At 69.6% G+C, this 57,671-nt stretch carries 50 protein-coding genes (1 of these 50 running past the window's edge); 28 read left to right on the forward strand and 22 right to left on the reverse strand.

Annotation, left to right across the window (positions count from 1 at the left end; translation table 11 throughout):
- Positions 1–109 precede the first annotated feature (109 nt).
- The 5 genes from IEY73_RS21830 to IEY73_RS21850 all read right to left on the reverse strand — a co-directional run bounded on the left by IEY73_RS21830 (position 110) and on the right by IEY73_RS21850 (position 5,626).
- On the reverse strand, positions 110–1,198 hold the full coding sequence (locus IEY73_RS21830) for a glycosyltransferase (RefSeq protein ID WP_189081148.1): 1,089 nt from the start codon (positions 1,196–1,198) through the stop codon (positions 110–112).
- 87 nt (positions 1,199–1,285) lie between these two features.
- Positions 1,286–2,419 (reverse strand): non-hydrolyzing UDP-N-acetylglucosamine 2-epimerase, encoded by a 1,134-nt coding sequence (gene wecB, locus IEY73_RS21835; protein ID WP_189081149.1) that lies wholly within the window; start codon positions 2,417–2,419, stop codon positions 1,286–1,288.
- The gene (locus IEY73_RS21840) at positions 2,416–3,291 is read right to left on the reverse strand and encodes a dTDP-4-dehydrorhamnose reductase family protein (protein ID WP_189081150.1); all 876 of its coding nucleotides are present in this window, start codon (positions 3,289–3,291) and stop codon (positions 2,416–2,418) included. The genes wecB and IEY73_RS21840 overlap by 4 nt, the downstream gene beginning before the upstream one ends.
- Positions 3,288–4,535: a glycosyltransferase family 4 protein gene (locus tag IEY73_RS21845; RefSeq protein ID WP_189081151.1), complete on the reverse strand. Its 1,248-nt coding sequence runs from the start codon at positions 4,533–4,535 to the stop codon at positions 3,288–3,290. The genes IEY73_RS21840 and IEY73_RS21845 overlap by 4 nt, the downstream gene beginning before the upstream one ends.
- Before the next feature lie 47 nt (positions 4,536–4,582).
- Positions 4,583–5,626, reverse strand: coding sequence for a polysaccharide biosynthesis protein (locus IEY73_RS21850; RefSeq protein WP_306661519.1), 1,044 nt, complete (start codon positions 5,624–5,626; stop codon positions 4,583–4,585).
- A 322-nt stretch (positions 5,627–5,948) separates the two neighbouring features.
- Here IEY73_RS21850 and IEY73_RS21855 point away from each other — a divergent pair, with 322 nt between their 5' ends.
- The 4 genes from IEY73_RS21855 to IEY73_RS21870 all read left to right on the forward strand — a co-directional run bounded on the left by IEY73_RS21855 (position 5,949) and on the right by IEY73_RS21870 (position 12,036).
- Positions 5,949–7,877, forward strand: coding sequence for a DUF4012 domain-containing protein (locus tag IEY73_RS21855; protein ID WP_189081152.1), 1,929 nt, complete (start codon positions 5,949–5,951; stop codon positions 7,875–7,877).
- Positions 7,878–7,941: 64 nt separating this feature from the next.
- Positions 7,942–8,553 (forward strand): hypothetical protein, encoded by a 612-nt coding sequence (locus IEY73_RS21860; RefSeq protein ID WP_189081153.1) that lies wholly within the window; start codon positions 7,942–7,944, stop codon positions 8,551–8,553.
- A gap of 292 nt (positions 8,554–8,845) precedes the next feature.
- Positions 8,846–9,850, forward strand: a complete 1,005-nt coding sequence (locus tag IEY73_RS21865; protein ID WP_189081154.1) for a helix-turn-helix domain-containing protein — start codon at positions 8,846–8,848, stop codon at positions 9,848–9,850.
- A gap of 1,442 nt (positions 9,851–11,292) precedes the next feature.
- The gene (locus tag IEY73_RS21870; protein ID WP_189081155.1) at positions 11,293–12,036 is read left to right on the forward strand and encodes a DUF6082 family protein; all 744 of its coding nucleotides are present in this window, start codon (positions 11,293–11,295) and stop codon (positions 12,034–12,036) included.
- A 55-nt stretch (positions 12,037–12,091) separates the two neighbouring features.
- On the opposite strand, the gene IEY73_RS21875 is transcribed toward IEY73_RS21870, so the two are convergent.
- Complete coding sequence (locus tag IEY73_RS21875) at positions 12,092–12,292, reverse strand: DUF397 domain-containing protein (protein WP_189081156.1); 201 nt, start codon at positions 12,290–12,292, stop codon at positions 12,092–12,094.
- Positions 12,293–12,786: 494 nt separating this feature from the next.
- On the opposite strand from IEY73_RS21875, the gene IEY73_RS21880 reads away from it, so the two are divergent.
- Together IEY73_RS21880 and IEY73_RS21885 are read left to right on the forward strand one after the other, a co-directional pair.
- Entirely contained in the window at positions 12,787–13,428 is a 642-nt protein-coding gene (locus IEY73_RS21880; RefSeq protein ID WP_189081157.1) for a DUF4232 domain-containing protein, read from the forward strand.
- Positions 13,429–13,749: 321 nt separating this feature from the next.
- Positions 13,750–17,622, forward strand: a complete 3,873-nt coding sequence (locus tag IEY73_RS21885) for a P-loop NTPase fold protein (RefSeq protein ID WP_189081158.1) — start codon at positions 13,750–13,752, stop codon at positions 17,620–17,622.
- A 16-nt stretch (positions 17,623–17,638) separates the two neighbouring features.
- Here IEY73_RS21885 and IEY73_RS21890 read toward each other — a convergent pair whose 3' ends face one another.
- The 3 genes from IEY73_RS21890 to IEY73_RS21900 all read right to left on the reverse strand — a co-directional run bounded on the left by IEY73_RS21890 (position 17,639) and on the right by IEY73_RS21900 (position 19,146).
- Positions 17,639–17,908 carry a hypothetical protein gene (locus tag IEY73_RS21890; RefSeq protein WP_189081159.1) on the reverse strand — a complete coding sequence of 90 codons (270 nt, stop codon included), beginning with the start codon at positions 17,906–17,908 and terminating at the stop codon, positions 17,639–17,641.
- Between the two features lie 106 nt (positions 17,909–18,014).
- The gene (locus IEY73_RS21895) at positions 18,015–18,881 is read right to left on the reverse strand and encodes a hypothetical protein (protein ID WP_189081160.1); all 867 of its coding nucleotides are present in this window, start codon (positions 18,879–18,881) and stop codon (positions 18,015–18,017) included.
- A 58-nt stretch (positions 18,882–18,939) separates the two neighbouring features.
- Complete coding sequence (locus IEY73_RS21900) at positions 18,940–19,146, reverse strand: hypothetical protein (RefSeq protein WP_189081161.1); 207 nt, start codon at positions 19,144–19,146, stop codon at positions 18,940–18,942.
- A 250-nt stretch (positions 19,147–19,396) separates the two neighbouring features.
- Here IEY73_RS21900 and IEY73_RS21905 point away from each other — a divergent pair, with 250 nt between their 5' ends.
- Entirely contained in the window at positions 19,397–23,287 is a 3,891-nt protein-coding gene (locus IEY73_RS21905) for an NACHT and WD40 repeat domain-containing protein (protein ID WP_189081162.1), read from the forward strand.
- 51 nt (positions 23,288–23,338) lie between these two features.
- Here the strand turns inward: IEY73_RS21905 and IEY73_RS21910 are convergent, their stop codons facing one another.
- The gene (locus IEY73_RS21910; protein WP_189081163.1) at positions 23,339–24,763 is read right to left on the reverse strand and encodes an amino acid permease; all 1,425 of its coding nucleotides are present in this window, start codon (positions 24,761–24,763) and stop codon (positions 23,339–23,341) included.
- Between the two features lie 161 nt (positions 24,764–24,924).
- On the opposite strand from IEY73_RS21910, the gene IEY73_RS21915 reads away from it, so the two are divergent.
- The 3 genes from IEY73_RS21915 to IEY73_RS21925 all read left to right on the forward strand — a co-directional run bounded on the left by IEY73_RS21915 (position 24,925) and on the right by IEY73_RS21925 (position 29,197).
- Positions 24,925–26,379, forward strand: a complete 1,455-nt coding sequence (locus IEY73_RS21915; protein ID WP_189081164.1) for an HNH endonuclease signature motif containing protein — start codon at positions 24,925–24,927, stop codon at positions 26,377–26,379.
- Positions 26,380–26,565: 186 nt separating this feature from the next.
- Positions 26,566–28,941 (forward strand): EAL domain-containing protein, encoded by a 2,376-nt coding sequence (locus tag IEY73_RS21920; protein ID WP_229716034.1) that lies wholly within the window; start codon positions 26,566–26,568, stop codon positions 28,939–28,941.
- Positions 28,934–29,197, forward strand: coding sequence for a hypothetical protein (locus IEY73_RS21925; RefSeq protein WP_189081165.1), 264 nt, complete (start codon positions 28,934–28,936; stop codon positions 29,195–29,197). Before IEY73_RS21920 ends, IEY73_RS21925 begins: the two co-directional genes overlap by 8 nt.
- A 32-nt stretch (positions 29,198–29,229) precedes the next feature.
- Here the strand turns inward: IEY73_RS21925 and IEY73_RS21930 are convergent, their stop codons facing one another.
- Complete coding sequence (locus tag IEY73_RS21930) at positions 29,230–30,774, reverse strand: cellulase family glycosylhydrolase (protein ID WP_189081166.1); 1,545 nt, start codon at positions 30,772–30,774, stop codon at positions 29,230–29,232.
- Between the two features lie 111 nt (positions 30,775–30,885).
- Complete coding sequence (locus tag IEY73_RS21935) at positions 30,886–31,227, reverse strand: STAS domain-containing protein (protein WP_189081167.1); 342 nt, start codon at positions 31,225–31,227, stop codon at positions 30,886–30,888.
- A gap of 187 nt (positions 31,228–31,414) precedes the next feature.
- Here IEY73_RS21935 and IEY73_RS21940 point away from each other — a divergent pair, with 187 nt between their 5' ends.
- Complete coding sequence (locus IEY73_RS21940; protein ID WP_189081168.1) at positions 31,415–32,623, forward strand: PIN domain-containing protein; 1,209 nt, start codon at positions 31,415–31,417, stop codon at positions 32,621–32,623.
- A gap of 81 nt (positions 32,624–32,704) precedes the next feature.
- On the opposite strand, the gene IEY73_RS21945 is transcribed toward IEY73_RS21940, so the two are convergent.
- Positions 32,705–34,201, reverse strand: coding sequence for a PQQ-dependent sugar dehydrogenase (locus IEY73_RS21945; RefSeq protein WP_229716035.1), 1,497 nt, complete (start codon positions 34,199–34,201; stop codon positions 32,705–32,707).
- A 101-nt stretch (positions 34,202–34,302) separates the two neighbouring features.
- Between IEY73_RS21945 and IEY73_RS21950 the strand changes: the two genes are divergently transcribed.
- Positions 34,303–34,593, forward strand: coding sequence for a DUF1905 domain-containing protein (locus IEY73_RS21950; protein WP_189081169.1), 291 nt, complete (start codon positions 34,303–34,305; stop codon positions 34,591–34,593).
- Between the two features lie 113 nt (positions 34,594–34,706).
- The gene (locus IEY73_RS21955; protein WP_189081170.1) at positions 34,707–37,004 is read left to right on the forward strand and encodes a tetratricopeptide repeat protein; all 2,298 of its coding nucleotides are present in this window, start codon (positions 34,707–34,709) and stop codon (positions 37,002–37,004) included.
- A 19-nt stretch (positions 37,005–37,023) separates the two neighbouring features.
- Here IEY73_RS21955 and IEY73_RS21960 read toward each other — a convergent pair whose 3' ends face one another.
- Positions 37,024–38,130: a DNA glycosylase AlkZ-like family protein gene (locus IEY73_RS21960; RefSeq protein WP_229716036.1), complete on the reverse strand. Its 1,107-nt coding sequence runs from the start codon at positions 38,128–38,130 to the stop codon at positions 37,024–37,026.
- A 38-nt stretch (positions 38,131–38,168) separates the two neighbouring features.
- Between IEY73_RS21960 and IEY73_RS21965 the strand changes: the two genes are divergently transcribed.
- Positions 38,169–39,644 carry a DHA2 family efflux MFS transporter permease subunit gene (locus IEY73_RS21965; protein WP_373292846.1) on the forward strand — a complete coding sequence of 492 codons (1,476 nt, stop codon included), beginning with the start codon at positions 38,169–38,171 and terminating at the stop codon, positions 39,642–39,644.
- A gap of 168 nt (positions 39,645–39,812) precedes the next feature.
- Positions 39,813–40,040, forward strand: coding sequence for a hypothetical protein (locus tag IEY73_RS21970; protein WP_229716037.1), 228 nt, complete (start codon positions 39,813–39,815; stop codon positions 40,038–40,040).
- 7 nt (positions 40,041–40,047) lie between these two features.
- On the opposite strand, the gene IEY73_RS21975 is transcribed toward IEY73_RS21970, so the two are convergent.
- Positions 40,048–40,815 carry an SAM-dependent methyltransferase gene (locus IEY73_RS21975; RefSeq protein ID WP_189081172.1) on the reverse strand — a complete coding sequence of 256 codons (768 nt, stop codon included), beginning with the start codon at positions 40,813–40,815 and terminating at the stop codon, positions 40,048–40,050.
- A gap of 104 nt (positions 40,816–40,919) precedes the next feature.
- On the opposite strand from IEY73_RS21975, the gene IEY73_RS21980 reads away from it, so the two are divergent.
- A complete protein-coding gene (locus tag IEY73_RS21980) occupies positions 40,920–41,264 on the forward strand; it encodes an ArsR/SmtB family transcription factor (RefSeq protein ID WP_189081173.1) in 345 nt (114 codons plus the stop codon).
- Between the two features lie 4 nt (positions 41,265–41,268).
- Positions 41,269–41,760 carry an SRPBCC family protein gene (locus tag IEY73_RS21985; RefSeq protein ID WP_189081174.1) on the forward strand — a complete coding sequence of 164 codons (492 nt, stop codon included), beginning with the start codon at positions 41,269–41,271 and terminating at the stop codon, positions 41,758–41,760.
- A 123-nt stretch (positions 41,761–41,883) separates the two neighbouring features.
- On the opposite strand, the gene IEY73_RS21990 is transcribed toward IEY73_RS21985, so the two are convergent.
- The gene (locus tag IEY73_RS21990) at positions 41,884–42,186 is read right to left on the reverse strand and encodes a hypothetical protein (protein WP_189081175.1); all 303 of its coding nucleotides are present in this window, start codon (positions 42,184–42,186) and stop codon (positions 41,884–41,886) included.
- Between the two features lie 779 nt (positions 42,187–42,965).
- On the opposite strand from IEY73_RS21990, the gene IEY73_RS21995 reads away from it, so the two are divergent.
- From IEY73_RS21995 to IEY73_RS22005, 3 genes are all read left to right on the forward strand, one after another.
- Complete coding sequence (locus IEY73_RS21995; protein ID WP_189081176.1) at positions 42,966–43,466, forward strand: hypothetical protein; 501 nt, start codon at positions 42,966–42,968, stop codon at positions 43,464–43,466.
- An 83-nt stretch (positions 43,467–43,549) separates the two neighbouring features.
- On the forward strand, positions 43,550–44,050 hold the full coding sequence (locus IEY73_RS22000) for a hypothetical protein (protein ID WP_189081177.1): 501 nt from the start codon (positions 43,550–43,552) through the stop codon (positions 44,048–44,050).
- Positions 44,051–44,130: 80 nt separating this feature from the next.
- A complete protein-coding gene (locus IEY73_RS22005) occupies positions 44,131–44,604 on the forward strand; it encodes a hypothetical protein (RefSeq protein ID WP_189081178.1) in 474 nt (157 codons plus the stop codon).
- A 628-nt stretch (positions 44,605–45,232) separates the two neighbouring features.
- Here the strand turns inward: IEY73_RS22005 and IEY73_RS22010 are convergent.
- The 3 genes from IEY73_RS22010 to IEY73_RS22020 form a co-directional block, all read right to left on the reverse strand.
- Positions 45,233–45,595: a hypothetical protein gene (locus IEY73_RS22010; RefSeq protein WP_189081179.1), complete on the reverse strand. Its 363-nt coding sequence runs from the start codon at positions 45,593–45,595 to the stop codon at positions 45,233–45,235.
- A 792-nt stretch (positions 45,596–46,387) separates the two neighbouring features.
- Positions 46,388–46,726 (reverse strand): hypothetical protein, encoded by a 339-nt coding sequence (locus IEY73_RS22015; protein ID WP_189081180.1) that lies wholly within the window; start codon positions 46,724–46,726, stop codon positions 46,388–46,390.
- Positions 46,723–47,031 (reverse strand): hypothetical protein, encoded by a 309-nt coding sequence (locus tag IEY73_RS22020; protein WP_189081181.1) that lies wholly within the window; start codon positions 47,029–47,031, stop codon positions 46,723–46,725. Before IEY73_RS22020 ends, IEY73_RS22015 begins: the two co-directional genes overlap by 4 nt.
- Before the next feature lie 166 nt (positions 47,032–47,197).
- Here IEY73_RS22020 and IEY73_RS22025 point away from each other — a divergent pair, with 166 nt between their 5' ends.
- The gene (locus IEY73_RS22025; RefSeq protein WP_189081182.1) at positions 47,198–47,953 is read left to right on the forward strand and encodes an SIMPL domain-containing protein; all 756 of its coding nucleotides are present in this window, start codon (positions 47,198–47,200) and stop codon (positions 47,951–47,953) included.
- Positions 47,954–47,969: 16 nt separating this feature from the next.
- Here IEY73_RS22025 and IEY73_RS22030 read toward each other — a convergent pair whose 3' ends face one another.
- Positions 47,970–48,824: an aldo/keto reductase gene (locus IEY73_RS22030; RefSeq protein WP_189081183.1), complete on the reverse strand. Its 855-nt coding sequence runs from the start codon at positions 48,822–48,824 to the stop codon at positions 47,970–47,972.
- Between the two features lie 88 nt (positions 48,825–48,912).
- Here IEY73_RS22030 and IEY73_RS22035 point away from each other — a divergent pair, with 88 nt between their 5' ends.
- The 4 genes from IEY73_RS22035 (at position 48,913) to IEY73_RS22050 (ending at position 52,770) form a co-directional block, all read left to right on the forward strand.
- Entirely contained in the window at positions 48,913–50,310 is a 1,398-nt protein-coding gene (locus tag IEY73_RS22035; RefSeq protein ID WP_189081184.1) for a DUF4407 domain-containing protein, read from the forward strand.
- 353 nt (positions 50,311–50,663) lie between these two features.
- Positions 50,664–51,185: an SRPBCC family protein gene (locus IEY73_RS22040; protein ID WP_189081185.1), complete on the forward strand. Its 522-nt coding sequence runs from the start codon at positions 50,664–50,666 to the stop codon at positions 51,183–51,185.
- A complete protein-coding gene (locus tag IEY73_RS22045; RefSeq protein ID WP_189081186.1) occupies positions 51,182–51,523 on the forward strand; it encodes a YciI family protein in 342 nt (113 codons plus the stop codon). Before IEY73_RS22040 ends, IEY73_RS22045 begins: the two co-directional genes overlap by 4 nt.
- 20 nt (positions 51,524–51,543) lie before the next feature.
- A complete protein-coding gene (locus IEY73_RS22050) occupies positions 51,544–52,770 on the forward strand; it encodes an RNA polymerase sigma factor (protein WP_189081187.1) in 1,227 nt (408 codons plus the stop codon).
- A 349-nt stretch (positions 52,771–53,119) separates the two neighbouring features.
- On the opposite strand, the gene IEY73_RS34410 is transcribed toward IEY73_RS22050, so the two are convergent.
- Positions 53,120–53,497, reverse strand: coding sequence for a pentapeptide repeat-containing protein (locus IEY73_RS34410; protein WP_373292841.1), 378 nt, complete (start codon positions 53,495–53,497; stop codon positions 53,120–53,122).
- Positions 53,498–53,870: 373 nt separating this feature from the next.
- Between IEY73_RS34410 and IEY73_RS34415 the strand changes: the two genes are divergently transcribed.
- Both IEY73_RS34415 and IEY73_RS22060 read left to right on the forward strand, forming a co-directional pair.
- Positions 53,871–54,503, forward strand: a complete 633-nt coding sequence (locus IEY73_RS34415; protein WP_373292847.1) for an O-antigen ligase family protein — start codon at positions 53,871–53,873, stop codon at positions 54,501–54,503.
- Positions 54,500–54,946 (forward strand): hypothetical protein, encoded by a 447-nt coding sequence (locus IEY73_RS22060; protein ID WP_189081189.1) that lies wholly within the window; start codon positions 54,500–54,502, stop codon positions 54,944–54,946. Before IEY73_RS34415 ends, IEY73_RS22060 begins: the two co-directional genes overlap by 4 nt.
- Before the next feature lie 68 nt (positions 54,947–55,014).
- Here the strand turns inward: IEY73_RS22060 and IEY73_RS22065 are convergent, their stop codons facing one another.
- Positions 55,015–56,559, reverse strand: a complete 1,545-nt coding sequence (locus IEY73_RS22065) for a M1 family metallopeptidase (protein ID WP_229716038.1) — start codon at positions 56,557–56,559, stop codon at positions 55,015–55,017.
- A gap of 181 nt (positions 56,560–56,740) precedes the next feature.
- Between IEY73_RS22065 and IEY73_RS22070 the strand changes: the two genes are divergently transcribed.
- On the forward strand, positions 56,741–57,671 hold the start of the coding sequence (locus IEY73_RS22070) for a sensor histidine kinase (RefSeq protein ID WP_189081191.1). The gene runs 1,055 nt beyond the window's last position; 931 of the gene's 1,986 nt are visible here — the first part of the coding sequence; the start codon lies at positions 56,741–56,743; its stop codon lies off the right edge, out of view.

Genomic DNA, 57,671 nt, shown 5'->3' on the forward strand with positions numbered 1-57,671 from the left:
ACCACCTCATAACCCAGCTCCGCGAAACAGATCGCATAAGTCGCACCCAGATAACCCGTACCCAGAAACGACAACCGGGGCTTCGAGCTGATCCGGGGATCCGGGTTAATCATCGAGCTTCCCTCCGCACCATGCTTCGCTGCCGAACTGCATCGAAGATACTTAATTGATCCGACTTCTGACGCCATTCTCTAAAGATTTCCCCGCACCGTTTGCGCGCGGCCAGTCGCTGTTCGCTATCGGACCCCGCGATAGACGAAAGGATTTCCGATAGGCTCTCGACGATTGGATTTCCGATGACTATTCCCCCTCCCGCAGCCAGACGGTCGGTCCATGGGGTCTGATCGGTGCACACAACGGGGCAGGACGCCGAAAGGCTCTCCGCGATCACATGCCCAAAATTCTCGCCTCTCGTGGGAAAGACAAACGCGTCGTAGGTGGCGAAGGTCGCCCGGACCTCAGAGGGCTCAAGTTCACCGCAGTATCTAACCCTTACATTGGGGGGAAGACGATCGATGACTCGCTGGCAAGTTCGCCAGTACTCTTTATCCTCAATTGGACCATAGATGTCATACTCGACTTCGCGTTCCACGCGCTGGAGTGCTTCCAACGCGGCGGCGAGATTTTTCTTCGGACTCACACGGCTGATAAAGACCAGCTTGGCGACCGTTGATGTGGCGACAGGTCTCAGCGGCTCCCGGGGTAAGCCACTCTGATTCTGATTAACCACCACAGAAGCACCAATGAACTGTCGCCTAATATCGGCCGCTTCTAGTTCGGCACTCGCGTGCCAGAACACCTTGGAGCCTCGAAGCAGGTATCTCCACATCGCAATGAAGGCGCGCTTCTTTACTGACTTGAGCTGGAGCGCGCCCGGCGACAACTCTCCACGAGGAGCGATCAAGATCGCGCTCGGCCGAATCATGCGTAACCATGAGGCCAGAATAGGAACAAGCGAAAATCGCGGATTGAACAGACTATTTACATACAACAGATCCGGAGAGTCAGCACGGAGCCGTTTCCAGACAGCGAACCACTGACGTCGACTGGAAGCGTTCAGATAATAGATCTTCGAATTGCCGCGGTCGACCCACCTACCAGACAATCCGGGGTAAGAGTGCTTGTCTCCAAGATCACGGTCACTGGTAATGAGTCTCAAATCAACGTCATTTGGCAGGGTGTCGATAATGTGCGCCACCGACCGAATAGGGCCGCCGGCTCGGAACCCGGGCTCGAACACTGGGCAAGTCATGGTGACCTTGTAAGGCTGCACAGGTGTCGGCATTCAGGACCCCCGTCCGATCCGGATCCCCGCCCAATCGTGATGTCTACGCGAAGTGGAGATTAGGTAGTTCGTAACGCGACGTGCGGTGTCGATGATCTGATAGTCTTCGGCACAGCTAGCAGAACCGCACGAGCGCATCAGCGCGGCCTTCAGGGCCTCGACAACTTCGCCGACGTCGATGGCAGCCATCATAATCGACCCCGCATCCAAGGATTCCGGACGCTCGATTGAATTCCGCAGGGTCAGCGCCGGAAAGCCAAGGATTCCGGACTCTTCGCTAATAGTTCCGCTATCCGAAAGCACGCATTTCGCCTTCGTCTGGAGGTGCACGTAGTCTAGGAAGCCGAAAGGCTCATGGAATGTAATGCCCTCCAGGCTGCTCAGATCGTCCGCGCGCTGCTCCAAGCGTTTCCGTGTGCGCGGGTGCGTGGAGACCAATACCGGCAGCTTCCACTCATCCCGCACTGCGCGTAGACAGTCGATCAGCTTGCCCAGCCGCTCCGGATCGTCGACGTTTTCCTCTCGGTGGGCACTCACAAGGAAGTAGCTGCCAGGTTCCAGGCCGAGCCGGTCGAGCACGGTACTGGCGTCGATCTTCGGACGGTAGTAGTCGAGCACCTCGCGCATGGGTGAGCCGGTGTGCATGATGCGCCGGGGGTGTAGGCCCTCGGCGAGCAGGTTGCGCCGGGCGTGCTCGGTATAGACGAGGTTGAAGTCGCTGATGTGGTCGACCATGCACCGGTTGGTCTCCTCCGGCACGTTGAGGTCGAAGGACCGGTTGCCGGCCTCCATGTGGTAGACCGGCACCTTCAGACGACGGCCCATGAGGGCGGCAATGGAGCTGTTGGTGTCGCCCAACACGAGCAGCGCGTCGGGGCATTCCTCTCGGATCGCCTGCTCGACGCCGACGAGAACACCGCCCAGGACGCTCCCGAGCGACGAGGTGTCGACGCCAAGGAAGCGGTCCGGTTTGCGGATCTCCAACTCCTCGAAGAAGACGTCACTGAGCATCGGATCCCAGTTCTGCCCGGTGTGGACCAGAACGTGATCGAGAGTCTCGTCGAGCCGGCTGATCACCCGGGAGAGCCGGATAATCTCGGGCCGGGTGCCGACAACTGTCATAATTTTCGTCATCGTCCCGCTCCCAGCGTGGAGCGGCCGAGGGCGGACTCGGCCATCCGCATTTCTTTGATCATGGTCTTCCATGCTGGCGGTCTATAGCCGGTGAGGGCGAACAAGCCGTCTGCCCTCATCGACCTGTCGCACCGGACTTTCGAGTCAGGTGCGATCGTGCCGTGCCAGCCATACTCGTCGGCGATGACGTGGAGAAGGTCGTGCTTGGAGATCGGGTCGGAGGCGACGTGCAGGAGGCCGCTCAGCGCGGGATGGTTCCTGATCACCGACTTCACCAAGCGCGCCATCTCCGTGGTGGTGACACCGCTGTAGATCGCCTCGGTAAACCCCCGGACGGTGCCCTGACTGGACAGAAACCATTCAAGGAGGGAGCGCTTGGATGAGATCTCGCGCCCGATGATCGACGTTCTGAGCACGAGGCCGGTCTGCCCGGCCTCGCCCATGAGCTTCGATCGTCCGTAGAAGTCCACCGGGTCGGGGGTGTCCTCCTCGGTGTACCGGCCACGCCGCCCAGAGAAGACGCAGTCGGTGCTGAAGTGGATGAAGCGACGCCCCCTCTCGTCGCACTCACGCTCAAGAACGTGAGGGAGCATCGCATTGACAGCGATGGTGTTGACCTTGTCCTCGACCCTCGGGTCCTGCTTGATGACGCCGATGCAGTTGATGACGACATTGGGGTCGACCTGATCGATGACGGCTTTGATAGACCCGAAGTCGGAAGCGTCGATGCCATCCAGCACGAGGGCTCCGAAGTTGAAGTTGCCTGGCCTCTTACGAACGGCACCGGTGACGTGGAGGTCACTGTCGCTCGCCAGCTCTCGGAGTACGGTGTGGCCGAGCATTCCTGATGCGCCAAGAACGAGAATCTTCATGCCTTTACCTCCGAGCGAGCCCTGGCGGCGTTCCGCAGGATCTCCGTCAACGACTCGGCGCCTACGTCCTCGCCCATGAATTTCTGGTAGTAGTTCCGGCCGGAGAGGCCCATCGACACCAGGTCTTCCCTCGGCACATCTCGTGCCTGCCGGATTACCGATCCGAGCTGTGTGGCATCTTCCGGCGGGCAGACGAAGCCAGCCGCCGCATCCGTGACAGCGCGGGCCGCGTCACCGGCGCCGCAGATGATCATTGGCCGAGCGCACGCCATGATGCTTTGCACTTTGCTGGGAATGGTCAGTTCGAACAGTTCGCGCCTGGCAAGCGAGACGATCTGCACGTCGGCTGCGGCCAGCAACGGCGGTATGCGCCGCGGATCCACCTCGCCGAGGAAGTGGATGTTGAAAAGACCTCGCTCTTTAGCGAGGCCGATGAGGCGTTGCTTCTGCACGCCACTGCCAAGCATGACTAGGTGGACGTCCGGCAGGTCCCGGACCCTGTCCATGGCGTCGATCAGCGTCTCAAGTGCCTGTGCAACCCCGTGGTTGCCGGCGTACATCAGGACGAAGTCGTCGTCGGCAATGCCGAGCTGTGGCCGCAGCCCGGAATCGGCCGGGCATGGCTTCATGATCTCTTCGTCCACCCAGTTGTAGACCAGGGAGATCTTCTCAGCGGAGACTCCACGGGCGACGAGCTTCTCCTTCATCCCGGGTGTCGTCACCGCGACATGTTCCGCACCCCGGTAAGCCGCTTGAGTGAATCGGGACAGAGACGACTCGGCCACCCTCCGAGCGACGCCTTCATGCAAGAACCCCGAGGCGAAGACCGAATCCGGCCATAGATCCAGGATCAGAAGGACGTAGGGAACACCCGACCTCCTCCGCGCATACATGGCCGCTGACGCGGCGGTCGCGGGCGAGGAGTAGACCAGCGCAACATCGGACTGTCTGATCGATCCTTGCCCGAAGACCGTGGACGAAAGCGCGTACGAGGCCAGATTCGTCATACGGCCAACAGCGGAGTGGCCGTGGCTGGGGAAGAGCGGGTTGCGGACGACTCGGAAGCCGTCGACTTCCTCGCGAGACCGCTGCCAGGCCCTATATCCCGTGTGGACCTTCCCGGTCGGATAGTTCGGGATGCCAGTGACGATCTCGACGGCGAGCCCACGGCGGCGGAGGGCTCGCGCGATCCATAGCGGGGTCTTGGTGGTCTCCGGCGGAAACCATTGAGTGACGTAGGACACTGACAGAGGGGCGGCGGCCCCTCGATTGCGTACGTCTGGACGTTGGCTCATCGGATCTGGCCGTCCGACTGCGCGACTCCCACCTCGGCTCGGATCTCGGGCAAGGTGCGCAGGAGGTCTTCGACCTCGGATACGGTCAGGCGCGTGGCGTTGTCCGAGTTGAAGTCGAACAACGGTTTCCTGTCCGTCTCTCCTTCGTCGAAGTAGAGCGAGTAGTTGAGGTCGCGGCTGTCGATGGGGATGCGGAAGAAGTCGCCGTAGTCCTGTGCGTGTGCGAGTTCCTGAGCCGAAGCCAGGGTTTCCGCCATCTTCTCGCCGTGCCGGATGCCGAGGATGTTCATCTTCGGGGCGACGCCGAACAAGTTGCACAGGGCGGTGCCCAGGTCGGCCACCGTGCTCGCGGGTGCCTTGCGGATGAAGATGTCGCCGGGGGCGGCGCGGGTGAAGGCGTGCTCCACCAGGTCCACCGAGTCGGCCAGGGACATCAGGAAGCGGGTCATCCGGGGTTCGGTGACGGTGAGCGGTTCGCCGGCGCGGATCTGCTCGATGAACAGCGGGATGACCGAGCCGCGGGAATACATCACGTTGCCGTACCGCACGCAGGACACGTTGGTGGCGGCGTTCGGGTTGTTGCGGGCGTGCGCCTGCACGACCTTCTCCATCAGCGCCTTGCTCATGCCCATCGCGTTGATCGGCTGGACGGCCTTGTCGGTGCTGAGGAAGACGGCGGACTGCACACCGTGGCGCTCGCACGCGTCGATGACGTTGCTGCTGCCGATCACGTTGGTGCGGATGGCTTCCAGCGGGAAGAACTCGCACGACGGGACCTGTTTGAGGGCGGCGGCGTGGAAGACGTACGTGACGTCCTTGACGGCCTTGCCGACGGAGTCGGCGTCGCGCACGTCGCCGACGTAGAAGCGGACCCGGTCGTCGCGCAGGCGGCGGCGCATGTCGTCCTGCTTGGCCTCGTCGCGGCTGAGCACCCGGACCTCGTCGGCGCCGGCGGACAGCAGCCGGCCGACCATGGTGCGGCCGAACGAGCCGGTGCCTCCGGTGACGAGGAAGCGTTGGCCGGTGAGTGAAGGCAGCAAGGTTGTCCTCCCGTCCGGCCGCGCGGGCGCGGCCCGGCATTTGCTGCGAGACGATGTGGTTCCCGACGACAAACGAGCTGCGCCGGAGGCGGGTACCGGACGGCCCGTCCGTCGCCGGTGTTTGCGCCGGATTCGCCTGAACGGGGTAGTCCGAACACCCCGGCCGGGCTGCTGCCGTTAGGTGGAGGAGGCCGCGCTTCGGTCAGTCCGCGCCGTTGGTGCTTGTGCGGCGCGTGCCGGGCGCTCTTGTCTCTCAACACAGGGCGCCACCGGTCGGGACGGGACGCGACGCGGCGGCGCGACAGCCCAGCCGAGGAGTGTCGTGCAGAACGAGGATCAGCCCGGCGGCACGCCGGAGGAGCAGAAGGCCGGCGGTCCGGAGCGGTATGCGTTCGAGGCGCCGCAGCGTCCGTCCGGGGTCGAGTTCAAGAAGGTGCGGCGGGCGGTCGCGCCCGGCGCGCAGCCTCGGAAGACGGCGAAGGGCCGGCGGCGCTGGCCGTTGATCACGGCCGCCGCCGTGATGCTGATCGTGCTGGTGTGGGCCGGCATGGTGGCGGTGCAGGGCGTACGGGCGAAGGGGCACCTGGAGACGGCGGCCGGGCTATTCTCCCAGATGCAGCAGCAGTTGCAGCGCGGTGACCTGGCGGCGGCCGAGGGGACGCTGGCGGCATTGCGGGCGGAGACCCGCGCGGCGCACGAGCAGACCACGGGTGTCGCGTGGTCGGCGGCCAGTCACGTGCCGCTGGTCGGGGACGACCTGGCGGCGGTGAGCCAGGTCGCGGCGGTGCTGGATGTGCTGGCGAGCGATGCGCTGGGTTCGCTGCTGGACGCGGCGAAGGGGCTGGACCCGCAGTCGCTGGCGCCGCAGAGTGGCCGGGTGGACCTGGCGCCGGTGGTGGCGGCGGGTCCGCGGATCGCGGCCGGGCTGGCGTCGATCCGGTCCGCGCGGCAGCGCCTGGCCGGTGTGGACACCGGCGGGCTGATGGGCCCGGTGCGTACGGCGGTGGAACAGCTCGGGGACGGCCTGGCGCGGGCGGAACAGGTGGCGGCGACGGCCGACCGGGCCGCGAAGCTGCTGCCGGTGATGCTGGGGGCGGACGGGCCGCGGACGTACCTGGTGCTGTTCCAGAACAATGCGGAGGTCCGCGCGACCGGGGGGATGCCGGGCGCGTACATCGTGGTGAAGGCGGACGCGGGCGCGATCCGGATCGCGGACCAGGGGTCGGCGGCGCGGGACCTGAAGGTGTTCGACCCGCCGGTGCAGGATCTCGGGGAGGATCTGACCGCGCTCTACACGGACCGGCCGGCGGTGTTCCCGGCGGACGTGAACCTGACCCCGGACTTCCCGACCGCGGCGGCGCTGGCGCGGGACATGTACCGCAAACGGACCGGGGTGGCCGTGGACGGGGTGCTGGCGACCGACCCGGTGGCGTTGTCGTACCTGCTGAAGGTGACCGGCGCGGTGACGATGCCGCAGGGTGAGCCGTTGACCGCGGACAACGCGGTGCGGTTGCTGCTGTCCGAGGCGTACGCGAAATATCCGGACCCGACCGACCAGGACGACTATTTCGCGGGGGCGGCGCGGGCGACGTTCGACGCGTTGCTCGCCGGTCGCGGCGACCCGAAGGGTTTGCTGGCGCAGATGGCGCGGGCGGCCGGGGAGCGGCGGCTGCTGATGTGGAGCGCCCGGCCGGACGAGCAGGCCACCCTGGCGGGCACGGTGCTGGAAGGCCGGTTGCCGGAGGAGGACAAGGACGCGCCGACGGTGGGGGTGTTCCTGAACGACGGCGGCGGGTCGAAGCTGAGCTACTACCTGACCGAGGCGGCGACGCTCACCGCCGGGGACTGCGCCGAGGACGGCGGGCGCCTGCTCACCTTGAAGCTCACCCTCGGGTCCACCGCGCCCGCGGCCGGCCTTCCCGCGTACGTGCGAGGGCTGGCCCTGTCGGGTGACCCGCACACCTCCCGGACCAATGTGATGGTGTTCTCCCCCACCCAGGGCGGCATCCTGTCGGTCACCTCCGGCGGGCAGGAGGTCGACCTGGGCAGCGGCATCGAACGCGGCCGGATGGTCGGCGTCATCACCGTCGACCTGCCGCCGGGCGCCTCCCAGACGTACGAGGTCACGCTGCTCACCGGCCCGCTGGACGCGGCGCAGACCACCGTGACGCCGCACCTGTGGACGACGCCGGGGGTGCGGCCGTGGGACACGCGCGTGGACGCCGGCGGGGCGTGTCGCCCGAACGTCTGACAGACCGCCCGGACGGTGACTCGTTGGGACTGGAGGATCAGTCCCACATATGAAAGAGGCAACCATGAGCCGATCTCGGGCTTACACGGTGCTGTCCTCGCTGATCGCCACGCTCGCCATGACGGTGGGCCTGCTGACGTTCAGTGCAGGGGCGGCCACCGCGCGGCCGAAGCATTATCCGCCGCCGGCACCCGTCCTGGTGTGCAACCGGCCCGTGGTGAAATATGGCGTCACCGTGCGCATCACCGGCCGCAAGTACGCGTACCGGGAGCGGGTGTGGATCACCATCTCGTTCCGGCCGAAGGGTTCCAAGTACACCCGCGTGGTGCGGCGGACCAGCACCATGGCCAACTCCAAGGGCAAGTTCATCGTGCGGGCCAACATGTCCCGGGCGGGCCTGGTGTTCATCACGGCCAAGGGCAAGCGGTCACACCAGTCGGCCACGGTGAACGTGTACGTGATCAACAAGAAGAAGGGTCACGGCGGTTGGTGGGTGAGCCGTGCGGCGTACACCGGCGGCGTGCCGGGCAGCGGCGGCGGCGTGAGCTATGTGACGCCGGTCTCCCAGGATCAGCCGGTGGGCGCGTGGCTGGCCGTGGCGGGCGTGGCGGCGATGGGCGTGGCGGGCAGCGCGATGGCGACCCGCCAGACGATCCGGCGGCGCCGGGCGGCGTGACGCCCCTCCCCTGTCATTCCTGAAAGGACGGCCCCGGCGCTCACCAAGGGCGCCGGGGCCGTTCCGTTCGCCGGGCCTACTCGTCGCCGGGTTATTCGTCCTCGTCGCCGGGTTATTCGTCGCCGTCGCCGTCGCTGTTCGTCCTCGTCGCCGGCGCTGTTCGTCGCCGTCGCCGTCGCTGTTCGTCCTCGTCGCCGGCGCTGTTCGTCGCCGTCGCCGGCGCTGTTCGTCCTCGTCGCCGGCGCTGTTCGTTCACGGTGCCGCCCCGGCTCGGTAATCAATTGTCAGATCGATGTTGGTTGGTATCGTCGTCGCGGGGGTGGCGATGGGTGCATCCGAGGTCGAATGGGCGCGTTTCCGCGATTATCAGCATCTCCTGCACCGGCTGCCCGCCCCGTTGGAGGCGGACGGGAAGCCTTTTCACGGCTTCGGCTACGAGTTCCACTCCACCGAGCTGGACGACGGTGTCGAACTCGCCGTCAACACTTTGCGGCGGGGGCATCTGCTGGTACGCCGCACCCGCCCCCTGATCCGCCGCTCCGACCCGGAGGCGTACCGCCTGCTCGTCGTCCTGCGCGGCCGGGCCGACATCACCCAGGACGGCCGGGGTGGCTGCTTCCGGCAGCTCGACCTGGGCTTATATGACACGTCGGGACCGTTCGAGGTGTGGCGCCCCGCGGACACCACGCCGTCCACGTTCGCCATGCTCACGGTCTCCCGCAAGCGGCTCGCCGTCCCCCGGGGAGTACCCTCCGGCGTGATCGGCGAACCGGTCGCCGGCCGGTGGGGCATCGCGGCCGTGCTGGCCGGTCACCTCCGCGAACTCAGCCGGCAACACCGCCACTACACCGAAGCCGACGCGGCCCGGCTGGCCGGGTGCACCGTGGACCTGTTCGGCGCATTCTTGGCGCACCTGGCGGACGAGCGTTCCGCGCACACCACGGACGCCTGGCGCCGGTCCCTGTTCGCCCAGGTGCAAACCTTCGCCGAGGCCCGGCTGGACGACCCGGACCTGGGCCCGCAGACCATCGCGGCGGCACACCACATTTCCGTACGCTTGCTGCACAAAATCTTCCAGGAGAAGGGACTCAGCGTGTCAGCCTGGATCCGCGACCGGCGACTGGAACGCTGCCGTCGCGACCTGGCGGACCCGCAACACCACGGCGCGACGGCGTTCAGCATCGCGCTCCGGCGAGGCTTCCGCAGCGAATCCCACTTCAACCGAACCTTCCGGAACGCGTACGGGCTGACCCCCGGCCAGTGGCGAGACCAGGCCCACTCCGCCCAGTCGCCGTAGCAGTCACCGGGTGGTCGCAGCCGACACGGCGTCTCCGGGTTGCCGCGCCTTCGGGCTGCACGGCGTCTCCGGGTTGCTGCGCCTTCGGGCTGCGCGGCGTCTTCGGGCTACACGGCGCGGTTTGGTCGCACGGCGTCGTTCGGTCGCACAGTGCCGCTTGGTCGCACGGCGCCGTTCGGTCGCGCGGTGCGTTGGCCGTGCCGGGCCGGGCAAGACCGGTGCGCTGATGGTCAACCTCCGAGTCGGGCGACGCCCGCACGATGGATGCCGATGCACATGAGTCACTACCCGTAGGCGATTCGGCTCCGGCAGTGATAACGGGGGCTGCCGGAGCCCCGCCCCCGCCTCACCCCACGTCCCGCCGCGTCACGCCCCGGTCCCGCCCGGCCTCGCCACGTCTCGCCCCACGTCCCGCCGCGTCACGCCCCGGTCCCGCCCGGCCTCGCCACGTCTCGCCCCACGTCCCGCCGCGTCAATCTCCCTCCCGTCGATCTGAGGAAGCGCCCGGCCGTAGCCGGTGGCTGCCACCGTCCACTCGGCCGTAGCGCAGGGCTGCCACGCCGAGTTCATGACGTCCATAGACGACGGCCGAACGAGCGGTGACAGCCACCGGCTACGGCCGGACCTCACCCGGCCGACACACCCGGGCCGATACACCCGGCCCTTCACGCCCCCGATCCCCTCGCCGCCGCCCCATCCGCCGGCCGCCCCATCCGCCCGCCGGCCCATCCGCCGCCGCCCTCCCTTCGCCGCCACTCCCTTCGCCGCCGACCTCTTCACCGCCGCCCCCTTCACCGCCGCTCCCATCGCCGCCGCGCCCTTCACCGCCGCGCCCTTCACCGCCGCCCCCTTCACCGCCGATCTCGGGGTTTCTGGTCGGACATACCCGGCAAGCACCCCCAAGTCCCCTCGCGAAGTCCACGATCGCCCCCGCCAGCGCGTCGATCTTGGATTTTTGGGTCGTATAAGTCGGATAAGCCGTGTCAAAACCGGCACAGGAAGTCCAAGATCGACGCGCTGGCGGGGGCGGGGCGGGGCGGGGCGGGGTCGACGCGCTGGCGGCGCGCGGGCGGGGGCGGGGCGGGCGCGCGGGGGCGGGCCATTTGGAGCGCGAATGGGCGTGGCCGTGTGAAAGTCTGTTCGGACCGTGTCAGAGCCTGCACGAAAACGTTGCGTCAAGAGGCTATCGCCGCGCGAAAGCACGAGAGTGCGCAGTTCGGAACGCGAGAGCGGGCACCTTAGTGACGCAGGACACAAATGATGCCGGCGACCATGACTCGAATGGCAAGCCGATACGCCCAATGGGCTCTATCGCAGGTCGCCATGCGGCAGGCTGCCACCTGTCTGATCATTCTCTATTGGCATGAATGAGGCACGGTGACCATTTGCTCACCGCCAATGTGGAGACTTAATCTGCAGGGAGGTGCGTTTGAGGAGTCCAGATGGCGGCTGGGGAGCTCCACGGGTTCGCGGCGTCGGATCGCAAGTCCGGAGGCGCGCGGACGCTGACAGCTCTGCTGATCGCCGCGATCGCTTGCCTGGCCGGCGCGATGGCCTTTCCGTTCGTCTTGACGGTCCTGTCTGCCGATGAGGACTATTCCGCGGTGGGGAACGTCGGCGAGGGCGCGTCGGCCTTGGTCGCAGGTCTGGCGCTCATCGTCGTGACGCTGTCGGTGCTCGTGCAATACAAGCATTTGCAGTCGTCGCGAGCCCAGTCGCTGGACGACTTCGGCGACGATCTGATTCTCATCGCCATGGAACATCCGCACTTCCGTCAATGCTGGGGTCCGCGCGTCTCCCCCGAGCATATCGACGAGGAACTCTTCTACTATTGCAGCAAGGTCGTCAAGTTATGGATCCGCTCGTGGCAGCTCGGACGGATCACCGAGCAGCAGGCGCGCGAATACCTGGCCAGGTTCTTCGACAGCGAAGTGCCCCGCAGGTTCTGGGAACAATACGGCAATTGGCATCTACCACCGACAGGTGCCCATAACCATGAGGAACGCTTCCACGCGATAATGGATGAGGAATATCTGCGCGCCGTCAAGGCCGGGCCACCCACGCGCCCCTACGAGATGCCGGCCTCAGCGAAGCCGCGCCTCGCGAGCGCCGACACCGTCGATGCGCGCAAGCAACTGGGGGCGTGCGGCGCAGAGCCGCGCGAGGGCCAACGCCCGATACGGTGATTCGCCCTGCCGGCCCTTGTCGGGAGAGCCGGATCCGAGCATTCTGATCCGCAGATCAGCGGGGCGGTTCGATGAGCCAATCCCCGGACTTGATGGTGCCGAGGAGGTCCGCCAGGGCGCTCTTGTCGACGACGAGCACCGCCTCAGGGAACCGCGAGTTGCGCAGGCCGATCTGGTCACCGGCGGGGGCGGCTTCGACACAGTGGTCCCGTCCGACGCATGCCTTGCTGCGGATCCACGAACCGGTAACGCTCATCTGGTGCCGCTCCTGGGCCGTTCCTAGGCCCGGGGGCCGTGTCCTTCATGATCAGGTTGGCTGCGTCGCGCCGCGCCTGAGGCAGAAAACGCCCAGGTCACACGCACGAGTGAAGCCGCCCCGGCAACGGGACGCCACCGATGCGGGCGCATCCGCCTCCCCCCGTAGCGTATTCGGTACAAACCCCTCGATACCATCCGGATCCCACGCATGCCGGGCGACGCCGCTCCCTGGGCGAAGTGAGACCACGCCCGGACGAGCACACCGCACCGGCGCCCGCCGACCCCCGCATGTAAGGACTCTGTTCGGGTCGCATCAAGAATTGCTCAGCGGCGAGCCTCCACACCGATTCCGCGCTATCGTGTCCCCCTTTTTGGGGACCGCGCAAATAATGACGGTGATGATTACCGATGGCACAAATGGGGGAGTAATCACGTCCGGCGGCGTGCATAGCGTTGGCTGGTCCGATTGATTTCTGCAGAGCGGAGAGAGTGATGTCCAAGGCGAAGACGATGGCGCTGGTGTCGGGTGGCCTCCTCGCCGGTACGGCCCTGATGGGGTGCTCCTCATCCGCCACACCGACGCCGGTGTCGGCACCCAGTTCGCTCGCGGCGGGAACGCCCGTGACCAGCCCCGCGGTCAGTCCCACGGCCACCTCCACGAGCACCGGTGGCGGGGAGGACGGCGACGGGGGCGGCGGCACCGCGATGTGCACCGTGGACGACTTGAGCGGCGGCACCAAGTCCGATGAGGGCGGCGGCGCGGCCGGGCACACGGGCAAGTTTCTCATTGTGACGAACATGTCCGACTCGGCGTGCGGACTGAAAGGCTTTCCCACTGTGGCATTCTCGGCGGACGCCGAGGGAAAGCAGGTCGGCAGCACCTTCAAGCACATGGACAGCGACACCCCGGAGAAGATTGTCATCCAGCCGAAGAAGGACGCGTACGTGACGGTGTTGCTGGCCGACACGGGAGCGGAGGGTGACGATTGCCAGCCGACCCAGGTCCAGGGCTACTCGCTTCGGCTTCCGGGCAGCGACGACAAGCTGATCGTGCAGGGCATGCAGAAGGCGTGCGCGGCGCAGGGCAAGGGCGTGGGCCAGGTAGGCCCGTTCATCCAGGGCACGCCGGAGTAACGAGCACACCGAGCCAGCGGCCACCCGAGCCGGCGGCCACCCGAGGGTCGCCGGCCGGACGCACTCGCCGGCATCCAGTCATTTTGAGTAAGTCGCATCGACGGATGAGTAACAATCGACCGGCGGCATGAGAAAATTCCACCATCGCCGGTCCGCGCTTGCGTCGGAGTCCGCGCACGTGCCGAAATCCGCCAAGGCCGACATCCCCAATTAGTCGGATTCGGCGCGGATCTTCGGGCTGGGCCTCGATGGTGGCGACGGTTGACACGACCGGTTTCAATGGTCGCTACCCCCTTTCCCGAACGCTTCCGGAGCGGATCCATGCCCGAGCAGATCAGAGCATTGGCGTCCCTGGTGCTGGATCATGAAAGGGTTGTCCTGGCCGCGTTGACCGCTTCGCGGGTTGTCTTCTACGACACCAATGGCCACGCGCTGTCCGATCCGGCGCCGCTATCGGTGGGGCCGGTCAACGCGATGACGGTGGTGTCGCACGAGGGTCGGGACGCGCTGGCCACCGGGGGCGGGGGCACGGGCATTCGCCTGTGGACGGGGCACGCCTCGACGGAGCATGTGCGCCTCGACGACACCGTCGGCGACGTCACGGCGATGCGCCAGTTGACGCTGGCCACGGGGCGGCGGGTGCTCGCGGTGGGAACCGCGGACGGTTCGGTGCTCGGGCTGGATCTGACGAGTCTGGCCTGGATGGACCTGCCGGTCGATGCGGGCCTCCAGGCGATTTTCGCCCTGTCCGCGGTTTCCCTGCCGCAGCGGGACGGGCTCGTTTCCCCACCGCAGCGGGACGGGCTCCTTGCGGTGGCCGGCGAGGACCGCGCGATCCGCGTCTGCGACCTGGCGTCCGGTCACATTCTCAGCGTCTATTCTTCGGCGCACGACCACGCCATCCGAGCGCTGGCATTCATCCCGGACGGCGCAGACCCGGCAAGCAGCGGTCCGAATGGTGGCGCGGACGGCCGGCTCGTGTCGGCCGACGATGACGGGTGCATCAAGCTGTGGCGTCTCGGCGATCACCTGGAATTGATCCGCGAGTTCGAGCACCGGCACCACCAATCCGTCTCCTCGCTCGCCATCATGCCGGGGATCGGCGGCGAGGAGGCCACGCTTTTCTCGGCCGGACGCGACGAGGTCATTCTGCCCTGGAAGCTTGACGGGTCGCCGGTTGATCCCCCGCTGATCGGGCACATCGGCTCGGTGACGGCGGTCGTGGCGGTGGTGACTCCGCACGGCGACCGGGTTCTGGCGTCGGCCGGGCTGGAGGGGAAGGTCCGCCGCTGGAACGCCGACTCGGACCGGTCGCAGTTTCCCACCGAGTCGATCGGGCGGATCCATTCGCTCACCACCGTGCTCGACGGCGACGAGTTGCTGCTTGCCGCCTCGGGCGACGACGGCCGGATCAGGGTGCGCGACCGCGCGGCCACGCCGGAGCGGTCGGTCCCGCTGCCCGGCAAGCATGACGGGTCGGCGTTCCGCGTCGCCTGCCTGCCGGACCGACTGCCCGGCGCGGGGCTCGTCTCGGTCGGCGAGGACGGCACGATGCTGTGCTGGGCGGACCTGGCCGCCGAACCGAGGGTCCTGGCCGCGGGTCTGGGCAAGTTGTTCTCGGTCTGCGACGTCGAACTGCCCAGCGGCGCCCCCGGCATCGCCTGCGCCGGGGAACGGGGCGTCTTCGTGCTGGATCCGGCCGATCCCGAGGCGACCGCCGAGCTGATCTTCGCCGGCCACAGCTATGCCCTGGTCAGTGGGGAGCTGACGGACCGCAGCCAGGGCGTGGCCGCCGCGGGTCGGGACGGCGTCGTGCGGCTGCTGAACCCGGCGAAGGAGGAGCCCGTCGAGACGTGGATCGGGCACGACGGGCCGGTGCGGTGCCTGGCGAAGGTGTCGCGGCCGGGCGAACGTAACAGCCTGCTGTCCGCGGGCACCGACGGGACGGTGCGGATCTGGGACACCCGCACCGGCAGCCGCATCCTGGCCCAGCACGACGGCACCGTCTTGGACATGACCGTCGTGAGCCTCCCGGACGGGCGGCAGATGCTGCTGTCCAGCGGGGAGGGCGGCAAGGTGATGTGCCTCGACCTCAACGCCATCAAGGACGCGGAACCCGTACGTACGGAATTGTCGGTCGTTTCCGCGCTGTGCCCGGTGCCGGACGGCGGTGCCATGCGGGCCGCCCTGGGCAGTGTCGACGGGAAGATCCGGCTGGCCACGTTCTCCGCGACGTACGGCGACATGCGGTTCCGCGGCGCCTCCGACCGCGCGGTGCAGCACGACCGTTTCTACCGCAAGAACCTCATCGCCGAGATGATGAGCATCCTGCTGCACACCTCGGAGGAATCACACGAGGCCGGCCCGACGGTGCTGGCCGCCGAGGGCGCCTGGGGGTCGGGCAAGAGCAGCATGCTCGCGGTGCTCCGCCGGGAGCTGGACGAGCTGGACCGGGAGAAGTCGGCGCGGGAGGGCGCGCCGGCCGGGCGGCCACGGTTGCCCCGCCTGACCGCCGCCCGCGCGGACGTGCTGCTGGGGCGCCCCTCGCCGGGCAGTCGTCGCGTCAACTCCCGGGTGGACAGTTTGACCAAGCCGCAGCGGCGGCGGCTGGTCACCGCCTGGTTCAATCCGTGGGCGCACCAGACGAGCGAGCAGATCTGGGCCGGGCTGGCCCAGTCGATCCTGGAGGCCGCCGGCGCGGCCCTGCATCCCGCGCGGGGCGACCGGGACTGGTATTGGCTGAGCCGCAACCGGCGCCACAGCCAGACCCGCCACCTGCGGTGGGCGCTGCGGCGACGGACGCTGTCGCCGCTGCTGGCCGTCGTCGTGGCCGCGCTGCTGGTGCCGGTGCTCGCCAAGCTCATCGACCCGGACCTGGAGTGGAACCTGCTCGGGCACGACGTGCTCGGCGCGCAGGTGGCGATGGTGGCCGCCGCCGCGGCTCTCGCCGTGGGGCTGCTGCACTCGCTGCTGCGCTATTACACCGGGCACGCCTCCCGATGGCTGCCGTCCGAATTGTTCGCCGGCCCGCTGCCCAGCGGGGGTCAGAGCGTCACCGGCGCCGGGCTCGCGGATCCCATCCGCGATCCGCTGTACCGGGCCCGCGCCGGTTACCTCTACCTTGCCCAGCATGACGTGGCGAACGTTCTGCAGGACCTGGGCACGGCCGGGGTGGAACTCGTCGTGTTCGTCGACGACCTGGACCGGTGCAATCCCACGACCACCGCCGAGGTGCTGGAGGCCATCAACCTGTTCCTGTCCGGCCAGTTGCCGAGCACGCGTTTCGTGCTGGGGCTGGATCCGAACGTGGTCGCCGCCCAGTTGGACAGCACGTACGCGGGCCTGGCGGCACGGCACGCCATCAGCAGCGAGGACCCCTCCCCCGGATGGACGTTCCTGCGCAAACTCGTTCAGCTTCCGGTCGTCCTGCCGCGGTTGAGCGACGCCACCCTCGACCGGTTGATGTCCGACCTGCTGCAACCGGCGATCACCGACGGCCCTGCGCCTCCGGGCGCGCCGGGGCAGGCCGTGGCCGGGTCCGGCTCCGACGGCGCGCTGCCCCCGGACGGCGCGGGCGAGCCGGACGGCGACCCCGGTGACGCCCCCGCGGCGAGCGACGCGCCCGCCCCGGCCGGTTCGGACGGCGAGCCGGCGACCGGGAGCCCGGCGGAGTACGGGTCGGGCGAACCGCTGCCGGTCTGCAGCCAGGTGGCGCGGGACCGGCACCCGCTGGTGCGTACGCTGCTCGACGAACGCATCCGGCAGCAGCCGGAACGCTCACCCCGGGACATCAAGCGCCTGCTGACGGTCTGGCAGTTTTACGTACGCGTCCTGGACCGCCTGGCCGACGCCAGCCAGGCCACCGGGGACAACGTGGTGGTCCGTGCACGGAACCTGGTCGTCTTCGCCGAGATCATCACGCGGTGGCCGGCCTTGTGCAGCCGGCTGCAGGCAGCGGCGCCCGCACCGGCGGCGGCCGTCGCGGATGCCGCCGCGGCGGGTCCTGCGGCACCGGACTGGCGGGCGCTCGACGAACTCGCCCGCGTCGCCAGGGATCATTTCGCCTGGGACGACGCCCTCGTGCGTCTCGGTCTGGACGGGGAGACGGACCGGGAGGCGACGCGGCACCTGCGGCAGATCCTGCGCGACTATGAGGGCGCCGCGGTGGCCGAGCTGGCCCGTCGCGTGTGGTGACGCGGCGGGGTGCCGGTCAGCGGCGCAACTGCACGACGGAGTAGGCCACCACGGCCAGCGCGCCGACCACGCTCACGACGCCCGGAACGAGCTGCCGGGTCGCGAGGAAATAGAGGGCCAAGGCGGCGTAGGCGACAAAAACGGAACCACCGAGGAACGTGGCGATCCGGTGCGCCACCGTGGTCCGCAACGGCTGGGAACGCGACGAGCGATCGAGGAATTCGTCAGCTCCCAGGGCACCGCGCATGTATTGCCGGCCCAGTTCCCAGTCAGCAGTCTGGGGCAACGTCGGCACCGAACTGTCGGAGGCGGAATGACTGGATGAGTTGTCGGAGATATTCATTGCCTGAGCCCCCATCCCGGGCCTCGTCAGCAGGAGCTGAAACATCAGTCTAATTCACCAGCCTGTCGGCGTCATCGCCCAGCAGGGTAAGCACTTGTGCCGTTCCTGAGGCGATCAGAGTCAGATATACGCCATCCGTCGGAGTCAGCGGCGTCCCGTCGGTTGACTCCAGCCGCAGGATGCCCCACGACGATCGGTCCTCCCGCACCGCCACGGTCAGGCAGGACATGCGGGAGCCGTCCGGTGCGGTCTCGATGTCGAAGATCGGCTGCGGATCGCCGCTCAAGGCGAGATCGAAATAGGTCTCCGAGCGCTCCGACGGGGACGCCCCCTGGCATGCGATGACCGGTTCCGGTTCGGCCCCGCCGTCGTAGCCGCGCCACTGGTAACGCTTCAGGATCATCGAGTCGCGATCACACTCCTCCTTGGTGTGCGGTCGCGCCGACACCAGCAGGTACCACACCATCCGGAGCCCGGCCGTGTTCGACTGCTCCGGCAACCGCCGGCCCTTCACCCCGGCACGCATCGCCGAGGTCATCACGATCCCGTTCAGGAGCTTGTGCAGCCCCTCACGCGCGGTGGGATCCTCCGCGGTCCGGTCCCGCGCCTCGGTCACCAGAATCGTGATCTTCATGAACCCGGAGAGCGCATCCCACATCTCGTCCTGACGTCGTCGTTCACTCGCCCGCCGGATGTTGGAATTGATCACCCGCAGGGCGGCCAAGAAGGCGGCATAAATGGTGAACAATGCGGCATAGATCCGGATGCGGCTCGTCGGCACCGCCGCCACGGAGGAGATGAAGAGCGGCACGAAAGGCAACAACCGGGACAGAAAAAGACGCACCGAGTCGCGGCGCGAGTCGCTGCTCGACTGCAACTGCCACCGCCTCGCTCTGCGAATGCCCGCCAGCATCAACAATGAACGTGCCAAATTATAGTTGCGCGGGCGATCCGGATGTCCATAGCCGAAAGGGTTACCTCACCGGTCCGAATACCTCTACCTGTCCGCGCACCCAGCGCATCAGGAATACGATCACATGTTCCGGCACCATCCGGTCGTACATCTCGTCCTCCAGATCCGCATGCAGCCCCCTGCCGCCGATCCGGCAGATGCGCAGGCGATCCACCAACGCGGCTCCGTGCTGCGTGACACTCATGCCGAGCTCCAGGTAGGGCAGCACGAGGACGAACCCGGTGTGGTCAGGTAGCCGGCGACGGCCGACGCCTGCGCCGGGGTGAGCTCGTCGAGCAGACCGCTCACTGCGCCGCTCCTCATCCGCCAACAAGAACGCGTCGTGGCGGAGAAGCTACCACCAGTGACCCATGATCCGGCAGGGTCGAGACGCACACCTCGGCTCAAGAGCCGGAAATCGCCGACCGCATGGCCGACTTGCTTTGATCATTTTCTGCCACGCAGAATTCCGGTCCACCATGAACACAAGATTCCGGGATGCCCGGCGAACGGCGGTCGCCGCCACCACGATCGTCACGCTCACCTCGATGATCTGGGTCATTTCGGACTTCGCGTACGCCGCCGCGGTGGCCACGGCGATGTCGCTGCTGTTCGCCGGCGTCACCCTCGTCCTCGACCTGATCGACCGGCTCCGGCCCGCCCACGCCGAATTGGACACTGCCGTGGCGGTGGACGAACTCGCCGACGCGGTCGGGCGCGAATGGCAGGCCGAAGCCACCTCGCGCGGCCTGCGCGACGACAGCGTCCTGCGGCTGCACTGGGCGCCGAGCCCGCAGGCCGGGGACAGCTTGGACGCGGTTCTGCAAAGCTCCGGCGGTCGCCCCCTGAGGATCAAGCTGGACGGCGAGCTGCGCGACGAATTCGATCCGGCCGTGGTCTCGCTGGCCACGGAATACCACAAGATCCCCAGTCGCCGGCTGGTGCTGCTCGGCGAACCCGGTTCCGGCAAGACCGTGCTGGCCATGCTGCTCACGTTGGGCCTGGTCACCACCCGCCAGCCGGGCGGCGCCTGCCCGGTGCTGCTCAACGTGGCCGGCTGGGACCCGGTGCGTGAAGGCTTCGACGCATGGCTGATCCGGACGGTCGCGCAGATCTATTACAACGGGCAGCCCCACGCGGCTCGGGAACTGCTGCGGCACGGGCTGCTGATCCCCGTGCTGGACGGCCTGGACGAAATCCCCGAGGCTTCCCGCCGGGCCGCCGTCGAAAAGATCAACCTGGCCGTACGCGGCACCCGTCCCGTCGTGCTGACGTGCCGGTCCAACGAGTACACCGACGCCATCCGGGACGGGTCGGCGGTGCTCAGCCGCGCGCCGGTGATCGAGTTGAAGCCGGTGACCGTCGACGATCTGGAGCGCTACTACGGCAGCCTCTCCTGGCGCGACGGCGTCAAGTGGCACGCCGTCTACGACCGGATGCGCGCCGAACCCGACGGGCCCCTCGCGGCGGCCATGTCCACGCCGCTCATCGTGTCGCTCGCCCGCATCGTCTATCAGAACCTCACCGACCTCCCGCAGGAACTCCTCGACGCCGACGTGTTCGACAGCCGGCACAAGGTGGAGAACTCGCTGATCGGGCGGACCGTCCCGGCCGCGTACGCGGACTCGCCGAAGGCCGCCCACGCGGAGCGTTACCTGCGTTTCCTGGCCGATTACCTGCACGACCACGGCGAGCGCGACCTGCACTGGTGGAAGTTGAGCGCGCGGAAGCTGTCCGCGTGGACCGGCCCGATCCTCGGCATCTCGGTCGGGCTGCTGGCGATGGTCGGCGTGGCGGTCTGGGTGGCGACGTTCACCCCGCCGGACTCGGTGCCCCCGGACACCACCATGGTGATCGGCGCCTCGTGCGGTGCGACGCTCGGTCTGCTGCTGACCGTCGCATGGTTCGCCAACGCCGACCGCCGTCCCGGCCGGTTGTCCTTCAAGGCGGAAGGCTCGTCGGCCCGCCTGCGGGACGGATTCACTTCCGGAGCGGTCGCCATGGCCGTGCCCACGGTGGCGGTGCTCGCCGGCTACGCCCTCACCATCAGCATCGCCTCCGTGTGGTCGTTGCGAAACATCCAGAGCTTCGCGCAGGCGGTGAGCACCGCGATCGCACTGATCGTGCTGACCGGCGTCACGGTCGGCGTGCAGCGGTGGTTCGACGCGGCGGACCTGACCGCCGCACCGGTCGACCCGTTGACATCGATGCTGCAGGACCGCCGGCTGTCGTTCGTCATGGCGGCAGTCGGCGGGCTGGCCTTCGGGGCGGCGTTCGCGCCGACGCTCTACATCGGCATGTGGGTCGGCACGGTGGCCGAGCAATACGTGACCCGGTGGTCCGGCTGGCCGGGCTCACCCGATCTATGGCTGTCGCTGGACGCGCGCAGATACGACGTCACCCGGCTCAACTTCGCGACACCGGAGATGGCGACGGCGGCGCTCCGGATGCTCCCCGCGCTGGCTGTCGTGCTACTCACCCTCGCCAGCCGCGCCTGGCCACGATATGTGGTCGCCACCTGGGTGCTCTTCGCCCGCCGGCAGTTGCCGCTGCGGCTCGCCCGGTTCCTCGCCGACGCGCAGCGCCGCGGAGTCCTGCGCCGCTCCGCGGCCGCCTACCAGTTCCGCCACGTGCGGCTACAGGAACAACTATCCACCATGGACCATTTTGGCCAGGCGCGGCGTGCGACCGCGACGAGTGCCGCGGCACGCCGAACCCGTTTCGTGGCCGGGCTCGCGTCGGCGGCCGTGGTGCTCGTCGCGCTGACGGCCGTCGTGGTGGCCGTGGTTCCGAAGAACACCGCGGCTCCGGCGTTGCACGGCGACTACGTCTCCGTGCTGTCGACCGACGACGGCCCCGCCGCCCCGGGCGCGATCCAGCACGCCGTCTTCAGCCCCGACACCTCACTGATCGCGATCGCCGAAAGCGACGACCCCAGGGTGCGGTTGTTCTCCGCCCGGGATGCCACCGCCCGCGGCACTTTCCGGCTGCCGTACCGGGGCATGTATCCAGGCACTCTGCTCTTCAGCCCGGACTCGTCAACCCTCTTCATCGAGGGCTCCACCGACGACGGACGTTCCGGCACGCTCTGTGACCTCGCCACCCGCCACGTGTTCACCTTCCCCCTGCCGGGCCTGCCCGACCGGGAACACCGCATCTGGTTCTCCCGGGACAGCCGTGTTCTCGGTGCCATCGTCGACGGCGAGGCCACCTTCGTCGACGTGCGGGCCGACAAGGTCACCCTGAGCGCATCACCCACACCCGGCCTCTTCCTCTCGCTCGACAACGACACGACGCCTCCGGGCGCCGTGGTCACGTTTGACCCCTCCGCCGTGGCGGAACTGCGCACCGCCGCCGGCCGTCTCGTCAGACGATTCCCCGACGTCCGGCTCGGCGACCGCAGCGCCATCAAGCTCGGCGCGACCGAACGCGACGCGCTCACCTACTCGGAGTCGGACGGATTGCGGTTGTGGAACGCCGCCAGCGGCGACTTGATCGCGAACTTGACCCGTCACGAAGAGGACATGGCATGGGGCTTCTCCGGTGAGGACAAGTTCGTGCAAGCGATCGATCGCAACCGCGTCGGCCGCGTGTGGGACACCGCCGACGGCAGGCTGCTCGTGCGGACACCCCCGATCAGCGAATCCACCGTCGCCGAACGCATCACCTACAGTCCCGCCGGTGACGAGTTCGCCGTCGTCGACACCGCGGGCACCATCCGTCGCTGGAACACCCAAGGCCACGAGCTACCCGTCATCGCCACCGGGCAGGAGAAGTCACGCATCACGTACTCGCCGGACGGAAGTCTCGTGGTCGCCGTCGTACCGGACGGCGACGGCGTCCGTTACACCCTGACGCCGACCTCCGGATCGGGTGTCAGCATCGGCCTGCCCTCCGCCGACGATCCGCCCGCCATCGAATCGAAGTTCTACACCGACAGCCTCCTCGCTCTGCATTTCTCCGATCACTGGCGCATCTACCGGACAGCCGACGGGGCCGCCGGATTCGCCACCGACCTGATCGACCAGGACACCACCGCCCTGCTGGCACCGGGCCTGATCGCGGTGTGGGACGGAAACAAGCTCGCCATTGTCAACGGTGTCAACGGCACCCGGCTGACCAGCTTCGCCGTGGCCGAGGACTCCCGCCGCGAAGACCTGGACCCGTACTTCGGCATCGCTCGGACCGACGGCGTGGTCGAACTGCGGGATCCCGCCGACGGCCACTGCGTCGCCCGGCTCGTCGGCCACGCCGGTGCGATCGCCGAGGTGCAGATGAGCCCGGACGGCACCGAGGTGGCCACCAGCGCGGACGACGGAACCGTGCGGCTGTGGGACCTGGCGAAGCTGCGGGCGCAACGGACCTGCTGAGCCGCCGCCTGCGCATCTCGTCTCATCGCCGCTCGGCTTCATCGCTCGGCTTCATCGCCGCTCGGCTTCGTTGAGGCGTGAGTGGCGGCGGCTGTATGTCGCGTAGACCACCAAACCCAGCACGAACCACACCGCGAACCGCAACCATGTCACCGGCGCCAGGAACGTGATCAGCCAGATCGAGAACACCACCCCGATCGCCGGGACCACCGGCATGCCCGGCAGCCGGAACTCGCGCGGCACCTCCGGCCGCCGGTATCGCAACACGATCACCGCCACGCACACCACCACGAACGCCAGCAGAATGCCGATGTTCGTCAACTCCGCCGCCTCCCGGATCGGCAGGAAACCCGCGATCACCGCCGACGCCACCCCGGTGATCCACGTGACGCGGGTCGGCACGTGGCGCACCGGATGCAGCCGCGCGAACCACTGCGGCAACAGTCCGTCGCGGCTCATCGAATACCACACCCGGGTGACGCCCAGCATGAACGTGAACATCACCGTCAGAATGCCGATGATGGCGCCCACCGCGATCAGGTCCGCCACCCCCGACAGCCCCACCGCCGCGAACGCCGACGAAAAGCCGCTCTCCGGGTCGATCTGCCGGTAATCCTGCATGCCGGTCAGCACGAGCGTCGCCATCACGTACAGCACCATCGAAATCACCAGCGAATAGAGGATCGCCTTGGGAAGGTGGCGGCGCGCGTCGCGGGACTCCTCCGCGGCGGTACTCATCGCGTCGTACCCGAAGACCGCGAAGAACACGGTGGCCGCGCCGGTGATCGCGCCGCTCACGCCGAACGGGAAGAACGGCCGGTAATTCTGCGTACGGATGTGGAAGACGCCGACCGCGATGACCAGCAGGACCACCGCGACCTTGATCGCCACCACCGCCGTCTCGGTGCGCGCGGCGGCGCGGATGCCGAGGGTCAGCAGGTACGCGATGAGCAGGCACAACAGCACGGCGAACAGGTCCACCACGTGCCCGTCGCCGGTGCCCGGCGCGCCGAGCATCCAGGCGGGGAGGTTCAGGCCGAGCTCGCCGACCAGGAACGAGAAATATCCGGAGATGCCGATCGCCACCACCGCCACGATCGCCGTGTATTCCAGCAGCAGATCCCAGCCGATGAACCAGCCGACGATTTCACCGAGCACCACATAGCCGTACGTGTAGGCCGATCCCGCCTTGGGGATCATGCCGGCGAATTCCGCGTAGGACAGGGCGGCTGCCGCGCTGGCCACCCCGGCGAGCAGGAAGGAGAACAGCACGGCGGGCCCGGCGGTCTCGTGTGCGACCGCCCCGGCGAGGGCGAAGATGCCGGCGCCGATGATGCCGCCGACTCCGATCGCGGTGAGCTGCCAGAGCCCGAGCGTGCGGGTGAGGTGAGCGGCCCGCTCGTCCTCCACGTCGTCGATGGGCTTGCGCCGGAACATGCCGGAGCCCTGGCCGAATCGTTGCGGTGTGGACGTCATGCGCAGCCGCCTCTCCAGTGGACCTTGTCCACCCATGGGAATATCACGCCGCGCCACCAACCGCATCCACCGACATGGATATGTAACGTGCCGGGCACCCCGCCATCTCGCGCCTCACCTCGCCCACCGACTTTGTCGTACGTACGTTCTAATCTGTCGTCGTGGATGAACGATGGCACCAAATCCAAGCCGCCGCAACCTCGTGCGCCGCCGCGCCCGTCTGGCCCCTGTCCGACGCGGAAGTCGTCGACGCACTGCGCACCGTGCACCGCGCCGAGCAGGCGCTGCACGCCGCCACCCTGCACCTCGTCCAGCAACTCGACACCCGCGACATGCCCTCCACCCAGCACGCCACCTCGTTGACGAACTGGCTGACCTGGCACCTGCACATCAGCCCCACGCAGGCCCGCGCCCTGATCCGGCAGGCCAGAGCCGTCGACCGTCGGCCCCGGCTCGATGACGCCCTGGCCACGGCTCAGATCAACGGCGAACAGCTCGGCGTCATCGCGCGCAGCCTCAACCGTCTCGACAAGGATCCGGACGTGCCGTCGTCGATCACCGACGACGCCGAGACCACCCTCATCGCCTGGGCGGCCGAGCTCGACCCGACGGCGCTGCGGCACGCCGGCGACCGCATCCTCGCCCAGCTCGCCCCGGACCTGGCCGAGCAAGCCGACCTGGCCGCCCTCGCCCGCGCCCGCAAACGCGCCGAACGGGATCGCTACCTCACCCTCACCCCGCTCGGCGACGGCCGCACCCGCCTGCACGGCATCCTCAGCACCGAAGCCGCCGCCGTCGTCACGTCCGCCCTCGACCCGCTGTGCTCACCCCGACGCCGCCCACCGTCCGCCGCAATCGCCACGCCCACAGCGGCAGCCACGCCCACAGCGGCGGCCACGCCCACACCAGCAGCCACGCCCACACCAGCAGCGACGGCCACGCCTGCGAACGTCCCCACAGCGGCAGCCGCAGCCGCCCTATCGTCCATATCGGACGCCGCGCGGTCGGCCGCCGCCACGCCGGACGACGAAACGCCGATAGTCGACACGCGCACCCCGGGACAACGCCGCGCCGACGCGCTCACCGACGTCTGCCATCTCGCGCTGCGCACCACCGAACTACCCACCCACGGCGGCGACCGGCCTCAGATCGCCATCACCGCGCCGTACGACCTGCTCCATCAAAAGCTCGGCATCGGCACCCTCGACGGAGGGGAGCGGCTCCACCCCGCCGACGTACGCCGCCTCGCCTGCGACGCGAACATCCTGCCCATGGTCCTCGGCACCCACGGTCAGGTCCTCGACCTGGGGCGCACCCGGCGCCTCGCCACCAGCCCGCTGCGGCGCGCGCTCGCCACTCGCGACCGGGGTTGCGCCTTCCCGCACTGCGATCGCCCGCCGCGGTGGTGCGACGCACACCACATCACCTCGTGGCTCGACGGCGGCCCCACCTCGGTGGACAACCTCGTGCTGCTCTGCGGCCACCACCACCGCCTCATCCACCGCGAACCCTGGACGATCCGGCTCGGGGCCGACCGGCACCCCGAGTTCGTTCCCCCACCACGACTCGGCCTCGGAACCGGGCCGCTCCGCAATCGCTGCCATCCGCGCACATGACACCGGCCGCGCAGCACCAAGCTGACTTCGCCGAGTTCGCTGCGCCGGGCTGACTGCGCCGAGCTGACTGCGCCGGGCTCGCTGCGCTGGGCTCACTGCGCCGGGAATTCGAGCACGCTGCGCTAAGAATTGCGGACGCAGCGTGCGCTAAATTCCGCCATATTCGACATTAGACTCGGCCCATTCTTGATCGACTTGATCGGTTCTCGCCGGAAGCTATCATCTAAGACCCCGCATTCAACATCACTGTTTCGCGGTGCGCTCGATTTGGAGATTTCGGTGGCAGGACGGCGCTTCGCGGTGATCATCGGGGTCAATGATCCCGGCGTTGATTCCCGGTTGCCCGCGCTGCGCTGCGCCGAACAGGACGCCCGCGCGATTCGCGACGCGCTCTGCGACGCCGAGACCGGCACGTTCGACCCCAGCGACGTCATGCTATTCGCCGACTCCGAAACGACCGCCGCGCGGATCAAAAGCGCACTGTGGTCACTTTGCTCCAAATCCGACTCTTCGGATTCGCTGCTGGTTTTCTTCGCCGGCCACACCCTGATGCCGTCATGGAGTCACGGCACGGATGTCTATCTGGTGACCCCGGAGCTCGACGCCTCCGTGTTGTCGGTCGATCCGGACGCGGGATTGCGGATGGCTTTTCTGGATCACGACGTGGTGCAGCGTTTTCCCGGCAACACCATGTTGATCCTGGACTGTTGCCGGGCCGGAAATCTGGCGACCACCCGGAGCATCGACGTGATCGGCGTGGGAGAGCGCCTGGAGCCGCGGCACGCGGTGCTCGCCGCGTGTGCCCGTGACGGCGTCGCCCGCGAAGACCCGGCCACCGGTCACGGCGTGCTCACCGGCCATGTCCTGCACGCGCTTGCGGGCCGGGCCGCGGACAGCCGCGGCTACGTGACGTTCGAGGCGATGAGCAGCCACGTCTCGGAGCAGGGACTCGACCCGACGCCGAGGGTGCTGCTCCAGTCGCAGGGCACCACCGTGCTGACCCGGCCGGGCCCGGAGGTGTCCGGCGCGCGGCGGCATGTGCCACCGCCGGCCCCGAAACCCCCGGCTCCCGTCGAAACCGTCGGCCTGGGCAACCCTCTCGACCGGCACGCGGCGGAGATCGCGCGGCTCACGGCCCACTTGTCGCGCAAGGCGCGCGAGGTTCCACCGTCGGGCGTACGCGCCTCGTCCACCGGTTCGTCCACCGGCACCTCCCGGGTGGAGTATCTGCGGGCAGCCGTCGAAGCCGACGCGGTGGGCTACCTCAACTACGAGGCGGGCAAATTCACCGCGATGGACGCGACCGCCGCGTTCGACATGAACGACGCCCTGCCTCTTCTGCAGACCACCGGCCAGGGGCAGCCGCCCTTTCCGCTCGACCCGCGGTGGTTCGGGCATGTGGCACGCGGCGACGGGCGCCAGATGCTCTGCGTGCCGCTCGACCGGTCGGAGGGCAAGGCATCGCTGTGCGCGGTGGTCAACCCGCCGACGTGGCTCGTCGACCTCGGACAGCCGGGGGCGAAGATCCTGGCGACGCTCTGGCGGGCCGACTTCGCCAAGGCGCCGGTCGAGGCGGAGATCCAGGTGCTCAGCGGCCTGCGCGCGGCCTTCGGCCGACTGCCCCGCGAGATGTTCGAGCGGTGCCTGGACCTCTACCGCCAGGTGCTGAACTCGTTCCACATCGTGTTCCAGCCGGTGATAAGGATCGGCGAGTCGCCCAACCAGGTCGGCGTGCACGGCTACGAGGCGCTGGCCCGGCGATCACCGGAGGACCAGAGCGCACCCCTGGCGATGCTGCAGGTCGCCGAGACGTGGGGCGATCATTTCGTGGTCGAACGGGACAAGATCATCCTGGAGAAGGCACTGTCGGCGTACGCGCGAGCCCACGCCGACGGCCCGTGGGACCTGCCGAAGCCGCTGTCGATCAATGTGTCGGTCCGTTCGCTGCTCAACGACTCCTACGTCGAAGCGCTGCGCGAAGCCATCTCCCGGTTCCACTTCAACGCCGGCGACATCACGCTGGAGATCTCCGAGCAGGACGCCATCGGGCCGCGCGCCGGTGAGCATTGGCGGGACGCACCGCACGCCTTCTTCCACAAGCGACTCGTGGAGATCACCGGCGATGTGGGCGTCGCCTTCGCCGTCGACGACTTCGGCGCGGGCCACGCCTCGGTGTCCCGGGTCGCCGAGCTGCCGCTGACACACATCAAGGTCGACCGCGCGATCCTGCACCACCGCCAGGCGTTGGAAGAGCTCAGACTCGTCGTCGACGTCGCGCGCGATCCGATGACGCGGGGACAGACGCAAGCGGCCCGCACCGTGATCGTCGAAGGGGTCGACGATCAGACACCGCTGACGCTGCGGCAGATCTACCGCCAGGGCATCAGGCACATCCAGGGCCACATCACCGGCGAGCGCGGGGCACCGGACCTGCGCCGTCTCCGCGCACAGGTACGCGAGGATCTGGCAACTCGCGTGAGAGGTGACGATGAGGATCGTACGGCTGGACTTGCCCTCGGAGATCCTGACGGAGGCGTCACTCCCCTCCGCAGGGGTGCGTGACCTGCAGGGCGCACTGGTCATCGCCCTGCAGGGCGTGAACCTCGCGGCGAGCATGGTCACCCTCACCACGCTCAAGCAGTACGCACCGGCCCTGGCCGCGGCCATCCGCGGGTGGCGCCTGCGTCAGCACACGAGCAGACCGATCATCCTCACGGCCAAAGGCGAAGGCGTGGACCTGACGATCGAACTGCCGCCGAACGTCGGCACGCAGCGCATCCTCGAACAGCTCGCGGTGCTGCTCGACCAGCCGGACTGAGCGGCCGGAGCGGGCCGAGCCGGCCGAGCGGGTCACGGGTTCACGGTGCGCAGGTGCGCGCGGAAGCCGGAACCGAACGTCTCGGTGGGCGTGCCGTCCCAGTCGAGGATGAGGTCGTTGCCGCCGGAGCTGCAGACGCCCCACGGGTTCCAGGTCCAGGCCAGGTAGCCGACGCCGTTCTGGTCCGCCCAGGCCATCACCCTGTCCAGGTAGTCGTGGGCGCAGGTGTCCTGGCCGATTTCGCCGGCCACCACGGGCACCTCGGCGGCCACCGCACCGATGGTCCGGTCCCAGCAGGCGGTGTCGACGCAGGCGTTGAAGTTGTACGAGTGCCACGACGCCATCAGGTTGCCGGTGGGGTCGTCAGGCATGTAGGCCAGCCACTGCGACAGGTCGTTCGTCCAGGTGAGACCGGCGGTCATGATGACGTTGGTGGCGCCGGTGGCGCGTACCGCGTCGACCAGGTCCTGCATGCCGGCCACCTGGTAGCCGATGCCGTTGCACGTCCCGCCGTCGCGCAGGCAGGTCCACTCGGCGGTGGGGTCGGCCCAGTTGTCGGAGGCGTCCGGGTACGGCTCGTTGAACAGGTCGAAGACGACTGCGTCAGCACCGGCGAACATGGTGGCGACCCCGGCCCAGAACTGCGGCGCGTACTGCCGGTCGGGCATCGGCTTCTGGCAGGTGGCGTTGACGTCGGAGCAGGCGGAGATGTTCCCCGTGTACTGACCGTGCGACCAGTGCAGGTCGAGGATGGGGGTGATGCCGTTGGCGACGATCAGGTCGACGTAGTCCTTGACCGCGTTCTGGTACGCGGGACCGCTGGGCGAGCCGGACAGGCCGAGCCAGCAGTCCTCGTTGAGCGGTATCCGTACGGCGTGGACGTTCCACGCCTTCATGGCGTCGATGCTGTCCTGGTCGACGGGGCCGCCGTCCCACATTCCCTTGTCCTGGACGCAGGCGAACTCGCCGCTGGACCGGTTGACGCCGAGCAGCCGATAGGTGTCGCCGGAGCCGGTGACGAGCCGGTTGCCGGACACGTGCAGTTCCGGCGCCGAACCACCCGAGCCGGGCGGCGTGGTCGGCGGCGTCGTGGGAGGCGTGGTGGGCGGCGTGGTGGGCGGTGTCGTCGGCGGCGTGGTGGTGTCGCCGGTGCAGGGTGTGCCGTTCACGCTGAACGCGGACGGTGACGGGTTCGTACCGTTCCACGAGGCCAGGAAGCCCAGCGACGACACGGTGCCGCCGCTGGGCACGGCGGCGTTGTAACCCGCGTCGGCGGCGGTCACGTGCGCGCCCGACTGGGTCCAGGTGGCGTTCCAGCCCTGGGTCACCTTCTGCGCGGCGTCGGGGAAGTCGAACTCCAGCTTCCAACCGGTCAGCGGGTCGCCCAGGTTGGTGAAGCTGACGCTGCCCTGGAAGCCGCCCTGCCACTGGCTGGTCACGTCGTAGCTGACCGAGCATCCGGCGGCGGACAGGCCGGGCGCGGACAGCGTGGCGGCCGATGCGGACACCGTGGCGGCGGTACCGGCGACGAGGAGCCCGGCGGATGCGGCAGCGACCAGGGCGGCGCGGTACGTCATGGGAGTCTCCTTCGACGCCGATCTATGGGAGCGCTCCCAAAGCGTCCGCCATGTTTCCCGCGTACGTCAAGGGAATGTCCCCGACGATCTCCCACGCCACCCCGGGCGGGCTCAGCCGGCGGCGTCGAGCCGGATGTCCGCGTGCCTGCGTACGCCCGGGTCGGCCAACCGCGGATGCAACGCCCCCTGCGCCCGCACCTGCATGCTGACGTCCCGGCCGGCCAGCTCGTCCGCGAGGTCCAGCACCCTGTCGAGGGCCGCGTCGGTGAGCACCTGCACGGCCGTCATGTCGAACACGAGCACGTCGGTCTCGGCCGTCACGTTGTCCCGGACCATGCGGCGCAGTTCCGCCACGGCCCCCTCGTCCACGCCACCACTGACGGTGATGACCAGATGCCGCGTGGCGAACGCCGTGTACCGCAGCGACCGCGTCGGACTCTCACTGGATGTCATGGGATCCACCGTGGCGCATGGAACGAGCGCGATCCATCGGGGTTGACCCTGAAAGCCACCCTCAGGGAAGCGCCCACCCTCAGGGAAGCGCCCACCCTCAGGGAAGCGCCCACCCTCAGGGAAGCGCCCACCCTCAGGGAAGCGGGGACGCGCGGGGCCGCGGCCCGTACGGCGTACGCTGACCTGCGTGGATCAAGAAGAGCGCATCGCCCTGTTCCTGGACTACGAGAACCTGGCGATCGGCGCACGTGATCACCTCGGCGGCATGCGGTTCGACCTGCGCCCGGTGTCCGACGCGCTCGCCGAGCGCGGGCGGGTGGTGGTGCGTCGCGCGTACGCGGACTGGTCGTATTTCGACGACGACCGCCGTCGGCTGACCCGCTCGCACGTCGAACTCATCGACATCCCGCAACGGATGGGCGCCTCGCGCAAGAACGCCGCCGACATCAAGATGGTGGTGGACGCGTTGGAGCTGGCGTTCGAGCGGGAGTACATCTCGACGTTCGTGTTCTGCACCGGCGACAGCGACTTCACCCCGCTGGTGCACAAGCTGCGCGAGCTGAACAAGCGGGTGATCGGCGTGGGCGTGGAGAAGACCACGTCGGCGCTGCTGCCACCGGCGTGCGACGAGTTCCTGTACTACGACCGGCTGGACGGCGTGGAGGTTCCGGCCCCGCGCGCCCGGCGCGGTCGCGCGGCGAAGCCGGCCACGCCCGCGACGGGCACCCGCGCGCCCGCGACGGAGACACAAGCACCCGAGCCGGCACGGGACTCCGGACCGGAGATCCGGGACTCCGAAGTGGACACAGCACCACCCGAAGCGGGCGAGCCGACCGACACGGGCGAGCTGACCGACACGGGCGAGCTGACCGACACGGGCGAGGCACCCGAGGCGGCCGATGTCGGGACGACCGACACGGACGCGCTCGCCAAGGTTGTCGCGCAGACCGTGGCCGGCTTGCAGCGCAGTTCCAGCGGCACGGTGACCGCGTCCACCCTCAAGCGCACGCTGCTGCGCAAGGATCCCACCTTCAACGAGGCCGATTACGGGTTCCGCGCGTTCGGTGAGCTGCTGCGCCACCTGTCTGGGCTGAACCTGATCGAGCTGAGCGCGGGCACCGCGAAGGGCGACCCGGAGGTGAGCCTTCCGGAGCACGGCGACCGGGAGGCCGCCTTCGCGATGCTGCGCACCGTGGTGGCGGAACTGGCCGACGGTGACGAACCGGCGGCGTTGTCCGGGCTCAAGAACCAGGTGCGCAAGGCGGCGCCCGGCTTCAGCGAGAAAAAGCTGGGATATCGCAGCTTCCTGCAGTTCTGCAAGGCGGCGGCGACCAGCGGCGCGATCCGCCTGGAGTGGAGCGCGGACGCCGACGACTACCTGCTGACCGCCGCATAGCCTGCTGACCGCCGCGTAACCCGCTGACCGCCGCGCGGCCTGCTCACCGCCGCGCCACGCACCGCACGGCGATGGCGCGGCTCAGGACGGCGTGACCCGGTAGACCGCGCCGGCCATGTCGTCGCTGACATACAGCGCCTGGTCCGGGCCCTGCACCGCCATCACCGGGCGGCCCCAGCGCGAGCCGTCCGCGTCCTGGAAGCCGGTCAGCAACGTCTGCTGCGGCCCCAGCGTGCCGTCGCGCCAGGCGAAGAACGACACCTCCGGCGGCCGGGGCGGGGTGCGGTTCCACGAGCCGTGGATGCCGACGAGGGCGCCCGGCCCGTACGACCCGGCAAGCCCCGGCGACGTGGCGAAGCTCAACCCCAACGGCGCCGAGTGCGCGCCCATGCCCTGCTCGACCGGCGGCAGCGCGGCGCAGTCGAGCTTGCCGCCGTCGGCGTTGGTCTGCACGTCGCGCACGAACGGCCGCCGGGTGTAGCTCAACGGCGTGCCCTTCTCCCCCGGGTTCACGTCCGGGTCCGGATTGCAGTACGGCCATCCCAGGTCGCGGCCCTGCGTCAGCCGGGCGAGCGGCTCCAACGGATGATCATTCACGTACGCCTGGAGCACGTCGCCGCGGTCCGCGTCGCCGTCGCCGTCGTAGTCCTGGTCGTACGGGTAGGCGATGTTGTCCCGGTTGTTGACCGCGGTCCACACGCCGCCGTCCGGGTCGATCGCCAGCCCGGTGCCGTTGCGGACCCCGCTGGCGAAGACGGCGGGCTCGCCGCCGCCCGCCGGTGCCCGCAGGATGGTGGCCCGCTCCGGGTCGGCGTCCCGGTCCTCCGCGGAGATGTTGCCGGTGGAGCCGACCGAGATGTAGAGCGAGCCGTCGGCGCCGATGGCCACGCTCTTGAGCGCATGCGCGTACTTGCCGCCGAGTTCGGGGCTCTTCGCGTCGGGCAGCCCGTCGACCACCACCTGCTTGCCGGACACCGCCCCGGCGCGATAGGTGAACCGATCCACCTGGTCACTTTCGGCCACATAGAGCGTGTCACCGGTGAAAGCGAGCCCGTGCGGCTGGTTCAGCCCGGAGACCAGCGTGCGCTGGGTGGGCGCGGCCTGCTGAGTGGGCGCGGCCTGCTGGGAGGGCGCGGCCTGCTGGGAGGGCGCGGCCTGCGGGGTGGATGCGGCCTGTGGAGTGGGCGCGGTGGCGCCCTGGCCGGGGATCAGTTCGACGACGTCGCCGAATTTGGGCCGGGACACCAGCAGCCGCCGGTCCGGGGTCCAGGCGAGCAGCCGGGCGCTGGGCACCCGCGCCCACACGGTGACGCTCCAGCCGGGCGGCGCCTGCAGCCGACGGGTCCGGTCGAACGGCGCGGCGCCGGTGCCGGGGAGCGGACGGACGACCGTCTCGGCCAGTTCCGGCACGTCCGCGGCGGTGGAGGCGGCATCGCCGGACGGCGCGGGTGACGGCTGTTCGGGCGCCGGGATGGACGGCTCGTCGGAGCACGCGGCGAGCGCGAGGGCGGCCACCGCGAGAGCGGTCAGGCCGCGAGTCAGAGCGCCGGCCGTCGCGGCGCGCACGATCGTCTGCACCGCGCCCAGGCTACTGCGCTCCGCCCGATCCGCGCCGCACCCGATTCACGCCGCGCGGAGCGCGCGCCGGGCCGGGGCCCCGCGGTGTACCTTGCGCCACCATGAAGATGCAGTTCACCGCCGAGGTGTGGCACTGGCGCGGCCCGTCCCCGTACCACTTCGTCACCGTGCCCGAGCGGCTCTGCGCCGAACTGGCCGACATTGCCGGGGAGATCAGCTACGGCTGGGGCATGATCCCGGTGCATGCGAGCCTGGGCGGCACCGCGTGGACCACCTCGCTCTTCCCCAAGAACGGCGGCTATATCGTGCCGATCAAGGACAAGGTACGCAATGCCGAAGACATCGACGTCGGCGACGTGGTCACCATCGTGCTCACCGACCGGGCGAGCTGAGCCGGGGACGGCGGCGCCTCGGCCGATCGGATGGCTCGGAAATCTCCTGTTGGCTCTGATCCGAATAGGATCTAGTGTCGACACCAGGCGTAGCTAGGCGTTCACTGTTAGCCATGGATGGCTCGATCGGCGGCTCGCGCGACCCAGGGGCGCTCTGTGCCCTCAAGCTGAGGCTCTGGCGTGATCGCTGCGGACGACCGTCCTGCCGCGAACTGGAGAAGCTGCTCGGCGAGGCCGGGCACCCCTCGTACACGCTCGACGACGTACGGGAAACCCTGGCCACCGGCCGGAATCTGGATTGGGCGTTCGTCGCGGCGGTGGTGACCGCGTGCCATCGGTTCGCGGCGTCCGCGGGCATGGCGGGCTTCGCGGCCGAACCCGACCTGGGACCGTGGCGCCGGGACTACGACGAGATGCAGCGGGCGCTGTCCCGCACCGCGCGGCCGGTGCGCGCCGGTGCGATCCCCGCGATCGCCGAGGCGTACCAGCGGCGGCGCGTCGGCGCGGAACTGAGCGGCAAGGCGGCGGTCGGCCACACGTACGTGCTCGGCGGACCCGGCGGGGTGGGCAAGACCCAGATCGCCGCCGGTCTCATCGCCCAGGCCGACCCGGCCGCCCCCATCGACCTGGTGGTGTGGGCGACGGCGACCTCGCGGGAAAGCGTCCTGCGACGGTACGCCGAAGCGGCTCAGCAACTCGGCATCGCCGACGACGACGGCATCGAGGCGACGGCCGAGCATTTCCTGACATGGCTGGGCGACACGCACGGGCGTCGTTGGCTGGTGGTGCTCGACGATCTGCTCGACCCGGCGCACCTGAGCGGGCTGTGGCCGCCGAGCGGGACCGGCACCACGGTGGTCACCACGCGGTTCGCCGAGACGGCGAGCGACCACATCGCCGTACCGGTGGAACCCTTCGGCCCGAACGACTCCCTGCGCTATCTGCGCGAGGCGCTGGGATCGGACCGGCAACGACTGGACGGCGCCGACCAGCTCGCCCTCGAACTCGGGCACCTGCCCCTGGCGTTGGCGCAGGCCGCCGCGTACGTCCGCGAACAGGACCTGGACTGCCGCGGCTACCTCAAACGTTTCCGCCATCGGCGGCTCGCCGACGTGCGGCCCACCGCCAACGGGCACGCCGACGCGCTGACCGCGACCTGGACCTTGGCCGCCGAGGCCGCGGACGCGCGCCGCCCGCACGGCGTGGCGCGCCCGCTGCTGGACATCGCCGCGCGGCTGGACGGCAACGGCATCCCGGCCGCGCTGTTCACCGCCCGCGCGAGCCTGGACGCCCTGGCCCGGGACACCATCGCGGCGACCGTGGCCGACGCGTCGGACGGCCTGCGCAACCTGGCACGGCTGAGCCTGTGCCGGCTGGACGACGACCGCACCGTCGTGCGGGTGCACGAGTCGTTGCAACAGGCGGTCCGCGACACGGCCGGCGCCGACACCGACGCGGGCGAGCACGCGGTCCGCGCAGCCGCCGACGCGCTGCTGGAAATCTGGCCGGCCGTGGAAGCGGATGCGACGCTGCTGGACATGTTGCGCAGCAACGCCGAGACGCTGCTGTGGACCAATGTGGACACATTGTGCCGGGCGGCGTTGCATCAGGTGGTGTTCCGGGCCGGCAACAGCCTGCCGCGCCAGGGACTGTTCGCCGCGGCCGTGGCCTACTGGGAGCGCCTCCTGCCGGTGGTGCGGGACCGGCTCGGCGCGGACCACCCGGACACGCTGACCGTGCGCAACAACCTCGCATGGGCGTACGGGCGCAACGGCGACGCCGAGCGGGCGCTGGCCGGCCTGCGCGACCTGCTGCCGGTCCGGCGCCGCGTGCTGGGTGACGACGACGTGAACACCATGGCCACCCGGCACGGGATCGCGGTCTGGCTGAGCGACACGGGCGACCGCGAGGAGAGCGTGACGCGGCTGCGCGAGCTGGTGGCACAGTACGAACAGGCGCTGGGCGCGGACCACCGGGACACCCTGAACACCCGGCTGACCCTGGCGGACCAGCTCGGCCAGACCGAGTGCCCGGCGGCGGCGGTGGCGGAGCTCGGGCCGCTGCTGGACGATTACCGGCGCACGCTGGGCCCGGACAGCCCGGAGACACTGGACGCGGAATACACCATGGTGTGCTGGCAGGCGGAAGCGGGCGACACGCGCGCGGCGCTGTCCCGGGCGGAAACCCTGCTCGGCGGCTACCACCGAACCCTGGGCCCGGACCACGTGGACACACTGTGGGCACGGTTCCTGCGAGCGGACCTGGTGTGCCGCGCGGACGGCCGGGCCGTGGCGGCGGTGGCGATGCGCAAGCTGCTGGACGACGTGCTCCGCTTGACGGCGGAGGGCCGATCGGAGGCAGACGACGTCCGTACGGCGATCGACCGCTGGTCCACCCCGGACGACGAGTAGCCCCGTCATGCGGCACCCGTCATGCGGTGTCGGGCGTGCACACGCGCAGCCCGAGCCACGCCGCCAGGGCGTCGATCTCCCGCCGCACCGCCCTGGTCATCGCCGCGCTGAACGGGACGTCACGGTGGATCGCGTCCACCCGCAGCACCCCTGCCTCGCGGTCCGCGGTCGCGTCCAGCTTGCCCACCAGGCGGTCATGGTGCAGGACCGGCATCGCCCAATAACCCCAGCGGCGCTGCGCCGCCGGTTTGAACATCTCCAACTGGTAGTCGAACGCGAACAGCTCCGTCATCCGCTTGCGGTCGAAGACCAGGCGATCCAGCGGCGACAGCAGCGCCGTGCGGCCGCGGAACGGCTGGTCCAGCAGCGCGGGATCGACCCGCCACCGTCCCCGCACCCCCTCCACCACCGCCGGCTCCCCCACGTCCCGCACGTCGTTCGGCTCGGTCGGCGCCTCCGGCGCCCGCGCGCGGGCGATGCCCAACGCCCGCAGCCGGCGCTCGTCGCGGAGGCGCAACGCGTCGTCGAGCGGGACGACGTCGTCGGGATAGACCCGCTCGGCCAGATCCCACAGCCGGTCCGCGCCGCGTTTGCCGACCGCGGCGACCTCGCCCCGCTGCACGAGGAAGTCGAGAAGCTTGCGAACGTTGCGGTTGTTGGTCCAGCCCGACGACCGCCACGGAACCACGCAACTGTCCGGCAGCTCGCGCGCGGTCAACGGCCCGTCGGTGCGCAGCCGGGCGAGGATGTCCCGGCGACAGCCGTCGTTGGCGTCCACCCACTCGGCCTGGCTCTCCTGCCAGGGGCGCAGCGGCGGCAGGCCGGGCCAGGCCGCCATCTCGGCCCGGTAGAGCGCGATGTCCTCCGGCGGCCGGATCAGGCCGTGCAGCTCCAGCAGCGCCTGCTCGTCCAGCGCGTCACGCAGCTCGGCGCGACGGTAGCCGGGCCCGAGGCGGCTCCACAGCACCAGGTCGGCGCTGGGCGCGACGGCGGCGGCCGGATCGTTCTGCAGCAGCGTCAACCGGCGCACCACGTCGAACATGTCACCGGGCCGCTGCGCGTCGAGCAACTGCGCACGCACCGCGAGGCGGCGGGCGTCGGCGCGGGACAGCGTGTGCTCGATCACGCGCCGACGATAAACCTCCGGTACGACACATTCGGGCGATCGCGGCTAGCGTCGTGACCATGGCTGCTCCGTCATCGACCACCGCCCGGGTGGAACCGGCCCTCGACCGCCGACGGCGGAACCTGGTCCTGGCCATCTGCTGCGCCAGCATGATCGTCGTGGTGATGGACGTGTCCATCGTCAACGTCGCGCTGCCCACGATCCGCCGCGACCTGGGCGCTTCGGTGTCCGGCCTGCAGTGGACCGTCGACGCGTACTCGCTGGTGCTGGCCGCCTTCCTGGTGCTCGCCGGGTCGACGGCGGACCGGGTGGGACGGCGCCGCATCTTCCTGACCGGCCTGGTCGCCTTCGGCCTGGGTTCGCTGCTGTGCGGCCTGGCGCCGAGCATCGGCTGGCTGATCGCCGCGCGGGCGTTGCAGGCCGTGGGCGGCACCATGCTCAACCCGGTGGCCATGGCGATCATCGCCACCACGTTCCCCGAACCGGCCGAGCGGGCGCGGGCGATCGGCATCTTCGGTTCCATGTCCGGGCTGTCGCTCGCGCTGGGCCCCATCCTCGGCGGTGTCCTGGTCGACGGCCTCGGGTGGCGTTCCATCTTCTGGGTCAACGTGCCGGTGGTGATCGCCGCGATCGCCTGCACCGTGCGGTTCGTGCCGGAGTCGCGGGCCGCGCGGGTACGCCGGTTCGACCCGGTCGGCCAGACCCTGGTGACGCTGGCGCTGGGAAGCCTCGTCTTCGCCATCATCGAGTCCAGCAGCCTGGGCTGGGCTTCGCCGGTCATCCTCGGCCTGCTCGGCGTCGTCGGGCTGAGCGTGCTCGGCATCATCGCCTATGAGCCGCGGCGCACCGATCCGCTGCTGGAGCTGCGCCTGTTCCGCAGCGTGCCGTTCAGCCTCGCCATCACGACGGCGTTGTGGTCGTTCTGCGCGTTCGGCGCATTCCTGTTCGTCACCACGCTGTACCTTCAGGACGTACGCGGAATGTCGGCGCTCGCCGCCGGTCTGAGCCTGTTGCCGGTCGGCATCCTGATCGTGGTGATCGCCCCGCGCACCGGGCGTTTTGTCGGCACGCGCGGCCCACGCCGGCCGCTGGTGGTCTCCGGGGTGGCGCTGGCCCTGGGCGGCCTCGCCTCGCTCTGGGTCGGCCCGGACTCCCCGCTGGCCCTGGCGCTGGTGGTGTTCCTGTTGTTCGGTGTCTTCCAGGGCACCGTGAACGCGCCGATCACGAACACCGCGGTCTCCGGGATGCCCCGCTCGATGGCCGGCGTCGCCACCTCGCTGGCATCATCCGGGCGGCAGACCGGCACCACCCTGGGCGTGGCGATCTCCGGGACGATCGTCGGCTCGACGGTGGGTGATCCGGCGGCGTTCCACCATGCGACGTACGGCGTGTGGTGGCTGACCGTCGGACTCGGCGCGGGCATCGTCGCGGCGGGCCTGCTGAGCACCGGCCGCTGGGCCGCGGCCACGGCGGACCGGGCGGCCACCCTGTTCGAGGAGGTCGACCGGGGCTAGCGCCGGCGTGCGGACACGGTCCAGTGTGGATAGGGTCGCACCGGATACGCCCGCACCATCACCATCGTGGTCGGGTCGGCCATGTTCGTGCTCGGCACGCTTGGCGTGTTCGGCGTCAGCCTGGGCGGTTGACCGGCTTCTCGCCCTGTTCAGGCCCATACTGAGGGCATGACTGCCGGTTCCGTGCCCGTCCCGATGCGCCGCTGCCCGCGGTGCGGGCATCCGACCCGCGCGGACCGGATGGTCAAGGGGTACGGGCGGGACTGCGCCGCCCAGCTCGGCCTGATCGGCCACACGGTGGACACCGGGCACGCCGGCCCGGATCTGCTGGACCTGCTGGGCGCGGAGCCGGACGACTGCTGCGACGGCGGGGACCGCCCGGCGGACCTACCGTGACGCCGGGCTAGGAGTCGGCGGGGGCGGGCCGATGCGCGCGCCGCAACACCAGGGTCACAAAGCCCAGGATGTCCCGGTAGCCCCGTAGCCACTGGCGTCGGTGTTCGCGTGCCAGCGCCAGCACCTCGCCGGCATCCGGATGGCCGGGGTTGTCCAGCGCCCATTCGGTGAGCGACCCCACCCAGGACCACTCGTAGTCGTCCCACTCGGCGGGGTCGCTGACGTGGGCGTAGATCGGGGTCCAGCCGGCCGTCTCGGCACGTTCGACCAGGCCGGCGAGGTCGGTGAAGTCGTCCGGCTTGGCGCCGAGCGCGTCCAGGGCTTCGGACGTCGGCGGCGCCTGCCAGAAGCCCTCGCCCACGAGCATCACGCCGTGCTCGTTGAGGTGCCGTCCGGCCGCCCTCAGGGCCGGCGTGAAACCGCCGTACACGTGCGTGGATCCGACGCAGAAGACCAGGTCGTAGTCGCCGTCCGGGACGTATTCGCGCGCGTCGCGCTGATGCAGGTTGAGCCGGTCGGACAGGCCGCGGCTCTCCGCGGCCACGGCCGCCCGGTCCAGCGCGTACGTGCTGATGTCGACGGCGTCGGCGAACCCGTCGGGGCAGTGGGTCAGGGCTTGCATGGCCCACGCCGCCTCGCCGCAGCCGAGGTCGAGGATGCGCGCGGCCGGTCCCCGGCCGGTGCGGCGCAGGAGCCGGTTGACGGTCACGCCGGACAGCGGCGCGGCGATGGGGTGATGCGAGTGCGCGATGCTGCTGAGCCGTTGACGATCCACCAGCAAAGTGAACACGACGAGGCGGCGGACCAGCCAGCGGCGGCGGTTGCGTCGCCGCCGGAGGCGGTTGCGTCGCCGCCGGAGGCGGATTAACGTACAACCACATGGTTGTAGATTTGCCGCGTGAAGGAGAGGCTGACGCGCTGTTCCACGCGCTCGCGGACGCCACCCGTCGCGACATCCTCACCCGGGTGATCACCGCCGAGCAGTCGGTGTCCGCGCTCGCGCGGCACTACCCGATGAGCTTCGCCGCGGTGCAGAAGCACGTGACGGTGCTGGAACGGGCCGCGCTCGTCACCAAGCACAAGCGCGGAAGGGAGCAAGTCGTGCACGTGAACCTGGACGCCGTGCGCCGCGCGACGCGGTTGCTCGACGCGTACGAGCAACTGTGGCGGCAGCGCACGACGGCGATCGACCGCATCCTCAAGGAAGACCGAGAAGGGAAATGACAGCATGCCCGTGATCAGCTCGACCAAGGACGTCGAGAAACTGACGCTGACCTTCGTCGCCGAGTTCGCCGCCGCACCGGACCGGATCTGGCAGGTCTGGGCGGATCCGCGCCAGTTGGAACGCTGGTGGGGACCGCCGACCTGGCCGGCCACGTTCGAGCGGCACGACTTCACCGTGGGCGGGGACTCGCGCTATTACATGACCGGGCCCGAGGGGCAGAAGGCACGCGCATGGTGGACGGTGACGGCGATCGAGGCCCCGCATCGCCTGGAGTTCACCAACGGCTTCGCCGACGACAACGGCGAGCCGCTGGATCCCACCGACGTGTTCCGCACGGTGGTGACGCTGGAGGCGACCACCGACGGGACGCGGATGACCACCGTGGAGGTGTTCGCCCATGCCGACCAGATGGAGCGCCTGATCGGCATGGGCATGGACGAGGGCGTGAGTCTTGCCATGGGCCAGATCGACGGTCTGCTGGCCGACGCGGATTGATGCCGGCCGGGACAGCCTGAAGCGCGCACGACCCGGGCGGCGGTCAGTGCACGGTCAGTCGGATGACACGTGCGCCCGCCGCCCAGGCGCGACCCTCCCGCGCGAGGCGGGCCACGGCGAGAATCACGGAGACGACGCCTTGGTGTGCTCGGCCAGCGCGTGGCGCAACTCCGCCGGCGTGCTGCCGTAGAGCCAGCGAGGGTCGCTGCGGCGCGGCGCGCGGGGCATCGCGTAGTAACCCTCCCGCGCCCAGTCGTGCCCGCCGCCGCGGTGCCAGGTCACGGACCAAGCGGGGTAGGCGTCGTCGATCTCCTCGCAGACCGTCAGGATGCCCGACGGCCAGCCGAGCCGCTCGGCGAGCACGCGCCGGTTCCGGCGAGCCAGGTCCCGGCCGGGCTGCCCGAGCGGCTCCGCTGCGCCGCTCACGACGCCACCCGCAGGCCGCACGCCGTCCGCCACGCTGCCCGTGTCCCACCTGGAGAGAGTGTCCACCCCACCGCCCAGATCCACCTCGGCTCCGGCTTCACCTCGGCGTCCGCGCCCGCGCTGTCGCCCGCGTCGACGCTATCGCCACCCGTGAATTTACATGCCGGGTGAACGTATATCGGCGCCCGCCCGAAGGGAAGAGTGGAATGTCGGGTAATGGACAAGTCACCCTGCCGAGTCCCGGACGATCCACTCGATCGGATGAGCCGCGGGCCGGGCGCCGGACCGCCGTCCCTCGTTCAGGATCATCCGGTCGGCTCGTCGCGGCGATCTAGGTATGCGCCGACGACGGCAAGATGCCCGATTACCGATCATCCGGTTCCCGCGTTTCTCCCAGTGAGGGGCGACGTCAGCCGGTGCGGCGGGGGACGTCGACGCGAGCTTATTTGAGAAGGGGACATGAACAGTGGTAGGCGGGCTTCGCACCTGATGGGAGGTATCTCGGTTGATGACCGGTTTTCACCGCGTATCGATGGATGCCTCCGCTGGGCTGTGAGCCGTACCTCCCACGGGTTAACCGGGATGGTCGCAAGCGCCGGATGGACGCGCCGTGATCGGCGTACCGACACCCGATCGCAGGCCTCCCCGCAGTCAGGGAACGTGGAATGCGGCATCGGAACCGCCTCCACCGGTGACGGTGCCACACCTCGTTCCCGCGCCCCGGGCGGCGGTCCCGGCGGCCCAGGGGCGCACCTAACGTTCGCAGGAGGAACGCGCGCATGCGCAAGCTCACCAAACGGTCGACCGCCATTGCCGCATCCGTCGCCGTCGCCGTCGGCGCCGCAGGCGTGGCCTGGGCGGCGTGGAGCCTCACCGGCTCCGGCGACGCCCAGGCCAAGGCCGACACGGTGAAGTCGCTGAAGGTGACCAGCGCCGGTCTGCCGCCCGGCGGCCTGACGCCGGGCAACGCGACGGCCGTCCTACTGACCGTGGAGAACAAGAACCCCTTCCCGGTACGGATCACGTCGATCACGCTGAGCAGCCTCAAGTCCGGCAAGAGCGGCTGCGAAGCCGGCGACAACGTGGACATCGTCAACTCGGCGCCGCTGCCCACCGACGCGGCCAAGGTCACCGTGCCCGCGGGCACCGAGGAGAACCCGGCAACCGCCAAGATCACTTGGGACGGTCCGCTGAAGATGCGGCCAGACCCGGCCAACGCCTGCCAGGGCGCGCCCTTCAGCTTCAATGTCAACCTCAACGCGATCAGCGCGGCGAGCTGATGACGCCGGTGGGGCGGAGCGGGAGCGCAGTCTTCGCCCCGCCGGATCACGCCACGAACTCGGTGGAAACAGGAGCGAGAACGATGCGCAAAGCCCGGCTGGATCGTCGCGGCAAGACGATCCTGAGCGTGGCGGTGGCGGTGGCGGTCGTCGTCAACGCCTCGGTGGCGTGGGCCTACTGGTCACTCAGCGGCTCCGGCAACGCGGTCTCCGTCGCCGGATCGGCGGTCGAGCTGGAACTCAACGGCCGCTCCGACGAGAGCAAGCCCCTGTATCCGGGCGGAAGCACGAATCTGACCGTCACGGTGACCAACAAGAACGACTTCCCGATCAAGATCACCACGGTGTCGCCGGGCCCCGGAAGTGTGACAGCCGACGCGTCGCATCGTGACGCCGGTTGCCGCAGCACCGGCGTATTCGTTGCATCAGATGTGCTCCGCGTCGCCTGGGAAGTGCCCAAGAACACCATCGGGGTGTTCACCGTGTCCGACGGGCTGAAGATGAACAACAGCTCGGACTCGGCCTGTCAGGGCGCCACCTTCTCGATTCCGGTGCGGGCCACCGGCGTGAGCAACGCCTCCTGACCCTCGCGGGAGCGGGCCGGCCGGCGCGCCGCTCCACGCTCACCCCCCTCGCGCGCCGGTGAAGCACCCCTGGAGTGTCCGTGCATCGATGGCAGACAATCGCTGTCGCGGCGGCAGCCCTCGTCGGCACGGCCGGGCTCGGCCTGGCGATGCTGCGCCCGCACGACCCGAACGCCCAGCCGATGACGCTCAGCGCCGCCCCGGCAGCCGCGGGCCGGTACGCGTTCGCGGTACGCGCGGGCGCCGTCGACAGCCTCTATCCGGGCGCCGACCGGCGGCTGATACTCACCTTTTCCAACCCGTACGACTTCGACCTGGTCGTGACCGGGATGCGCGCACGGGTGGCGTCCACCTCCAAACCCGGCTGCGCGCCGATCGACACCAACCTCGAGGTGCGTGACTACATCGGCAGGCTCCCGGTGCGGGTGGACGCCGACGACACTCGCGAAGCCGGCAGCATCCCGTTGCACATGCCCAACACGGTGGTGGACGCTTGCCAGGCGGCGGTGTTCCACATCGCGCTCACCGCCGACGCGACCCGAGTGTCCCCATGAGCCGACCGATGCGCCTGCTGGCGACGCTGGCGGCAGCCGGTGGCCTGGCAGCGGCCGGCGGCATCGCGTACGCGGGATGGCTCGCGGATTCGGAGGGCGAACGCTTCACCGTGTACGCCGAGCGGATCCCCCGGATGGCAGCCCCTGTCGCGTACGTGCCGCACCACCCCAAGCCACGCACCGCATCGCCGTCTGCGGCATCCTCATCTCCCGCATCGCCGTCCCCCGCGCCCCCGTCCCCGTCCTCCGCGGCTTCGTCTTCCGCAGCTTGGCCCTCCGGGGCTTCGCCTTCCGCGGCTTCGTCTTCCGCTGCCTGGCCGTCCGGGGCTTCGTCTTCCGCTGCTTCGTCTCCCGGGACTTCGTCTCCCGGGGTTTCGTCTCCCGGGGTTTCGTCTCCCGCTGCTTCGTCTCCCGCGGTAGGCGCGGCCGAGGCGGCCGGGCCGGCGCCACGGATACGTTGGCGGCCGGTCGAGGTCGGCGCCACCACGCCGGTCCAGGGCTACGTGGTCACCCGCCACCTGGGACCGGTGGCCGCCGTCGCGTGCAAGGTGCCGGCCACGGCGCGACCACGATGCACCGACGCCGACGCCCCGCCCGGATACATTGCCACCTACACCGTGCGCGGCACCTACGGTTCGTTCTGGCAGGGGCAGGACAGCGAACCCAGCCGCCCGGTGCTACGTGCGGGCACCCCGGAACCCATGATGATCGACGGCACTCCGGTCGCGCCCGCCCCGTCCGGCGCCGCACCGCCACCCGTCGACGCGGTACCCTTGGCGTCCGGCCCAGCGCCCGCCCCAACATCGGCGGCCGCGCGCACCACCACGGCACCGGCGACCCCACAGTCCACACCGGACACGCGCGCGCCGGCGACCACCGCCCCGGGACCGGGCACCACGACCACTCTCCCGGCCCGCACGTCGAACCCGACCACGCCGAGCGCGTCAACGGCCCCGGCCGGTCCCGCAGCCAGTGCGTCGACAGGCACCATCGGACCAGGATCCGCCAAGCCAACGCTCGCGACCCCCAAACCCTGACCACAGGCACCCACAAACACACCAACACCCCGCACCCCGCACCCCCACACCCCCTCCCCACACCCACACCCACACCCGCCCCCGCGCCCCCGCGGCCCCCACCCCGCACCACGCGACCCCCGCGGCCCGCACCCCGCACCCCCGCGCCCCCACACCACTCACCGATCTTGGACTTTGCGGGTGCACATATCGTCATCAAAACCACATACCTCCCCCGCAAACTCCAAGATCGACGCGCTGGGCCAGCCCCACTGGAGCGATCTTGAAGTTTGTGCGCTCGAAATCGCCATAAAAGGCCCGTAAAGCCCCCACGAAGTTCAAGATCGGCGGGGCGGCGGCAGGAGGGCGCGGGACGGGCGCGGCGGCAGGAGGGCGCGGGAACGGCGGGAGCGGCAGGAGGGCACGGGACGGGCGGGGCGGGGGACGGCGCTTGACCTTGCGGTGTTCTGAACGGCTATGAAAGCCGCATATCGCCTCACGATGCCCCGGCACCCGCAGACCTTGGAAAGTTAGCGGGCTCACGAGCACTCACGTCTCCAAGATCCGCGACACTGACCCACCCAGCAACACGCACCCACCCAGCGGCACCCACCCAGCAACACGGACCTAACAGCAACACGCACCCACCCAGCAACGCGAACCGGACAGCAACACGGACCCGCCCACGGAACGGGACGAAAGCGCCGGGAAGACACGAGCGCCGACGGCTGACCGTCGGCGCGTGGCGTGGAACCGGTGATGGTCGATCAGGCCGCGTCGCGTTGCGGAGTCTGGATCGCCGGGCGGGTCTGCATCCGACGGCGGGCCATGCCGATGGCCGCCTGGGGGCGGCGGGCCACCGCCGGTGTCGCCTCGATCGCCGGGCTTGCCGCGTGCACCGCCGCCGGCTGTGGGGCCGGCGAGCGTACCTGCAACGCCATGGTGAACATGGACCGCGACGCGTGGTCGTATCCCTCACGGTAGGCGTGATCCCGCTCCAGCCCGTGTTTGTACCACTGGTGGATGCGCCCGAAGGCGTACCCGCTGGCGATGACGAAGGCCAGCGCCAGCAGGATCTGCAGGAAACTGTTGTCCGGGGAGATCATGTGGGGATGGGCTCCTTGGTGTCGGGTGAGCTGTTCTCGGGTGAGCGACGCTCGGGGGAATGGGCGGCCCGCATCGCGGAACCCTCGGCGTGCGGCGCCGATGCCGGTGCCGCATGCGCCGGCGTGTGACGGGTTGCCAGATGGAAGAGCGTGTGGGAAGCCTGGTCGTAGCCTTCGCGGTACGCCGTTTCGCGCTCCATGCCGTGACGGGACCACTGGTGCACCCGGCCTGCGGCGTACGCGACGAAGACGATGGCAGCGACGGCGAGTGCGACCTGGAGTGCCGTGGAACTGGGCGCGGACATGCTGAAAAGCCTATTCGTTGCCAATGGGGATGGAAACGGCTGTTGTGCCGATGATCCCCTCCGGCCAGGCACGAGGTTTATGCCCGATTATCCGGGGTGTTTGTAGTGACAAAACCGAGCGCATCGGTTAGGGGCCTCCTGGCGCGCCACGGGTAGCGTCGTGCCCATGGTGGATCAGCCGATGGTCGTGGTGCGTGGCGAAGCCCTCCGCGACGTGCCCCCTGAGCTGGCTGTCGTCTCGGTGACCGCGATGTCGCGGGACAAGGACCGGCAGACCGTCCAGGCACGCCTCGCCGAGCGCGCCGACCGGGTGCGGGAGGTGCTTGACGCGTACCGGGAAGCGATCGAGAAACGCGAGACCAGCGGCGTGCAGCTCTACCCGGAGTTCAAGCGCGGCGAGCGGGTCTCGGTGTACGTGGCGAACGTGACCACGACGGTGACGGTCACCGACTTCGGCGTGCTCGGCGACCTGATGCTGCGCCTGGGCGCCCTGGAGCAGACCCGGATCGCCGGGCCGTGGTGGCAGCTCCGCCCGGCCAGCACGGCCGGTGCCGAGGTGCGCCGCGAGGCTATCGCCGAGGCGCTGCGGCGCGCCCGTGAGTACGCGGCAGCGGTCGACGCCGAACCGGACCGGCTGGTGGAGATCGTGGACGAGGGCGCGGACGGCGGTGCCCCCCGCCCGATGATGATGCGGACGGCGGCATTCCACGCGGAGGCCGCCGATGCCGCCCCGCATCTGGACATCGAGCCGCAGTTGCAAACCGTCCGCGCCGCGGTGGTGGTCCGGGTGGCGATCACCCCACCCGCGAACTTCCCCACCGGACCAGAGACGACCGGGCCAGAGACGACCACCGGACCAGAAACGACCAGCCCAGAAACGACCGGGCCAGAAACGACCAGCCCAGAAACGACCGGGCTGTGACCCTGTAGCGGATGTCTCAGGCGTTCGGGATCCAGTTCATGGAGTCCGGGTTCGCGCCCGTACGACCCTTCTCGCCCCGGTCCAGGTCGCTGATCGAGGCCATCGACGGCTCGTCCAGCTCGAAGTCGAAGAGGTCGAAGTTCTCCCGGATGCGGGACTCGGTGGAGCTCTTCGGGAAGATGATGTCCCCGCGCTGCAGGTGCCACCGCAGCACCACCTGCGCCGGCGTCTTGCCGACCTGGCCGGCGACCGCCTCGATGGCCGGGTCGTTCAGCACCGCGCCCTGGGCGATCGGCGAGTACGCCTCGGTGGCGATCTCGTTGTCCCGGTTGTAGGCGCGCAGTTCGTCGTTGGCCAGATACGGGTGGACCTCGATCTGGTTCACCGCCGGGCGGACCTCGGTCTCGGCCCGCAACCGGCCCAGGTGGTGCTGGGTGAAGTTGGACACGCCGATGGAACGGGCGCGCCCGTCGCGGTAGAACTCCTCCAGCGTTTTCCACGTCTGCACGAAGTCACCGTCGTACCGGCCGGGCAGCGGCCAGTGGATCAGGAACAGGTCCACGTAGTCGGTGCCGAGCGCCTTCAGGGTCTCGTCGAACTTGCGCCGGGCGTCGTCCGGCAGGTGCCCGTCGTTGTTCAGCTTGCTGGTGATGAAGAAGTCGGTGCGCGGCAGCCCGGAGGCGGTGAGTGCGTCGCCCACCCCCTGCTCGTTGCGGTACATCTGGGCGGTGTCGATGTGGCGGTACCCGACCTCGATCGCCGTCTCGACGGCCGCCCGGGTCTGCGGCGGCGGCACCTGGAAAACGCCGAAACCGAGCTGCGGGATGGTACGTCCGTCGTTGAGCAGAATGCCGGGAACTGCGGAAGCCATGGTGCTCCTCACGTCGTGATTTCCGTCTTCACACGTGGGGTTACCCGTTTCAACCGCGTGTGCACCTGTGATGGACGAGACTCGGATCATGCGCAGCCGCCGTCCGCTGCTGCTCCGGATCGCGAACGTCAACCCGGACAGCGTGAACACCCACTCCGACCGGGTGCTTTACCGCACCATCGGGGTGTTCATCCTGCTCTATTTCGGGTACGCGACGGCCGGCGGTGCCGCGTTCGTGGACGCCAGCGTCGACTACTCCCACCCGTGGTGGCAGTGGCTGGTCGGCCCGCTGGTGGCGACCGGTGTGGTCGCGTACGACCGGGCGGTGGTCGGCCGGGTCGGCGTCAGCTTCGACAATCTCGGCTCGACCGACCCGGCGGACCTGTTGAAACGGCCCACCTTCGGGCTGTACGCCGGACGCATCGCGCTCGCCCTGCTGTTCGCGCTGATGATCACCGAGCCGTTGATGCTCACCCGCTACCGGGGCGAGATCGACGCCCGGCTCAACGAGGTGCACAACGCGCAGATCAGCGCGTCGGAGGGCACCGGCGCGGTCGCCACGTACCAGGCCCGGCTGGCCGAGTTGAAGCAGTTGTCGGTCGGCGAGGACGAGGCGGTGGCCGCGCTGAACGCCAGCGCCGCCCAGAAGCGCCGCGACGCCCGCGCGCTGTACCAGCAGGCGCTGGCCGACTCGGCGGGCGACGGGGTGTCCCGCAAGGCCGGGTGCCCGGCCGGCGGCTACTGCGACAGCCTGGTGCAGCGTTCCCGCGCGCTGGACGATGAGGCCGCCGCGTTGGACGTGCAGGCCGCCCAATTGCAGCAGAGTCAGCAGACCGCCCGCGCCGCACGGGACGCCGAGATCACCGACCTGACCGCCAAGATCAGCGAGCAGCGCACCGCCAACGCCGCGGCCATCCGCGCGGACAGCGGCTTCGGCGCCCGTACGACGGCGATGTGGCACCTGATCAGCAGCGACTTCTGGGGCATCGGCGTGTTCTACATCGGCATCGCGCTGCTGCTCGTCGCGTTGGACTGCGCCGCGGTCGGGCTGAAGTTCGTGTCCCGTGGCAACGCCTACGAACGCAACGAGGCCCGCATCGCCCGGCAACGCGAACACCAGGCGGTCATCGCGTACCGGCGCGGCGTCGACGACGCCCGCACGTACGGCGAGGCGAGCGCCCGCATCCTGGCCGGCGGCCTGGACCGGGCGGCGCAGGACGAGCAACTGACCCAGGCGGCGGCGGACCGGGCGCGGGCGTTGCTTTACGCGGCGTTGCAGACACAGCTTGCCGACCCCACGGACGAGACCACGGACGAGACCACGCCCGAGACCACGCCCGCGGCGAAGACGCCGGGCGATCAGCCCACCGCCGGAGACCCGCACGACGCGGCGATCAACCCGCGGTCGCCCCAGCATCGGCGCCCGACGGGCGGGCCGGCCAACCGCAGAGATCGGCACCACAGCGCGGGAGCCACACGGACATAGCAGGCGGACACCGCAGGTGGCGTCCGCGACTACTCAATTTGTGACCCGAAGCGGCAACGACACCGGCGGTCGAGATATCATTCATGCGACGCGTCGCCACGCCCACGCTCTGTAATCGGTGACGGCGTCGTCTCCACAGTTCGGGCCCCTCACCGGGGCCCGTTCTCGTTTCCCAGCTCCCTCCGCAGCCCGAGGCGGCGACGGAAGCTGCCTGAGGGACGCGGCGAGCGACCGCTCCAACAGCCGTCCCTCCGCTACGCACCTGCCGGCTTGAAGAGATTCTGAGTCGCCGCCTGTAGTAGAACGCCTCTCCCGTTCGTCATGGACCATGAGCGACACGAAAGGAGAGGCTCATGGACGTGGTCACCGGCGCTCAGGTGGCGGTCACGCTGACCGTCCCGACGTCACGGGAACACATGTGGGACCGGATCACTGCGGTGGACCGGATCGGCGAATGGAGCCCGGAAGCCACCGGCGCGGCTTGGAGCGGCGACGGCACCTCCGACGGCCGCACGGCCGGCCCGGTGGCGGGCGCGCGATTCACTGCGCACAACCGCTTCCCCAACGGCTTCGAAAGCACCGTGACCTGCGTGGTCGTCGAAGCACGCCGACCGTCGGTGTTCGCCTGGACGGTGGTCAACGACTCCGGTGAGGTTGGTTCGACCTGGCGCTACGAGCTGCGCGACGGGAGCGAACCGGAAACCAGCGTCGTCCACCATTCTTTCACCCACGGTCCCGGCCCCAGCGGCGTCCGGCCCCTGGCCGAAGCGAATCCGCAGGCCGTCAACGACCGTCTTGTCATGCTGTGCCGGAACATGACGACCACGATCGCCGCCATGGCCGGCGACGCCACGATGTCGGGAGAGACGCGATGAGATATCTGATGCTGGTGTGCACCGACCCGACTTACCGGCCCGACGGCGACGACGGTGCGCCGGACGTCGATGACTGGGTCGCCGAGATGGACGGCAAAGGCATCCGCCTGATGGGCGAGCGGGTCCGGCCGGCGAGCGACGCCACCACCGTGCGGGTCCGCAACCGCGAGGTGCTGCTGACCGACGGCCCGTACGCGGAGACGAAGGACCATATCGCCGGCTTCGACATCCTGGAGTGCGCCGACCTGGACGAAGCCATCGAGGTCGCCGCGAAACACCCGATGGCCTGGGGTGGGGTGATCGAGTTGCGCCCGTTCTGGCCGGCCGACGAGGACTGACCGGGCGGCGAGCGCACCGCATGACGCCGGAGAGGGATCTCATCGCGGAGATCTACGCCGACGGGTGGAGCCGGATCGTGGCCATCATGATCCGGCTGACCCGTGACTGGAGCCTGGCCGAGGAATGCACGCAGGACGCCTTCGCGCGGGCGCTGCATACCTGGCCGACGTCCGGCGTGCCGGACCAGCCGCTGGCCTGGTTGACCACCACCGCGCGACGCCGGGCGATCGACCGGATGCGGCGGGCGGCGACGGAGGCGGCCAAGTTGAAGGAGGTGGCCGCCGCCGTGGAGCCGCAGCCGCCGCCGTACGTGCGGGACAGTCAGATCCCGGACGAGCGGCTGGAGCTGATGTTCACCTGCTGCCATCCGTCGTTGAATCTCGACGCCCAGGTGGCGTTGACGCTGCGAAGCCTGGCGGGCATGAGCACGGCGGAGATCGCCCGCGCGTTCCTGGTGCCGGAACGCACCATGGGCCAGCGGCTGTTCCGCGCCAAGCAGAAGGTGGCGCATGCCGGCATCCCGTTTCGGGTGCCGCCGGCGCACCTGCTGCCGGAACGGCTGCCGGCCGTCCTGCACGTGTTGTATCTGCTTTTCAACGCCGGCTACGGCGATCCGCAGAAGACACGGTTGTGCGCCGAGGCCATCCGCCTGGCGCGAGTCCTGACCGCGGCGATGCCCGACGAGCCGGAAGCGCTGGGCGTGCTGGCGCTGATGCTGCTGCATGACGCCCGGCAGACCACGCGCGTCGACGCGGCCGGTGCATTGGTCCTGCTCGCCGACCAGGACCGTACACAGTGGAATGCTGCGCAGATCGCGGAGGGCGCCGCGCTGTGCGAGAGGGCGTTGCGTCGACGGCGGGCCGGCCCAATGCAGTTGCAGGCGGCGATCGCGGCCTGCCATGCGACCGCGCCCACGGCGGCGGACACCGATTGGGCGCAGATCGCCGGCCTCTACGCCCACTTGGCGAGCCTGCACCCCGGCCCGGTCGTGGAGCTGAACCGCGCCGTCGCGGTCAGCATGGCGGACGGCCCGGAGGCGGCGCTCCCCCTGATTGAGGCGGTCGCGGCGTCCGGCCGGCTCGACGACTATCACCTGCTGCACGCCACCCGCGCCGATCTGCTGCGCCGGACCGGGCGCGCGGCGGAGGCGGCGGACAGCTATCGCGCGGCGTTGCGGCTGGCACCCACCGAGGCGGAGCGGAGTTTCCTGCGCGGGCGGCTCGCCGACCTGCCCCCGCAAAGCTGATCACTGCCCCCGCAAAGCTGATCACTGCCCCCGCAACGCTGATCGCGGTGTGCCACAAGCGTTTTTCGATGAATCAACACTGTGGACAAGGTGAACTCTGCACAAACTGTCCACAGTGGAACCATGAGTGGCGCAGGGATGGTAGGTGTTTACGGGTGCCGCGGGTTTCCGTGGCGTCGGCATGACGGGGGGTGACCATGTCTGTGTTTTCGCGCGGTGAAACGCCGACCGCCGGCGAAACGCCCAGTGCGGGCGAAACGCCCGGTGCGGGCGGCGCGGTGGGAGTCTCGCTTCCCGTCGCGGTCCTCATGGCCGCCGTGGCGGCCGGGATCGTGGCCCAGGGCGGCTACTACCCGCCGGGCCGGATGCTGGTCACCGCACTGACGTTCGTCGCGGCGATCGCCGCATGGTTCAGCACCGGCCGCCGCAGCACCGCCTCCCGCAGCACCGCCTCCCGCAGCACCGCCTCCCGCAGCACCGGCCGCCGCATCACCGCCTCCCGCAGCACCGCCTCCCGCAGCGTCACCGCCCCGGCGGCGAGCCTCGCTCTCCCGACCGCCGCCGGCGCCCTCGCGCTCTGGGCACTCATCCGCGGCTTCGCGGCCGCCAGCCCGGCCCTCGCGGTGGCCGCCGCGGCCACGCTGGCCTGCATGGTGGCGGGCGTCGCGTTGCTGCGGCGCACCAGCCCCGCCGAACGAGTCACGGTGACCGACACCATGATCGCCATCGGCGCCCTGGTGGCGGCCACCGCCTGGATCGGTGTCGCATGGCGGGTGCCACGTCTGGCGGTGCTGGTCGAGGGGCGCCTGTGGCGAGGGGCGTCGACACTGACCTATCCCAACGCGGCAGCCGCGCTGCTGGCGGCCACCGCCCTGCTCGCGATCGCGCTCACCGTGACCAGCCCGCGGTCACCGGTGCGGCTCGCCGCGAGCTACCTGATCCTCGTCGGGGTCGGCGCGGCGCTGAGCCGCGCCGGCATCCTCGCCCTGGTCGCCGGCCTGCTGCTGATCGCCGCGCGCAGCGGCGTGCGCGCGACGACGCGGGCCGGCCTGCCACCCCTGGCCGGTGCGGGCGTCGCGGTCGCCGCCCTCGTCCCCTCGATGCCCGTCGGCTCCCCACCGCATCCGCTGCTGAGTCTGGCCGGTCTGATCGTCGGCCTGGTGATCGCGGTGGGAGTGCCCCGGCTGCCGTCCCGAGCCGGGCTCGCGGTCCTCCTCGGCTTGGTGGCCGCGGGCGGGCTCGCCGTCGCGGTCGTGGGGAACGCGGACGCCGTGCACCGGGTCCTCGACAGCCGCGGCACCGTCGCCTCGTCCGGCCGCAGCTTCGGCGCGCGCGCCGCGCTGGACGTGATCGCCGGGCACCCGGTGGCCGGGACCGGAATCGGGCGCGCGTTTCTGCTGTGGCGCGAGCCCGGCGGCAACGCCCGCGTCGCGCACCTGGTGCACAACGAATATCTCCAGGTCGTGGTCGACCTCGGCCTGATCGGCGCGGTGCTGCTCGCCGGCCTGCTTGCCGCGATCGTGCTCGTGATTCGGCGTGGACGTGCCTGCGGCGCGCCGGCGCAGGTGCGCACCGGCGCCATCGCCGCGCTCGTGGCGCTCGCCGTGCACAGCGGCTTCGACTTCCTGTGGCACCTGGCGGTGATACCGCTCGTCGCCGGTCTGCTCGTCGGCCTGACCGCGGCGGCCACGGGAGACAAAGAAACAACCCTACCGAGGAAAGGACACAGATGAGACGAGGGAAATGGACCGTTCCGGCAGTGGCCGCAGCAGCGGTCTCCGTCGGGGCGGCCCTGGCGTTCGCCGTGCCGGCCAGCGCCGGAGTCAACCTGCAGTCGGAATCGGATGCGACGGCGGCGGTGAAGCTCGGCGCGAACGCCCGGCTCGATGCGAAGGGCGCGGTGGTCTTCGCACCGGTCTATCTCACCTGCACGCCGGGGTCGGACAGCTATCTGCAGGTCAGCGTGACCCAGGCGGTGGGAAACGACATCGCCAGCGGCAGCCGGTACAGGGAAATCGACGACTGCACCGGTGAGCGTCAGAAGATTCAGGTATCGGTCACCCCGACAAACCATCCGTTCCAGCGCGGCGTCGCCTTCGGGGAGGCGATGCTCACCGTCTGCGACTACCGCGGTTGCACCAGCCCGTACGACGAACACACCATCAGGATTCGATAACGCCGAGATTCGATAACGCCTGCCGGTGCTTCGGGTCCCGCAACCGGGTCCCGAAGCACCGGCGGTCGTCAGCGCAGCGCCGGTGCCGACAGCACGGCCGCGGCGGGAGCGGGGGCGGGGGCCGGCGCGGTCACCGTCCAGTCGGGGTGACCCGGCATCGGCGGGGTGGTGCTGCCGTACAGCCACGCCCGCAGGAACGAGCGCAGATCCCGGTGCGCCACCACGGAAGCCAGCGCGATGAAATCGTCCGTGCTCGCCGACTTGCCCTGGTAAAGCCGCACCCAGGCGCGTTCCACCTGCTGGAACCGCTCGGCGCCGATCTTCTGCTGCAGGGCGTACAGCACCAGCGCCCCACCGTCGTACACGTTGGGGTTGAAGACGTCCCAGATCGAGTCGGACCGGGCCGGGGCGGCGACCGGGCCGTACCGGGCGCGGTACTGGTCACCACGGGCGTAGACGGCCTTGAAGTAGCTTTCCAGGTCCGCAGAGCGGGTGTATTGCTGGAAGACGCCGGTCTCCTGCGCGTACTGCAATTCGTACCACGTGGCGTGGCCCTCGTTCTGCCAGACGTCGCTCCACGTCCACGGCGCGACGCTGTCGCCGAACCACTGGTGCGCCAACTCGTGCGCCATGATCGGGTCGAGGATGAACGCGGGGGCACCGAACAGCCCGGTGTCGTACAGCGACAACGACTGCGTCTCCAACGCGAACCCGAGGTCGGCGTCGATGACCAGGGAGCCGTACGCCTCGAACGGGTACGGGCCGACCTTGTCCGCCATCCACGCGACCTGGGAACGCTCCACGTCCGCGGCGGGCAGCAGGGAATCCGCGAGCCGGCGCGGCACCACGTCGCGGATCGGCACGCCGTTCACCGACGGCCGGCGATGCACCACGAAATCACCCACCGCGACCTGCACCAGCTCGCTGGCCATCGGCTGGGTTTCCCGGTACGTCCAACTGGTGTGACCGCCACGGGTGCGCCGACACACGTACGCGCCGTTGGCGGTGGCCGTCCATCCGACCGGCGCGGTCAGCGTGATGGTGTAGGTCGCCTTGTCCCGCGGGTGGTCGTTGCTGGGGAACAGCAGGTGCGCCGTGTTCGGCTGGGCGGCCAGCACCGTGCCGTCCTGCGTGGTGACGAAGCCGACCGGCGAGTCGGCGTCGGCCGGGATCGGCGTCGCGGTGAAGCCGGTGACCCGGACCGTGAAGCGCTTGCCCTTGGCAAGGTGGCGCCGCGGGGTGACGATCAGCTCGTCCCCGTCGCGGCGGAACGCGGCGCGCCGCCCGTCCACCGTGACGCCGCGCAGCGCATCGCCACCGAAGTCGAGGTCGAACCGGGACAGACTCTGCGTCGCGACCGCCGTGATCGTCACGTCGCCGGTGACCGTCTGCCGCGGGTCCTTGCGCGGGTAGGTGAGGTGCACATCGTAATGACGCACGTCGTAGCCACCGTTGCCGAGCAACGGATAGAGCCTGTCCCCGAGACCGGCCGAGCCGGGTGTGGCACGCCCCCCGGCACCGTATGCCGGAGCGACCGCCCCGGTGATGCCGATGAGCGCGGCGACGCCGAGCACCACCGCGCGGGAGAGGCGTTTACCTATGTAAGCCGTCATGGTCGCTGACGCTACGCGGCCCCCGGTGGCTGCAACATTGATTTGCATCGCATCGTGATGTGTCCATCGAGCACCCGCGCGGCGGAACCGGGCATCGGGAGCAATTTCGGCGAGCGTCGGCGCCACCCGCCCTGTTGGTGCGACAGTCGGCCTATCGGCGTTCTCTGATGGTGGTGAATCCATGGCTACGACGACTGTTCACCGCGTCGGCACGGCGCTCGCGACATCCGGCCTGGTGATCGCCGCCGTCGTGCTGGCCGGCTGGTCCGCACCGGTCCGCGTGCTGGTGCAGGTGGTGCCCGGGGCGCCAATGATGACCCCGTTGACGGCGGTGCTGTTGATGCTGCTGGGGACGGCGGTGCTGCTGCGTGCCCGGCCCGTGACCCGGCGGGTCGCGCAGCGCTGCGGCGTCGGCCTCGGGTTGCTGGTGTCCGCGGGCGCCGTGGTGGTGCTGTTCGGCTATCTCAGCAGCCTGCCGATCGGCATCGACCGGCTGCTGTTCGTCACCCAGACGCAGGAGGTGCGTGGGACCGGCCGGTCGTCACCGCACACCGCCATCGCCCTGCTCTGCTTCGGTCTGACGGTCGCGCTGCTCGACGTGCGCCCGCCGCGGTTCCGGCCGGCGACACCCCTGTTCGTCGCGGGCGTCACGGTGTCGTTGACCGGTCTGCTCGGGTACGCGTACGGCGTCGCCTATCTGCACAGCCTCGACCGGGTCACCGGCATGGCCGTACACACCGCGTTGTGCCTGCTGTTGCTGGCCGGCGGGATCAGCGCCGCACGCCCGGACCGCGGCGTCGCGCAGATGCTGACCAGCCACGGGCCGGGCCGGGTGCTGGCCCGGCGGCTGGGGCCGGTGATGCTCCTGGTGCCGTTCCTGGCCGGCGTGCTGAGCAGCGGAACCAACCGGATCGCCGGCGCGGTGCCGCAGTTCCTGATCACGCTGGTGATCATCGGATGTGTGCTGGTGCTGATGGCGGCGGTCGGGCACGTCACCACCACGGTCGACGCCGCCGACCGGCGCCTGCGCGACCAGCAGGCGTTCACCAACACCCTTCTGCATTCGCTTCACAGCGGCGTCGTCGTCCTCGACCCGCAGGCACGGGTGATCG

The sequence above is a fragment of the Mangrovihabitans endophyticus genome (genome assembly GCF_014646155.1).
GTDB lineage: Bacteria > Actinomycetota > Actinomycetes > Mycobacteriales > Micromonosporaceae > Actinoplanes > Actinoplanes endophyticus.

Excerpts from the sequence above, each read along its gene's own strand:
- wecB (WP_189081149.1), bottom strand. The coding sequence starts at position 2,419 with ATGACGAAAATTATGACAGTTGTCGGCACCCGGCCCGAGATTATCCGG.
- IEY73_RS21840 (WP_189081150.1), bottom strand. The coding sequence starts at position 3,291 with ATGAAGATTCTCGTTCTTGGCGCATCAGGAATGCTCGGCCACACCGTA.
- IEY73_RS21860 (WP_189081153.1), top strand. The coding sequence starts at position 7,942 with ATGAGCCGATCTCGGGCTTACACGGTGCTGTCCTCGCTGATCGCCACG.
- IEY73_RS21865 (WP_189081154.1), top strand. The coding sequence starts at position 8,846 with ATGTTGGTTGGTATCGTCGTCGCGGGGGTGGCGATGGGTGCATCCGAG.
- IEY73_RS21870 (WP_189081155.1), top strand. The coding sequence starts at position 11,293 with ATGGCGGCTGGGGAGCTCCACGGGTTCGCGGCGTCGGATCGCAAGTCC.
- IEY73_RS21875 (WP_189081156.1), bottom strand. The coding sequence starts at position 12,292 with ATGAGCGTTACCGGTTCGTGGATCCGCAGCAAGGCATGCGTCGGACGG.
- IEY73_RS21880 (WP_189081157.1), top strand. The coding sequence starts at position 12,787 with ATGTCCAAGGCGAAGACGATGGCGCTGGTGTCGGGTGGCCTCCTCGCC.
- IEY73_RS21885 (WP_189081158.1), top strand. The coding sequence starts at position 13,750 with ATGCCCGAGCAGATCAGAGCATTGGCGTCCCTGGTGCTGGATCATGAA.
- IEY73_RS21905 (WP_189081162.1), top strand. The coding sequence starts at position 19,397 with ATGAACACAAGATTCCGGGATGCCCGGCGAACGGCGGTCGCCGCCACC.
- IEY73_RS21910 (WP_189081163.1), bottom strand. The coding sequence starts at position 24,763 with ATGACGTCCACACCGCAACGATTCGGCCAGGGCTCCGGCATGTTCCGG.
- IEY73_RS21930 (WP_189081166.1), bottom strand. The coding sequence starts at position 30,774 with ATGACGTACCGCGCCGCCCTGGTCGCTGCCGCATCCGCCGGGCTCCTC.
- IEY73_RS21935 (WP_189081167.1), bottom strand. The coding sequence starts at position 31,227 with ATGACATCCAGTGAGAGTCCGACGCGGTCGCTGCGGTACACGGCGTTC.
- IEY73_RS21950 (WP_189081169.1), top strand. The coding sequence starts at position 34,303 with ATGAAGATGCAGTTCACCGCCGAGGTGTGGCACTGGCGCGGCCCGTCC.
- IEY73_RS21955 (WP_189081170.1), top strand. The coding sequence starts at position 34,707 with ATGGATGGCTCGATCGGCGGCTCGCGCGACCCAGGGGCGCTCTGTGCC.
- IEY73_RS21970 (WP_229716037.1), top strand. The coding sequence starts at position 39,813 with ATGACTGCCGGTTCCGTGCCCGTCCCGATGCGCCGCTGCCCGCGGTGC.
- IEY73_RS21980 (WP_189081173.1), top strand. The coding sequence starts at position 40,920 with ATGGTTGTAGATTTGCCGCGTGAAGGAGAGGCTGACGCGCTGTTCCAC.
- IEY73_RS21985 (WP_189081174.1), top strand. The coding sequence starts at position 41,269 with ATGCCCGTGATCAGCTCGACCAAGGACGTCGAGAAACTGACGCTGACC.
- IEY73_RS21995 (WP_189081176.1), top strand. The coding sequence starts at position 42,966 with ATGCGCAAGCTCACCAAACGGTCGACCGCCATTGCCGCATCCGTCGCC.
- IEY73_RS22000 (WP_189081177.1), top strand. The coding sequence starts at position 43,550 with ATGCGCAAAGCCCGGCTGGATCGTCGCGGCAAGACGATCCTGAGCGTG.
- IEY73_RS22010 (WP_189081179.1), bottom strand. The coding sequence starts at position 45,595 with ATGGTGCCTGTCGACGCACTGGCTGCGGGACCGGCCGGGGCCGTTGAC.
- IEY73_RS22015 (WP_189081180.1), bottom strand. The coding sequence starts at position 46,726 with ATGATCTCCCCGGACAACAGTTTCCTGCAGATCCTGCTGGCGCTGGCC.
- IEY73_RS22020 (WP_189081181.1), bottom strand. The coding sequence starts at position 47,031 with ATGTCCGCGCCCAGTTCCACGGCACTCCAGGTCGCACTCGCCGTCGCT.
- IEY73_RS22025 (WP_189081182.1), top strand. The coding sequence starts at position 47,198 with ATGGTGGATCAGCCGATGGTCGTGGTGCGTGGCGAAGCCCTCCGCGAC.
- IEY73_RS22030 (WP_189081183.1), bottom strand. The coding sequence starts at position 48,824 with ATGGCTTCCGCAGTTCCCGGCATTCTGCTCAACGACGGACGTACCATC.
- IEY73_RS22035 (WP_189081184.1), top strand. The coding sequence starts at position 48,913 with ATGCGCAGCCGCCGTCCGCTGCTGCTCCGGATCGCGAACGTCAACCCG.
- IEY73_RS22040 (WP_189081185.1), top strand. The coding sequence starts at position 50,664 with ATGGACGTGGTCACCGGCGCTCAGGTGGCGGTCACGCTGACCGTCCCG.
- IEY73_RS22045 (WP_189081186.1), top strand. The coding sequence starts at position 51,182 with ATGAGATATCTGATGCTGGTGTGCACCGACCCGACTTACCGGCCCGAC.
- IEY73_RS22050 (WP_189081187.1), top strand. The coding sequence starts at position 51,544 with ATGACGCCGGAGAGGGATCTCATCGCGGAGATCTACGCCGACGGGTGG.
- IEY73_RS34410 (WP_373292841.1), bottom strand. The coding sequence starts at position 53,497 with ATGGCGATCATGGTGTCGGTCACCGTGACTCGTTCGGCGGGGCTGGTG.
- IEY73_RS34415 (WP_373292847.1), top strand. The coding sequence starts at position 53,871 with ATGCCCGTCGGCTCCCCACCGCATCCGCTGCTGAGTCTGGCCGGTCTG.
- IEY73_RS22060 (WP_189081189.1), top strand. The coding sequence starts at position 54,500 with ATGAGACGAGGGAAATGGACCGTTCCGGCAGTGGCCGCAGCAGCGGTC.
- IEY73_RS22065 (WP_229716038.1), bottom strand. The coding sequence starts at position 56,559 with ATGACGGCTTACATAGGTAAACGCCTCTCCCGCGCGGTGGTGCTCGGC.